The 55,820-nt window shown below is 71.8% G+C and carries 53 protein-coding genes and 1 riboswitch (2 of these 54 only partly in view); of the genes, 31 read left to right on the top strand and 22 right to left on the bottom strand.

The features are described 5' to 3' along the window. The 6 genes from ACIO3O_RS34045 to ACIO3O_RS34020 all read left to right on the top strand — a co-directional run. Nucleotides 1-260 carry the 3' portion of a DUF881 domain-containing protein gene (locus tag ACIO3O_RS34045; RefSeq protein WP_401752681.1) on the top strand. The gene continues 565 nt to the left of window position 1, outside the view, so only the last 260 of its 825 coding nucleotides appear in the window; its start codon lies off the left edge, out of view; its stop codon occupies nt 258-260. Nucleotides 261-408: 148 nt separating this feature from the next. Then, nucleotides 409-1,278 carry an FHA domain-containing protein gene (locus ACIO3O_RS34040; RefSeq protein ID WP_401752679.1) on the top strand — a complete coding sequence of 290 codons (870 nt, stop codon included), beginning with the start codon at nt 409-411 and terminating at the stop codon, nt 1,276-1,278. 18 nt (nt 1,279-1,296) lie between these two features. After that, nucleotides 1,297-2,040, top strand: coding sequence for a MerR family transcriptional regulator (locus ACIO3O_RS34035; RefSeq protein ID WP_401752658.1), 744 nt, complete (start codon nt 1,297-1,299; stop codon nt 2,038-2,040). A gap of 65 nt (nt 2,041-2,105) precedes the next feature. Continuing rightward, nucleotides 2,106-2,579, top strand: coding sequence for a bifunctional nuclease family protein (locus ACIO3O_RS34030; RefSeq protein WP_185033262.1), 474 nt, complete (start codon nt 2,106-2,108; stop codon nt 2,577-2,579). 214 nt (nt 2,580-2,793) lie between these two features. After that, nucleotides 2,794-3,408, top strand: coding sequence for a MerR family transcriptional regulator (locus ACIO3O_RS34025; protein WP_401752656.1), 615 nt, complete (start codon nt 2,794-2,796; stop codon nt 3,406-3,408). Nucleotides 3,409-3,498: 90 nt separating this feature from the next. Continuing rightward, nucleotides 3,499-4,869, top strand: a complete 1,371-nt coding sequence (locus ACIO3O_RS34020) for a DNA polymerase IV (protein ID WP_401752654.1) — start codon at nt 3,499-3,501, stop codon at nt 4,867-4,869. A 158-nt stretch (nt 4,870-5,027) separates the two neighbouring features. On the opposite strand, the gene ACIO3O_RS34015 is transcribed toward ACIO3O_RS34020, so the two are convergent. Beyond that, nucleotides 5,028-5,345 carry a PRC-barrel domain-containing protein gene (locus ACIO3O_RS34015; protein WP_401752652.1) on the bottom strand — a complete coding sequence of 106 codons (318 nt, stop codon included), beginning with the start codon at nt 5,343-5,345 and terminating at the stop codon, nt 5,028-5,030. Between the two features lie 124 nt (nt 5,346-5,469). Beyond that, a riboswitch (glycine riboswitch) is annotated at nt 5,470-5,566 on the top strand. A gap of 199 nt (nt 5,567-5,765) precedes the next feature. Between ACIO3O_RS34015 and gcvP the strand changes: the two genes are divergently transcribed. Next, a complete protein-coding gene (gene gcvP / locus ACIO3O_RS34010) occupies nt 5,766-8,654 on the top strand; it encodes an aminomethyl-transferring glycine dehydrogenase (protein WP_401752650.1) in 2,889 nt (962 codons plus the stop codon). Nucleotides 8,655-8,774: 120 nt separating this feature from the next. On the opposite strand, the gene ACIO3O_RS34005 is transcribed toward gcvP, so the two are convergent. Together ACIO3O_RS34005 and ACIO3O_RS34000 are read right to left on the bottom strand one after the other, a co-directional pair. After that, complete coding sequence (locus ACIO3O_RS34005; protein WP_308436993.1) at nt 8,775-8,972, bottom strand: DUF5999 family protein; 198 nt, start codon at nt 8,970-8,972, stop codon at nt 8,775-8,777. 316 nt (nt 8,973-9,288) lie between these two features. Continuing rightward, complete coding sequence (locus ACIO3O_RS34000; RefSeq protein WP_401752648.1) at nt 9,289-9,894, bottom strand: hypothetical protein; 606 nt, start codon at nt 9,892-9,894, stop codon at nt 9,289-9,291. A 504-nt stretch (nt 9,895-10,398) separates the two neighbouring features. Between ACIO3O_RS34000 and ACIO3O_RS33995 the strand changes: the two genes are divergently transcribed. Both ACIO3O_RS33995 and ACIO3O_RS33990 read left to right on the top strand, forming a co-directional pair. After that, on the top strand, nt 10,399-11,907 hold the full coding sequence (locus ACIO3O_RS33995; RefSeq protein ID WP_401752646.1) for a glutamate--cysteine ligase: 1,509 nt from the start codon (nt 10,399-10,401) through the stop codon (nt 11,905-11,907). A gap of 341 nt (nt 11,908-12,248) precedes the next feature. Next, nucleotides 12,249-13,022, top strand: coding sequence for a CPBP family intramembrane glutamic endopeptidase (locus ACIO3O_RS33990; RefSeq protein WP_401752677.1), 774 nt, complete (start codon nt 12,249-12,251; stop codon nt 13,020-13,022). Between the two features lie 20 nt (nt 13,023-13,042). On the opposite strand, the gene ACIO3O_RS33985 is transcribed toward ACIO3O_RS33990, so the two are convergent. Then, nucleotides 13,043-13,882, bottom strand: coding sequence for a PhzF family phenazine biosynthesis protein (locus ACIO3O_RS33985; RefSeq protein ID WP_401752644.1), 840 nt, complete (start codon nt 13,880-13,882; stop codon nt 13,043-13,045). A 170-nt stretch (nt 13,883-14,052) separates the two neighbouring features. On the opposite strand from ACIO3O_RS33985, the gene ACIO3O_RS33980 reads away from it, so the two are divergent. Further along, nucleotides 14,053-14,292 carry a hypothetical protein gene (locus ACIO3O_RS33980; RefSeq protein WP_401752643.1) on the top strand — a complete coding sequence of 80 codons (240 nt, stop codon included), beginning with the start codon at nt 14,053-14,055 and terminating at the stop codon, nt 14,290-14,292. Here the strand turns inward: ACIO3O_RS33980 and ACIO3O_RS33975 are convergent. Further along, nucleotides 14,286-14,927, bottom strand: coding sequence for a hypothetical protein (locus ACIO3O_RS33975; RefSeq protein ID WP_401752641.1), 642 nt, complete (start codon nt 14,925-14,927; stop codon nt 14,286-14,288). The two genes, ACIO3O_RS33980 and ACIO3O_RS33975, sit on opposite strands and share 7 nt — an antisense overlap. An 84-nt stretch (nt 14,928-15,011) precedes the next feature. Between ACIO3O_RS33975 and ACIO3O_RS33970 the strand changes: the two genes are divergently transcribed. Then, nucleotides 15,012-16,487 carry a SulP family inorganic anion transporter gene (locus ACIO3O_RS33970; protein WP_401752639.1) on the top strand — a complete coding sequence of 492 codons (1,476 nt, stop codon included), beginning with the start codon at nt 15,012-15,014 and terminating at the stop codon, nt 16,485-16,487. 57 nt (nt 16,488-16,544) lie between these two features. Here ACIO3O_RS33970 and ACIO3O_RS33965 read toward each other — a convergent pair whose 3' ends face one another. Next, entirely contained in the window at nt 16,545-16,976 is a 432-nt protein-coding gene (locus ACIO3O_RS33965) for an SRPBCC family protein (protein WP_401752637.1), read from the bottom strand. Between the two features lie 267 nt (nt 16,977-17,243). Between ACIO3O_RS33965 and ACIO3O_RS33960 the strand changes: the two genes are divergently transcribed. The 3 genes from ACIO3O_RS33960 (at nt 17,244) to ACIO3O_RS33950 (ending at nt 20,069) form a co-directional block, all read left to right on the top strand. After that, entirely contained in the window at nt 17,244-17,783 is a 540-nt protein-coding gene (locus ACIO3O_RS33960; RefSeq protein ID WP_401752636.1) for a Clp protease N-terminal domain-containing protein, read from the top strand. Nucleotides 17,784-17,902: 119 nt separating this feature from the next. Beyond that, nucleotides 17,903-18,916: an EamA family transporter gene (locus tag ACIO3O_RS33955; RefSeq protein ID WP_401752634.1), complete on the top strand. Its 1,014-nt coding sequence runs from the start codon at nt 17,903-17,905 to the stop codon at nt 18,914-18,916. A 202-nt stretch (nt 18,917-19,118) separates the two neighbouring features. Further along, nucleotides 19,119-20,069 carry a DMT family transporter gene (locus tag ACIO3O_RS33950; RefSeq protein ID WP_401752632.1) on the top strand — a complete coding sequence of 317 codons (951 nt, stop codon included), beginning with the start codon at nt 19,119-19,121 and terminating at the stop codon, nt 20,067-20,069. Between the two features lie 478 nt (nt 20,070-20,547). Here ACIO3O_RS33950 and ACIO3O_RS33945 read toward each other — a convergent pair whose 3' ends face one another. Then, the gene (locus ACIO3O_RS33945; RefSeq protein ID WP_401752631.1) at nt 20,548-21,243 is read right to left on the bottom strand and encodes a pyridoxamine 5'-phosphate oxidase family protein; all 696 of its coding nucleotides are present in this window, start codon (nt 21,241-21,243) and stop codon (nt 20,548-20,550) included. Nucleotides 21,244-21,278: 35 nt separating this feature from the next. Here ACIO3O_RS33945 and ACIO3O_RS33940 point away from each other — a divergent pair, with 35 nt between their 5' ends. Continuing rightward, complete coding sequence (locus tag ACIO3O_RS33940; RefSeq protein WP_401752630.1) at nt 21,279-22,616, top strand: aminotransferase class I/II-fold pyridoxal phosphate-dependent enzyme; 1,338 nt, start codon at nt 21,279-21,281, stop codon at nt 22,614-22,616. A 25-nt stretch (nt 22,617-22,641) separates the two neighbouring features. Here the strand turns inward: ACIO3O_RS33940 and ACIO3O_RS33935 are convergent, their stop codons facing one another. Then, a complete protein-coding gene (locus tag ACIO3O_RS33935) occupies nt 22,642-23,619 on the bottom strand; it encodes a DMT family transporter (RefSeq protein ID WP_401752628.1) in 978 nt (325 codons plus the stop codon). A gap of 68 nt (nt 23,620-23,687) precedes the next feature. Between ACIO3O_RS33935 and ACIO3O_RS33930 the strand changes: the two genes are divergently transcribed. Next, nucleotides 23,688-24,593, top strand: coding sequence for a LysR family transcriptional regulator (locus tag ACIO3O_RS33930; RefSeq protein WP_401752626.1), 906 nt, complete (start codon nt 23,688-23,690; stop codon nt 24,591-24,593). A gap of 36 nt (nt 24,594-24,629) precedes the next feature. Here ACIO3O_RS33930 and ACIO3O_RS33925 read toward each other — a convergent pair whose 3' ends face one another. Continuing rightward, nucleotides 24,630-25,118 (bottom strand): pyridoxamine 5'-phosphate oxidase family protein, encoded by a 489-nt coding sequence (locus ACIO3O_RS33925; RefSeq protein ID WP_401752625.1) that lies wholly within the window; start codon nt 25,116-25,118, stop codon nt 24,630-24,632. 138 nt (nt 25,119-25,256) lie between these two features. Here ACIO3O_RS33925 and ACIO3O_RS33920 point away from each other — a divergent pair, with 138 nt between their 5' ends. Then, entirely contained in the window at nt 25,257-25,889 is a 633-nt protein-coding gene (locus ACIO3O_RS33920) for an isochorismatase family protein (RefSeq protein WP_401752623.1), read from the top strand. A 418-nt stretch (nt 25,890-26,307) separates the two neighbouring features. Here the strand turns inward: ACIO3O_RS33920 and ACIO3O_RS33915 are convergent, their stop codons facing one another. The 4 genes from ACIO3O_RS33915 to aspT (ACIO3O_RS33900) form a co-directional block, all read right to left on the bottom strand. Then, a complete protein-coding gene (locus ACIO3O_RS33915; RefSeq protein WP_401752621.1) occupies nt 26,308-27,948 on the bottom strand; it encodes a bifunctional phosphatase PAP2/diacylglycerol kinase family protein in 1,641 nt (546 codons plus the stop codon). A gap of 164 nt (nt 27,949-28,112) precedes the next feature. Next, complete coding sequence (locus tag ACIO3O_RS33910) at nt 28,113-29,774, bottom strand: bifunctional aspartate transaminase/aspartate 4-decarboxylase (RefSeq protein WP_401752619.1); 1,662 nt, start codon at nt 29,772-29,774, stop codon at nt 28,113-28,115. A 29-nt stretch (nt 29,775-29,803) separates the two neighbouring features. Continuing rightward, nucleotides 29,804-31,507, bottom strand: coding sequence for an aspartate-alanine antiporter (gene aspT, locus ACIO3O_RS33905; protein WP_401752617.1), 1,704 nt, complete (start codon nt 31,505-31,507; stop codon nt 29,804-29,806). 3 nt (nt 31,508-31,510) lie between these two features. Beyond that, nucleotides 31,511-33,196: an aspartate-alanine antiporter gene (gene aspT, locus ACIO3O_RS33900; RefSeq protein WP_401752615.1), complete on the bottom strand. Its 1,686-nt coding sequence runs from the start codon at nt 33,194-33,196 to the stop codon at nt 31,511-31,513. A gap of 240 nt (nt 33,197-33,436) precedes the next feature. Here aspT (ACIO3O_RS33900) and ACIO3O_RS33895 point away from each other — a divergent pair, with 240 nt between their 5' ends. The 4 genes from ACIO3O_RS33895 (at nt 33,437) to ACIO3O_RS33880 (ending at nt 38,348) form a co-directional block, all read left to right on the top strand. Then, nucleotides 33,437-34,123, top strand: coding sequence for an HdeD family acid-resistance protein (locus ACIO3O_RS33895; RefSeq protein WP_401752613.1), 687 nt, complete (start codon nt 33,437-33,439; stop codon nt 34,121-34,123). Between the two features lie 82 nt (nt 34,124-34,205). Continuing rightward, on the top strand, nt 34,206-35,150 hold the full coding sequence (locus ACIO3O_RS33890) for an ABC transporter ATP-binding protein (RefSeq protein WP_401752612.1): 945 nt from the start codon (nt 34,206-34,208) through the stop codon (nt 35,148-35,150). Between the two features lie 107 nt (nt 35,151-35,257). Beyond that, nucleotides 35,258-36,247 (top strand): ABC transporter substrate-binding protein, encoded by a 990-nt coding sequence (locus ACIO3O_RS33885; protein WP_401752610.1) that lies wholly within the window; start codon nt 35,258-35,260, stop codon nt 36,245-36,247. Between the two features lie 22 nt (nt 36,248-36,269). Further along, complete coding sequence (locus ACIO3O_RS33880; RefSeq protein ID WP_401752608.1) at nt 36,270-38,348, top strand: iron ABC transporter permease; 2,079 nt, start codon at nt 36,270-36,272, stop codon at nt 38,346-38,348. An 82-nt stretch (nt 38,349-38,430) separates the two neighbouring features. Here the strand turns inward: ACIO3O_RS33880 and ACIO3O_RS33875 are convergent, their stop codons facing one another. Both ACIO3O_RS33875 and ACIO3O_RS33870 read right to left on the bottom strand, forming a co-directional pair. Beyond that, nucleotides 38,431-38,817 (bottom strand): VOC family protein, encoded by a 387-nt coding sequence (locus ACIO3O_RS33875; protein ID WP_401752607.1) that lies wholly within the window; start codon nt 38,815-38,817, stop codon nt 38,431-38,433. 78 nt (nt 38,818-38,895) lie between these two features. Beyond that, complete coding sequence (locus ACIO3O_RS33870; protein WP_401752605.1) at nt 38,896-39,858, bottom strand: SDR family oxidoreductase; 963 nt, start codon at nt 39,856-39,858, stop codon at nt 38,896-38,898. A 74-nt stretch (nt 39,859-39,932) separates the two neighbouring features. Here ACIO3O_RS33870 and ACIO3O_RS33865 point away from each other — a divergent pair, with 74 nt between their 5' ends. The 7 genes from ACIO3O_RS33865 (at nt 39,933) to ACIO3O_RS33835 (ending at nt 45,981) form a co-directional block, all read left to right on the top strand. Continuing rightward, a complete protein-coding gene (locus ACIO3O_RS33865) occupies nt 39,933-40,790 on the top strand; it encodes a HipA family kinase (RefSeq protein WP_401752603.1) in 858 nt (285 codons plus the stop codon). 8 nt (nt 40,791-40,798) lie between these two features. Beyond that, the gene (locus ACIO3O_RS33860) at nt 40,799-41,197 is read left to right on the top strand and encodes a DUF3037 domain-containing protein (protein ID WP_401752601.1); all 399 of its coding nucleotides are present in this window, start codon (nt 40,799-40,801) and stop codon (nt 41,195-41,197) included. A gap of 156 nt (nt 41,198-41,353) precedes the next feature. Beyond that, nucleotides 41,354-42,115 carry a 3-oxoacyl-ACP reductase FabG gene (fabG, locus tag ACIO3O_RS33855; RefSeq protein WP_401752600.1) on the top strand — a complete coding sequence of 254 codons (762 nt, stop codon included), beginning with the start codon at nt 41,354-41,356 and terminating at the stop codon, nt 42,113-42,115. Between the two features lie 27 nt (nt 42,116-42,142). Beyond that, complete coding sequence (locus ACIO3O_RS33850) at nt 42,143-42,904, top strand: SDR family oxidoreductase (protein ID WP_401752598.1); 762 nt, start codon at nt 42,143-42,145, stop codon at nt 42,902-42,904. A gap of 160 nt (nt 42,905-43,064) precedes the next feature. Beyond that, nucleotides 43,065-44,654: an ABC transporter substrate-binding protein gene (locus ACIO3O_RS33845; protein WP_401752675.1), complete on the top strand. Its 1,590-nt coding sequence runs from the start codon at nt 43,065-43,067 to the stop codon at nt 44,652-44,654. Between the two features lie 87 nt (nt 44,655-44,741). After that, nucleotides 44,742-45,425 (top strand): uracil-DNA glycosylase, encoded by a 684-nt coding sequence (locus tag ACIO3O_RS33840; RefSeq protein WP_401752596.1) that lies wholly within the window; start codon nt 44,742-44,744, stop codon nt 45,423-45,425. Nucleotides 45,426-45,501: 76 nt separating this feature from the next. Beyond that, nucleotides 45,502-45,981 (top strand): hypothetical protein, encoded by a 480-nt coding sequence (locus tag ACIO3O_RS33835; protein WP_401752595.1) that lies wholly within the window; start codon nt 45,502-45,504, stop codon nt 45,979-45,981. Nucleotides 45,982-46,024: 43 nt separating this feature from the next. On the opposite strand, the gene ACIO3O_RS33830 is transcribed toward ACIO3O_RS33835, so the two are convergent. Next, the gene (locus ACIO3O_RS33830) at nt 46,025-46,534 is read right to left on the bottom strand and encodes a hypothetical protein (protein ID WP_401752593.1); all 510 of its coding nucleotides are present in this window, start codon (nt 46,532-46,534) and stop codon (nt 46,025-46,027) included. A gap of 122 nt (nt 46,535-46,656) precedes the next feature. Continuing rightward, nucleotides 46,657-47,340: a TetR/AcrR family transcriptional regulator gene (locus tag ACIO3O_RS33825; RefSeq protein ID WP_401752591.1), complete on the bottom strand. Its 684-nt coding sequence runs from the start codon at nt 47,338-47,340 to the stop codon at nt 46,657-46,659. A gap of 78 nt (nt 47,341-47,418) precedes the next feature. Between ACIO3O_RS33825 and ACIO3O_RS33820 the strand changes: the two genes are divergently transcribed. Both ACIO3O_RS33820 and ACIO3O_RS33815 read left to right on the top strand, forming a co-directional pair. Beyond that, the gene (locus tag ACIO3O_RS33820; protein ID WP_401752589.1) at nt 47,419-48,657 is read left to right on the top strand and encodes an FAD-dependent monooxygenase; all 1,239 of its coding nucleotides are present in this window, start codon (nt 47,419-47,421) and stop codon (nt 48,655-48,657) included. A gap of 44 nt (nt 48,658-48,701) precedes the next feature. Further along, nucleotides 48,702-49,607, top strand: coding sequence for a Gfo/Idh/MocA family protein (locus tag ACIO3O_RS33815; RefSeq protein WP_401752587.1), 906 nt, complete (start codon nt 48,702-48,704; stop codon nt 49,605-49,607). On the opposite strand, the gene lnt is transcribed toward ACIO3O_RS33815, so the two are convergent. The 4 genes from lnt to ACIO3O_RS33795 form a co-directional block, all read right to left on the bottom strand. Further along, on the bottom strand, nt 49,552-51,228 hold the full coding sequence (lnt, locus tag ACIO3O_RS33810) for an apolipoprotein N-acyltransferase (RefSeq protein WP_401752585.1): 1,677 nt from the start codon (nt 51,226-51,228) through the stop codon (nt 49,552-49,554). The genes ACIO3O_RS33815 and lnt overlap by 56 nt on opposite strands. Nucleotides 51,229-51,349: 121 nt before the next feature. Further along, entirely contained in the window at nt 51,350-51,829 is a 480-nt protein-coding gene (locus ACIO3O_RS33805) for a nuclear transport factor 2 family protein (RefSeq protein ID WP_401752583.1), read from the bottom strand. A 93-nt stretch (nt 51,830-51,922) separates the two neighbouring features. Continuing rightward, a complete protein-coding gene (locus ACIO3O_RS33800) occupies nt 51,923-52,798 on the bottom strand; it encodes an undecaprenyl-diphosphate phosphatase (protein WP_401752581.1) in 876 nt (291 codons plus the stop codon). Between the two features lie 147 nt (nt 52,799-52,945). Beyond that, nucleotides 52,946-53,842 (bottom strand): TVP38/TMEM64 family protein, encoded by an 897-nt coding sequence (locus ACIO3O_RS33795; RefSeq protein ID WP_401752580.1) that lies wholly within the window; start codon nt 53,840-53,842, stop codon nt 52,946-52,948. Nucleotides 53,843-53,891: 49 nt separating this feature from the next. Here ACIO3O_RS33795 and ACIO3O_RS33790 point away from each other — a divergent pair, with 49 nt between their 5' ends. Then, entirely contained in the window at nt 53,892-54,608 is a 717-nt protein-coding gene (locus tag ACIO3O_RS33790; RefSeq protein ID WP_401752579.1) for a DNA alkylation repair protein, read from the top strand. Nucleotides 54,609-54,664: 56 nt separating this feature from the next. Here ACIO3O_RS33790 and tuf read toward each other — a convergent pair whose 3' ends face one another. Beyond that, nucleotides 54,665-55,820 carry the 3' portion of an elongation factor Tu gene (tuf, locus tag ACIO3O_RS33785; RefSeq protein ID WP_401752578.1) on the bottom strand. The gene runs 17 nt beyond the window's last position, so only the last 1,156 of its 1,173 coding nucleotides appear in the window; its start codon lies off the right edge, out of view; it ends in the stop codon at nt 54,665-54,667.

Below are 55,820 nucleotides of genomic sequence, written 5' to 3'. Positions count from 1 at the left end.
TACGCGTCGTGGCCAACACGTATTTCTCCGGTGACGCAGGCAGCATTCAGATCGACGGGAAGAACGTCAGCGCTCCGTACACCTTCAAGGTGATCGGGAAGCCGCAGGATCTGGAGCCCGCGCTGAACATCCCCGGCGGGGTCGTGCAGACTCTGGAGAAGGAGCAGGCCACCGCCGTGGTGCAGCGACTTGAGAAGATCGTCGTGAATGCCTTGCGACCGGCGAAGCGGCCTGACTACGCTCGGTCGTCATCCCAGTGAAGGCTGGGCGAATGAGCGTTGTCGGACACGGGCATGAGCTTGCGGGGGGTCGGCGCACCCAGGACGCGGTGCGTGGTGGAAACTGTCCGAGTGATACGGACGTTGTGAGAATGTCCAAGTCAGCAGGTTTGTTGACGCAGGGTTCGTCCTGCCCCACGGGCGGGTCTGTTTCGGTCAAGGGGAATCGCCCGTGAAGTTGTTTGCGAAATTGTTCGGCAAGAGTGCACGTGACGACAGCAGCTCCCACACTGCTCGTCACCGTGCCCCGCGCCCCGGTGAGGCGGAGGAGCAGAGCGGCGAGCGCCCGCTCTTCCGCGACGAGGTCGGCGGCCACGGCGCGCCGTCTGTTGACCCGGCTGGTCCCGGCCGCATAGGTTCCGGAGAACCATCAACCTCAAGTACGGGTGGAGGGTTCACCCCCGACCCGTACGCAACCAGCGCCCACCACGCGGGGCAGCCGCGGCAGGAGGAACCGTCCATGTCGGCGTTGCCTGTTTGTACGAGGTGCGGTCACCGGAACGCCGCGGACAGCCGTTTCTGCTCCAACTGCGGTGCGCCGCTGCGGGCCGGCGCGGCCGCCGAGCGGCCCTCGGAAACCACGTCGACCATCTCCATCTCGGGCCTGGAGGCCTACGAGGCGGAGAAGACCGGTCAGACCCAGCTCCCCTCGCTGTCGCCCGAGGCCCAGGCCGCGGTCGACGCGCTTCCGCTGGGTGCGGCGCTGCTGGTGGTGCGACGCGGCCCGAACTCGGGCAGCCGCTTCCTGTTGGACGGCGAGCTGACCACGGCCGGCCGCCACCCGCAGAGCGACATCTTCCTGGACGACGTCACCGTCTCCAGGCGGCACGTCGAGTTCCGCCGGGGCGGCGACGGTGGCTTCACCGTCTCCGACGTCGGCAGCCTCAACGGCACGTACGTCAACCGGGAGCGCATCGACGCGGTCCCGCTGGCGAACGGCGACGAGGTGCAGATCGGTAAGTACCGGCTGGTCTTCTACGCGAGCCAGCGGGGCGTCTGATCCCTTCAGGGAAGGTCCATGCTGCGAATCCAGACGGGCGGTGCCGTGCGCGGCGCCGCCTCCGCCGGCAGCAGGCTGATGAGCATCGGTTCGGTGCTCAGCCTGCTGCGTGAGGAATTTCCCGAAGTAACGATCTCCAAGATCCGCTTTCTGGAGGCGGAGGGGCTGGTCGAGCCGCAGCGCACGCCGTCCGGGTACCGGAAGTTCGGCCCGGCGGACGTGGAGCGGCTCGCCCAGGTGCTGCGGATGCAGCGCGACCACTACCTCCCGCTCAAGGTCATCAAGGAGCACCTCGACGCGCTGGAGCGCGGTGAGGAGGTCCGGCTGCCGTCGCCGGGCGGGCCGCGGGAGCTGCTCGACGGGGCGCCCGAGGTGGCCGCCGAGCGGGTGACGGTGGCGCGGCTGGGCCGTGAGGAGCTGCTGGCGGCCGCCGAGGTCGAGGAAGACGATCTGGGCGAGTGGGAATCGTACGGACTCATCTCGCAACTGCCGGACGGTGGTTACGACGCGGAGGCCGTCACGGTGGCGAAACTTGTGGCGGATCTGGGGCGGTTCGGTCTGGAACCGAGGCACCTGCGGGCCATGAAGGCCGCCGCCGACCGCGAGGCCGGCCTGATCGGCAATGTGGTGGCTCCGCTGCGGCGGCACCGCAACCCGCAGACCAGGGCGCATGCCGAGGCGACCACGCGGGAGCTCGCAGGGCTGTCCGTACGGCTGCATGCGGCGCTGGTCCAGACCGCGCTGAGGGCCGGCTCGAACTGAGCCGCAGGTGGAGTGAACAGGAGCCCGACTACCCAAACCGGTCGGGCACGTCCTAGGGTTGCTGTGTGAACGAGCTCGACGTCGTAGGTGTCAGGGTGGAAATGCCCAACAACCAGCCGATCGTGCTCCTGCGTGAAGTGGGAGGCGATCGGTACCTTCCCATCTGGATCGGACCGGGTGAGGCCACTGCCATCGCCTTCGCCCAGCAGGGGCTGGCCCCCGCCAGGCCGCTGACGCACGACCTCTTCAAGGACGTGCTCGAAGCGGTCGGCCAGGAGCTCACCGAAGTGCGGATCACCGATCTGCGGGACGGGGTGTTCTACGCCGAGCTGGTCTTCGCCAGCGGGGTGGAGGTCAGTGCCAGGCCGTCGGACGCGATAGCGCTCGCGCTGCGCACCGGAACGCCGATCTACGGCAGTGACGGGGTCCTGGACGATGCCGGGATCGCGATTCCGGACGAGCAGGAGGACGAGGTGGAGAAGTTCCGCGAGTTCCTCGACCAGATCTCGCCGGAAGACTTCGGCACCAACAGTCAGTGAGCCACGCGGTCCAGGTGATCCCGTGAGCCGCATGTCCCCGGTGGGCCTTCGGGTCCCCGGGGATTTCTGCGCATTCGAGTAGCCTTTCCCCGAAGAGAGATGCGGGAAACCACTCTCAGGGTGATTATCACTCGGCGTGCCGAGTGTGGCGATCGTTGACGCACCCCGGGTGACTGCCTACCGTCGACAAGGCAGGTCAAGGACGGAGGTCGGCGTGAGAATCAGCGGCGACGGTACGGCGACGGGCGGGCCGTATCCGCTCGGCAGTTCGGCCGACCCCACAGCAAGCACCACCGGAAGCCACACCCCACGTACGGCGGCGGCACAGCCCGCGGCCGAGACGGTCGGATACCGGGGGCCCACCGCGTGTGCGGCGGCCGGTATCACGTACCGGCAATTGGACTACTGGGCGCGCACCGGGCTCGTCGAGCCGAGCGTGCGGCCCGCGTACGGGTCGGGCACGCAGCGGCTCTACAGCTTTCGTGACGTCGTGGTGCTCAAGATCGTCAAGCGGTTCCTGGACACCGGGGTCGCCCTGCAGAACATCCGCGCCGCCGTGCAGCACCTGAGGGCCCGGGGCTTTCAGGACCTGGAGCGGATGACGCTGATGTGCGACGGGGCGACGGTGTACGAGTGCACCTCGCCGGACGAGGTCGTCAGCCTCCTCCAGGGTGGCCAGGGGGTCTTCGGGATCGCCGTGGGCGTGGTCTGGCGGGACGTCGAGACGGCGCTGTCGCAGCTGCACGGGGAGCGCGTGGACACCGGTGAGACGCTCGTCGGGAACAACCCGGGGGACGAGCTGGCGCGGCGGCGCAACCGGGCCGTCTGAGGCCCTCTGCGGGCTTTGTCGCGGGGCGGTGCGCTGCGCGCTGCGGGGCCTTCCGGCCGATTGTCAGTGGCGTAGGGCAGCATCGGTGGGGTGAGGACCGCGCCGACCATTCTGCATCTCGACATGGATGCCTTCTACGCCGCAGTGGAGCAGGCGGCGAAGCCCAGCCTGCGCGGAAAGCCGGTCGTGGTGGGCGGGCTCGGGCCGCGCGGGGTGGTCGCGACCGCTTCGTACGAAGCCAGGCGTTTCGGCGTGCACTCGGCGATGCCGACGGCGCAGGCGCGCAGGCTGGCGCCCAATGCCGCGTACCTGGTGCCGCGCTTCACCGTGTACCGGGCGGTGAGCGAGACGGTGATGGAGCTGCTGGGGCGGCTGTCGCCGCTGGTGGAGCCGCTCAGCCTCGACGAGGCGTTCGTGGACCTGGAGGCCGGGGGGTCGGCTGACGACGAGGCTTCCGCGCGGGCGGTCGGGGAGCGGCTGCGGGAGCAGATCAGGGAGCTGACGGGGCTCAGCGGGTCGGTGGGGCTCGCGGGATCCAAGATGCTGGCGAAGATCGCCTCCGAGGAGGCCAAGCCGGACGGGCTGTGCCTGATAGCGCCCGGGACCGAGCGGGAGATGCTCGCACCGATGTCCGTGCGGATTCTGCCGGGGGTCGGGCCGGCCACGGGCGATCACCTGCGGCGGGCCGGGATGACGACCGTCGCGCACCTGGCGGAGGCGGGCGAGGACGAGCTCGTACGGCTGTTGGGGAAGGCGCACGGGGCGTCGCTGCACCGGATGGCCCAGGGGCTCGACGACCGGCCCGTGGTGGCTGAGCGGGACGCCAAGTCGGTTTCGGTCGAGGACACCTTTGACGTGGATCTGCACGACCGGGTGCGGGTGCGGTCGGAGGTGGAGCGGTTGGCGGACCGGTGCGTGGAGCGGCTGCGGGGGGCGGGGCGGTCGGGGCGGACCGTGGTGCTGAAGGTGCGGCGCTTTGACTTCTCGACGTTGACGCGGTCGGAGACCTTGCGGGGGCCGACGGACGATCCGGGGGTGGTGCGGGAGGCTGCGGCGAGGCTGCTGGAGGGGGTCGACACGACGGGGGGCGTGCGGCTGCTCGGGGTCGGGGTGTCGGGGCTGGCGGACTTCACGCAGGAGGATCTTTTTGCGCAGGCGGCGGAAGCGGCTGCCGCAGCGGCCGCAGCTGGGGGGACGGCGGCTGAGGAAGTGGCTCCGGAGCCTGTCGAGGCGGCGGTCGAGGTGCCGGAAGCGGAAGCGGCCGGGGAGCGGCGGTGGCTGGCCGGGCACGACGTGCGGCATGCGGAGTACGGGGCGGGGTGGGTGCAGGGCAGTGGGCTGGGGAGGGTGACGGTGCGGTTCGAGGAACCGGGGTCGCCGGGGCCGGGGCGGGTGAGGACGTTTCGGGTCGATGAACCGGGGTTGGAGCGGGGGGAGCCGTTGCCGTTGGTGGGTGGCTGAGGTTCGTGCCGGGGGCGCTGCCCCAGGACCCCCGGATTTCGCCCCGGACCCGCCCTTTCCCTAAAGCGCTGCCGCGCGGCTTGGAGTTTGGTTGCTCGCGCCCACGCGGCGGAGCCGCACATCGGCACAGCCTCGCGCCCCTGACGGGGCGCTTCCGGTCAGCGGGGGAGGTGGAGGCCGTAGTGGTGGTAGAGCTGGAGTTCTTGTTCGGGGGAGAGGTGGCGGCCCACGCCGAAGTCGGGGGCGTCGCGGATCAGGGACTTCTCGAAGGGGATGCGGAGGGTGTCGTCCTCCAGGCGGCTGGGCTCCAGCGGGACGAAGGCGTCGCGGGAGAAGAGGCCCGTGCGCAGGGCAGCCCACTCCGGGATGCCGGTGGCGTCGTCGAGGTAGACCTCGTCCACTGTGCCGATCTTGGTGCCGTTCCGGTCGAACGCCTTGCGGCCGATCAGGCTGCGCGGATCGATGTCGGTCTGCACGGTCCCTCCAACTGGTCGCAACTGCTGGGTGAATCCCCGTAAAACACTACGAAAGAGCAGAATCGTGAGGCTGGCCACTCGAGGGATCGAACGATGAGTGCGCTGGTAGGCTGACCGAGGCTGCTGACCCCGTGCGGGAGAGTCCTCCGAGTACGTGTCGGAGGCGCCGAAGGAGCAACTCCTCCCCGGAATCTCTCAGGCCCCTGTACCGCACGGACGAGGTCACTCTGGAAAGCAGGGCGGGTGGCGGATTCGGCGCAGGCCGGAGCGTGACCTTTCCTCACCGACGGTGAAAGTCGGAGTGCCGATCGTGGCGCTCCGGTGAAGCTCTCAGGTTGAGATGACAGAGGGGGAGGCCGTCCGGGTACCCGTGCCGTGGTGCCCCTCGCAGGTCGTGTCGGACCAGGAGGCCTTCCGCAGATGACTGCCAACCGTCGTATTCCGCTCGCCGAGCTTGAGCGTGGCATTCCCTTTGAGCAGCGTCACATCGGCCCTGACGGCGAGGCGCAGGCGAAGATGCTCGCCCAGGTCGGCTACGGGTCGCTCGACGAGCTGACCGCCGCCGCGGTGCCGGACGCCATCAAGAACGCCGAGGCGCTGGGGCTCCCGGACGCGCGCACCGAGGCCGAGGTCCTGGCCGAGTTGCGCACGCTGGCCGACCGCAACCAGGTACTGGCCCCGATGATCGGGCTCGGGTACTACGGGACCTTCACGCCGCCGGTCATCCTGCGGAACGTCATGGAGAACCCGGCCTGGTACACCGCCTACACGCCGTACCAGCCGGAGATCTCGCAGGGACGACTTGAGGCCCTGCTCAACTTCCAGACGATGGTCGCCGAGCTGACCGGGCTGCCCACCTCGGGCGCTTCCCTGCTCGACGAGGGCACCGCCGCGGCCGAGGCCATGTCGCTGGCCCGCCGGGTGGGCAAGGTCAAGCAGGGCGTCTTCCTGGTCGACGCGGAAACGCTTCCGCAGACCATCGCCGTGATCCAGACGCGGGCCGAGCCGACCGGCGTCGAGGTCGTCGTCGCCGACCTGGCCGAGGGCATTCCGGCCGAGATCGCCGAGCGCGGTGTCTTCGGCGTGCTGCTCCAGTACCCGGGCGCCTCCGGTGTGGTGCGGGACATCAAGCCCGTGATCGACGCCGCGCACGAGCTCGGCGCGATCGTCACCGTCGCCGCCGACCTGTTGGCGCTGACGCTGCTGACCTCGCCCGGCGAGCTGGGCGCGGACATCGCGGTCGGCACCACGCAGCGCTTCGGTGTGCCGATGGGCTTCGGCGGTCCGCACGCCGGGTTCATGGCCGTACGCGAGAAGTTCGCGCGCAGCCTGCCGGGGCGGCTCGTGGGTGTCTCGGTGGACGCCGACGGCAACAAGGCGTACCGGCTGGCGCTCCAGACGCGTGAGCAGCACATCCGTCGCGAGAAGGCGACCAGCAACATCTGTACGGCGCAGGTCCTGCTCGCCGTGATGGCCGGGATGTACGCGGTCTACCACGGGCCGGACGGGCTCAAGGGGATCGCGCGGCGCACGCACCGCTACGCGTCGATCCTCGCCGAGGGGCTGACGGCCGGTGGCGTGGAGGTCGTGCACGGCGCGTTCTTCGACACGCTGACCGTGCGCGTTCCCGGCCGCGCCGACGAGGTCGTCGCCGCCGCTCGGGCGAACGGCGTCAACGTCCGCCGGGTCGACGCCGACCTGGTGTCCATCGCCTGCGACGAGACCACCGCGCGCACCCAAGTGGCCGCCGTGTGGGCCGCGTTCGGCGTCGAGGGCGACATCGTCGCACTGGACGAGAGCGTCGGCGAGGCGCTGCCGGAGGGGCTGCTGCGTACGGACGCGTATCTGACCCACCCGGTCTTCCACGCGCACCGCTCCGAGACCGCGATGCTGCGCTACCTGCGCAAGCTCGCCGACCGCGACTACGCGCTCGACCGCGGCATGATCCCGCTCGGCTCCTGCACCATGAAGCTGAACGCGACCACCGAGATGGAGCCGGTGACCTGGCCCGAGTTCGGGGCGATCCACCCCTTCGCGCCGGTCGAGCAGGCCGCCGGATATCTGACGCTCATCCGCGAGCTGGAGGAGCGGCTCGCCGAGGTCACCGGGTACGACGCGGTGTCCATCCAGCCCAACGCCGGTTCGCAGGGCGAGCTGGCCGGACTGCTGGCGGTGCGCGCGTACCACCGGGCGAACGGTGACGAGCAGCGCACCGTGTGCCTGATCCCGTCCTCCGCGCACGGCACCAACGCGGCGAGCGCCGTGATGGCGGGCATGAAGGTCGTCGTGGTGAAGACCGCCGACGACGGCGAGGTCGACGTCGAGGACCTGCGCGCCAAGATCGAGCAGTACCGCGACGAACTGTCGGTGCTGATGATCACCTACCCGTCGACGCACGGCGTCTTCGAGGAGCACGTCGCCGACATCTGCGCGACCGTGCACGAGGCCGGCGGCCAGGTGTACGTCGACGGCGCGAACCTCAACGCGCTGGTGGGGCTGGCCAAGCCGGGCAAGTTCGGTGGCGACGTCAGCCACCTGAACCTGCACAAGACCTTCTGCATCCCGCACGGCGGCGGCGGCCCCGGCGTCGGCCCGGTCGGCGTGCGTGCGCACCTCGCGCCGTACCTGCCCAACCACCCGCTCCAGCCGTCGGCCGGTCCCGAGACGGGTGTCGGCCCGATCTCCGCCGCGCCGTGGGGTTCGGCCGGAATCCTGCCGATCTCCTGGGCGTACGTACGTCTCATGGGCGGCGAGGGCCTGAAGCGGGCCACGCAGGTGGCGGTGCTCGCGGCGAACTACATCGCCAAGCGTCTGGAGCCGCACTACCCGGTGCTCTACACCGGTCCCAACGGACTCGTCGCGCACGAGTGCATCGTGGACCTGCGCCCGCTGTCGAAGGCGACGGGTGTGAGCGTGGACGACATCGCCAAGCGGCTCATCGACTACGGCTTCCACGCGCCGACCATGTCGTTCCCGGTCGCCGGGACACTCATGATCGAGCCGACGGAGAGCGAGAACCTCTTCGAGCTGGACCGGTTCTGCGACACGATGATCGCCATCCGCGGCGAGATCGAGAAGGTCGCGGGCGGCGAATGGCCCGCCGAGGACAACCCGCTGCGCAACGCCCCGCACACCGCGGCCGCGCTCGGCGGCGACTGGGACCACCCGTACACCCGCGAGGAGGCCGTCTTCCCGGCGGGCGTCTCGGCGGCGGACAAGTACTGGCCGCCGGTGCGGCGCATCGACGGTGCGTTCGGCGACCGCAACCTGGTCTGCTCGTGCCCGCCGATGGACGAGTACGACAACTGAGCGGTGACGCCCGGTAGGTGACATGCGTGGGGGCCGGTGCGGAGTGGAGACTCCGGGCCGGCCCCTTCGTCGTACGTCCTGTTCCCGGCGTACGTCGGCTGTGTCGGGTGTGCGGTTCGGCTAGGCAGCGGTGGCCACGTCCAGCGGGCGGTGCGGTGCGATGATCTGCCCGTTCGGCAGGAGCTCACCGGTGTCCTCGAAGAGGAGGACACCGTTGCACAGCAGGCTCCAGCCCTGCTCCGGGTGGTGCGCCATCGGATGGGCGGCCTCCCGGTCGGCGGATTCGGCGGTCGGGCAGGGTGGCTGGTGCTGGCACATGGAAGGGTTCTTTCGCTGCGTGGTGGTCGAGAAGGTGTTCCTGCGGCTCGAATCGGTGTTCATGGCCGCCCCCCGTATCAGTTGGTCCGGTCCCAGTGTTGCCCTACGGGCGTCGTTCCGCAGGGATTTCACGGCAGCTCTTCTTACTGAACAAGGACGCGTCACCCGTGCGGACGGTTCAGCTCAACTGCCCCCTCTCTTCGGGTGGTTCGGGGTGGCCCGGGTGGACTACGCCGGATGGGGCATCCGGACAGGGCGGCGCCCCGCACCGTCGGGCAGGGGGTGCGGGGCGGCGCGCGGGCTTGGGGCGCGGGGGTCAGGCGGGCTGACCGAGGAGCGGGGACGTTTTCGCGGCGGGTGCGGGGGCGAGCCGGAGCGCCAGGGTGGGCATCAGGTCGGCGACCGTGCAGGGGCGGTGGGCGGCGATGCCGGGCGGGGCCGGGGCGAGCGGGACCAGGACGTCGGCCGGGGCCGGTGCGCCGGTCGAGGCGTCGGCGGTGGGGTCGCCGTGCAGCCACAGGGTCAGCATGTAGAGGGCCGGGACGGACAGCAGGCGCGGCTGGCAGTCGGCCGTCATGGACTCGGCCTGGCGCAGCGCGCGCTCGGTGGAGCCGAGGTAGGGGCCCTCGAAGAAGTGCGAGAAGGTCCAGCCGTCCGGGGTGAGCATCGTGTCGGCGGCGGCCACCGCGCGGTCGTTGCTGCGGATCATGAACCGCCAGCCGGTGAGCCGGGTGCGGAAGGGCCCGTCGCCGGGGGTGAGCCGGTCCAGTACGTGGACGGGGAGCGGGAGTTCGGGCGTGTGCGGGCCCGGGAGGGCGCGCAGGGCCGGGGTGCGGGCCTCGCGGACGGCAGTGGGGGAGCCGAGTGCCGCGAGAACGCTGCGCAGGGCGGGCGCGGGAGCCGGGGGTACGTGCAGCGGCATGGTGGGACGCCTCTCGCTCGGGAGACACGGTGAAGCCTGGGCGGTGCGGACGGCGCTGTCAGCGGTGCGGGGCCGGAGGGGGCCTTGGGCGAGGGCCCGGCGTCAACTCTCCGCCTCGTTCGCGGAGTTTATACGACACGTGTTCACACGATGTTTCCGCTAGCTGTCGTGGATATTGCGCGCAAGACAACATCCGGACTTTTCGTACGTGGCCGGACCGGGGGAATCATGGCCGTTTCCCGTGCGATTGCGGGGCGCGGGCGGATATTTCGGCACCGATGCGGTCGGCTTGAACTCGTCGGCGTTTTGGACCACTTCCGTGAAGGTGGTAACTGCGCCGTGCGCCATGCCTGCGGAATGTGCCGCGCGGAATATGTGTCGAGGGTACTGTGCGCCGGTCGCGCGCGGGGCGTTATGGATCAGTCCGTCGGGGCATCATCGACCGTGAACCACAGGACGCAGCGGTCGTGCCGCGGGCTGCCCCGGCTGAGGAAGGACGCTCCGATGGGTGAGAAGGTCGTGGCAGACGGATTTGATCTGTCGGACCGGCAGAAGTACCGGCACAAGCTCCACCAGTGCCTGGAGGGGCTCGGGAGGCTGTTGAAGGAGAAGCGGTTCGACCGGCCCAAGAATCTCATGGGGCTGGAGATCGAGCTGAATCTCGCCGGGCCCGACGGGTTGCCGAAGATGATGAATGCCGAGGTGCTGGACCGCATTGCGAGCCGGGATTTCCAGACGGAACTCGGCATGTTCAATCTTGAGGTCAATATCGTTCCGCACCGGTTGGGCGGACGGGTTCTGGATCAATTGGCGGAGGAACTGCGCACCGGTCTCGGATATGCCCACCGGAAGGCCGCCGAGGTCGACGCGGGCATCGTGATGATCGGCATTCTGCCGACGCTGGGGCGGGACGACCTGGTCCACGCGAACCTGTCGGACGTGGACCGCTACGAGCTGCTGAACGAGCAGATCGTGGCGGCCAGGGGCGAGCCCTTCCAGCTCGACATCGCGGGCGTCGAGCGACTGACCTGCACGTCGGAGTCGATCGTGCCGGAGTCGGCGTGCACGTCGGTGCAGTTGCACCTCCAGGTGACGCCGGGGCGGTTCGCGGACGTGTGGAACGCGGCGCAGGCGGTGGCCGGGGTGCAGATCGCGGTCGGGGCCAACGCGCCGTTCCTGTTCGGGCAGGAGCTGTGGCGCGAGTCGCGGCCGCCGCTGTTCACGCAGGCCACCGACACCAGGCCGCCGGAGCTGATCGCCCAGGGGGTGCGGCCGCGGACCTGGTTCGGGGAGCGGTGGGTGGACTCGGCGTACGAACTGTTCGAGGAGAACCTGAGGTACTTCCCTTCCCTGCTGCCGATCTGTGACGAGGAGGACCCGCTGCGGGTGCTCGACGACGGGGGCGTGCCGCAGCTGAAGGAGCTGGTGCTGCACAACGGGACCGTGTACCGGTGGAACCGGCCGGTGTACGGGATCGCGGACGGGGTGCCGCATCTGCGGGTGGAGAACAGGGTGCTCCCGGCGGGGCCGACGGTGACCGACGTGATCGCGAACGCCGCCTTCTACTACGGACTCGTACGAGCGCTCGCCGAGGACCCCAGGCCGGTGTGGCGGCGGATGGCGTTCGAGGACGCGGAGGCGAACTTCGACACGGCGTGCCGGTACGGGATCGACGCGGAGCTGACGTGGCCGCGCGGCGGGCGGGGGTCGGGGACGCAGAAGGTGCCCGCGGTGAAGCTGGTGCGGGACGAGCTGTTGCCGTTGGCGGCGGCGGGGCTGGACGCGTGGGGGGTCGAGGCGGCGGACCGGGACCGGTATCTCGGGGTGATCGAGGAGCGGTGCAGGCGGCGGGTGAACGGGGCGTCGTGGCAGGTGGAGACGTATCACCGGGCGGTGGAGGCGGGGTTGGGGAGGGAGGCTGCGCTGGCGGCGATGACGCGGAGGTACGGGGAGTTGATGTGGGGTGGGGAGCCGGTGCATTTGTGGCCGGTGGGGTTTCCGGGGCGGGGGTGAGGGGCGGGGTCTGCGGGGTGCGGGGTGCGGGGTGCGGGGTGCGGGGTGCGGGGCGGCGCGGGGTGTGCGGCGGTGCGGGGGTGGGCCGGGGGGTGGGGCGCCTGTCCGGCGCGGGGAGTTCCGCTGTGCCCACCCGTTCCGCCCTGCGGAACGATTGCCCACAGCGGGGGGGAGGGGTCGCGGAGCGATTGCCCAAAGCGGGGGGCGATGGCCCACAGCGGTGGGGGGTGCGGAGCGATGGCCCACAGTTGGGGAGGAGGAGGGAGGATGGGGTGATGTTGGTGGAGGGCTGAGTGTGAGGGGATGGCGGGTCGGTGGCTGATGTGGTGGTGGGGAAGTCGGTGAGTGGGCGGTGGGGGGCGTCCGGGCGGCGGGTGCTGGGGGTTGAGCTTCTGATTGTGTTGGCCCTGTCGCTCGGGGCCAGCGGGGTTTCCGCGTTGATCAGGTTCATCGGGGCGTTGACGCGGCCCGGCGGGCTGAAGGACCAGGCGGCGAACCTGAATTCGTCCGCGGCGCCCGGGCGGCCGTGGCTGGACCTGGTGTGGCAGCTGTTCAGCATCTCGACGGCGTTGGTGCCGGTGGTACTTGTCGCGTACCTGCTGCTCCGGGAGGGGAGCGGGCTGCGGGAGATCGGGTTCGACCGGTCGCGGCCGTGGTCGGACCTGGGGCGCGGGACGCTCGTCGCGGCGGGGATCGGCAGTGCCGGGCTCGCCTTCTACCTGGTGATGAACGCGGCCGGGTTCAACCTCACCGTCGTGCCGGAGTCGCTGCCCCAGGTGTGGTGGAAGTACCCCGTACTGATCCTGTCGGCGATCCAGAACTCCGTGCTGGAGGAGGTCATCGTCGTCGGGTACGTGCTGCGCAGGCTGGGGCAGTTGGGGTGGACGCCGATGGCGGCGCTGGTCGCCAGTTCGGTGCTGCGGGGGTCGTACCACCTGTACCAGGGGATCGGCGGGTTCCTCGGGAACGTCGTGATGGGTGTGGTTTTTGTGCTGCTGTACCGCAAGTGGGGGCGGGTGGGGCCGCTGGTGGCGGCCCACGCGCTGCTCGATGTCGGGGCTTTTGTCGGGTACGCGGTGTTGGCGGGGAAGGTGGACTGGCTGCCCACTCTCTGAGGCCAGGGGGTGGGGAGGCGTCAGGGGGTGGGGAGGAGTTCGCCGTCGAGCACGGTGACCGCGTGGCCCGTGAGGTGGGTGCGGTCGCCGTGCAGTGACGTACGGACGGTGCCGGTACGGCGGCCGCCCTGGAGGCCGGTGAGTTCGGCCCGGCCCAGGCGGTCGGACCAGAACGGGGCGAGGGCGGTGTGCGCGCTGCCCGTCACCGGGTCCTCGTCGACGCCGACGGCCGGGAAGAAGCAGCGGGAGACGAAGTCGTACCCCTGGGAGGGGTCCTCGGCGCGTGCCGTGGCGATGACGCCGCGCCGGGAGAGTGCGGCCAGGGCCTTGAGATCGGGGGCGAGGGCGCGCACGTCCTTCTCGCTGCGGACCTCCACGAGGTAGTCGCCGACCTGGTCGCCGGTGTAGAGGACCGTGAGCGGCTCGGTGCCGAGGGCCTCGGCGAGGCCGGTGGGGGTCTCGGTGGGGAGCAGCGGGGCGGTCGGGAAGTCCAGGGTGTGGGCGCCGTCGGCGGCGGGGGTCGCGGTGAGGATGCCGCTGCGGGTGGAGAAGTCGACGGGGCCGGTGGTCAGGCCCGTGCTGCGCAGGACGTGGGCGGTGGCCAGGGTGGCGTGGCCGCACATGTCGACTTCGGTGGTGGGGGTGAACCAGCGGAGGGCCCAGAGGGGGGTGGCTTCGGGGCCGGCCCCGGGGGTGGGGAGGGGGTGGGCGAAGGCGGTTTCGGAGAGGTTGAGTTCGGCGGCGACGTGCTGGAGCCAGGGGGCCGGGGGGAAGGCGGTGGCGGTCTCCAGGAGGAGGACGCCGGCGGGGTTGCCGTGGAAGGGGGTGGTGGTGAAGGCGTCTACGGTGCGGATCTTCATGGAAGGAGCGTACGGAGGCGGGGGTGGGGGGTGGCAGGGCCAATTCGGGGCGGGTGGACTTGGGGTGGGGAGGGTGACGGCGGTTGGGCCTGGTGGGTGATTGGTGGCGAGGGGTGGGGAGTTCGGGGGGTTAGGGTGCTTCGGTTGTTGTTGGGGTTGAGGAGGCATTTGTGGCTGTTTTTATGTTGCAGTTGGCGGAAGGCGCCGATGACGTGGTCGAGGCGCAGGCCGCCGGGCGGACCAAGTCCGGGGAGATCGTCCTGGAGGCCGCCGACGAGCGGGGGAATCCGGTGCGGATTCGGACGTACCGGCCCGACGCGGTGACGGCCGTGTTCCGGCGGGGGCCCGCCGAGTCCGGGAGTTACGGGTGGATTCCGCAGCCCGCGAGCGGCACCTGGTGGTGCTACTGACGCGGTCGGCGCGTCAACTCGCCGACCGGCGCGAGCGGGTGGCCCTGTGCCGCCGCGCACCACCACACCGCCGAGCCGTTCCGTACCACCGCATGGACGCCCAGACCGTGCCGATCGCACACCGGCCACACGCGCCGGGTCAGGGTCATGAGTCCCTCTTGCAGGTGATCCGCCACCGCCGCCACCGCGCCGGTCGGATCGTCCCCCGCGGAGGCCGGCAGGCCGCCGCCCAGACGCCGCCCGTCCGCCAGCACCACCCCGGCAGCAGGCGGGAAGGCGTCCTCCAGCAGAACCAGGTGCGCGTCGCCCCTCAGATCCAGGTCCCGGACCGCGACCCGCAGCGCCCCGCGCAGGACCTCAAGACGCTCCGGCGCATGCGTGAAGCCCGGGTCGAAGGCGCACTCGGCGAGCAGGCGCTCGGCGAGGCCGCGCAGTTCCGGCTCGTGGAGCGCGGCCGGGGTGCACTCCAGGACGTCCCGGACGGCGTCACCCTGGTTCCCCGCGTCGAACAGCGCGCAGGCCAGGGGCACCGGGTCCGGGGCTGCGGCCGGGCTCCCTGTGCGCAGGGACAGGTACAGCGCGAGGGCCAGGTGCTCGACGGGCGAGCCGGGGTGCGGGGCCGGTTCCGGCGGCATGGGGATGCGTACCTCCGTGGTGGGTGCACGTAAGGTGGGGGCCTTTGTGCCTCGGTGGCACCGTACGTCTACGGAAACGGCTCCATGTCCTCCCTGCTCACGCTCCGCCCCTCCCGGCCCGACTGGCTGGCGTCCCCGAAGGTGTTCCGTACCGAGGTGCTCGGGGGGCTCGTCGTCGGGCTGGCGCTGATCCCCGAGGCGATCTCGTTCTCGGTGATTGCCGGGGTCTCGCCGAGCGTGGGGCTGTTCTCCGCCGTGACGATGGCCGTGGTGATCTCGGTGGTCGGCGGGCGGAAGGCGATGATCTCGGCGGCGACGGGGGCCGTCGCGCTCGTCGTGGCGCCGCTCAACAAGGAGTACGGGCTCGGGTATCTCGTTGCGGCCGTGATCCTGGGCGGGCTGATGCAGGTCGCGCTGGGGGCGCTCGGGGTGGCGCGGCTGATGCGGTTCGTGCCGCGCAGCGTGATGGTGGGGTTCGTCAACGCGCTGGCGATTCTGGTGTTCATGGGGCAGTTTCCGGAGCTGACGGATGTGCCCTGGGCGGTGTATCCGCTGGTCGTGGGCGGGCTGGTGCTCACCGCGCTGTTCCCGAGGGTGACGACGGTGGTGCCCGCGCCGCTGGTGTCGATCGTGATCCTGACGCTGATCACGGTGGGGGCGGGGATCGCCGTACCGACCGTGGGTGACCGGGGCGAGCTGCCGTCGTCGCTGCCCGTGCCGGGGCTGCCGGACGTGCCGTTCACCCTGGACACGCTGAGCACGGTCGCTCCGTACGCCTTCGCGCTCGCGCTGGTGGGACTGCTGGAGTCGCTGATGACGGCGAAGCTGGTGGACGACATCACGGACACGCACTCCAACAAGACCCGTGAGTCGGTCGGGCAGGGCATCGCCAACATCGTCACCGGGCTGCTGGGTGGGATGGGCGGCTGCGCCATGATCGGGCAGACGATGATCAACGTGAAGGTGTCCGGGGCCAGGACCCGGCTGTCGACCTTCCTGGCGGGTGCGTTCCTGCTGGTGCTGTGTCTGGTGCTGGGGCCCGTGGTGTCACAGATCCCGATGGCGGCGCTCGTGGCGATCATGGTGCTGGTGTCGGCGGCGACCTTCGACTGGCACTCGGTCATGCCGAGGACGCTGCGCCGCCTGCCGCTCGGCGAGACGCTGGTCATGCTGATCACCGTCGCGTGCGTGGTGGCCACCCACAACCTGGCCGTCGGCGTCGTCGTCGGGTCGGTCAGCGCGATGGTGATCTTCGCGAAGCGGGTGGCGCACCTGGCGGACGTGGTGCGGGTGGTGGACGGGGAGCAGGTCGTCTACACCGTCACCGGGGAGCTCTTCTTCGCCTCCTCGAACGACCTCGTCTTCCGGTTCTCGTACAAGGACGATCCGGCGGAGGTGGTGATCGACCTGTCCCGGGCGCACATCTGGGACGCCTCGACGGTCGCCGCGCTGGATGCCGTCGAGACCAAGTACGCCCGGTACGGGAAGACGGTCGTGCTGGAGGGGCTCAACGAGCCGAGCGCGGCCATGCACGGGAAGCTGGCGGGGCGGCTCGGGTAGCTGCCCCTGCCCGTGCGCTCGTCCATGCCTGCGTCCGTGCCTGCGTCCGTGCCTTCGTCAGGCGACGAGTCCGGCGAGTTTGTGCAGCGACTCGGTGAGGGCGGTCGTCGCGGAGTCCTTCAGTTTGTTCGCCATCAGGGACACGGCGGCCCCCGTGAACTCTCCGTCGATACGGGCCAGGGTGCCGCCCGCGTCGGCGGGCGCCAGCGAGTAGCGCATCGCCAGGCCGACCCCCATGGGGCCCTTGCCGCGCACGGCGAGGAGCCGGTCCTGCTCCAACTCCTCGACGGTCCAGTCGACTTCGGCGGGGAAGCCCATCAGCTTCATGTTCTCCTGGTACGTCGACCCGACCGCGAGGGGGCTGGGGCCGCCGTTCGGGAAGCTGGTGTGGGTCGCGTTCCACTGGTCGTACGTCGTGAAGTCCGTCAGCCGGGACCAGACCTCGCCCGCCGGTGCTTCGATGCGTGCCTCTGCGCTGACCTCGGCCATGGGAGCTTCCCTTCCGCGCGGAATCCTGCTGGGTGTCGCGGAACGTAGCGGCAGGGGCTCGAACATTCAATACTGACGAACCGTCAGCAGGGCGTCGGTGGCGGAGCGGAGGGGATTCTGAGCCGTTCGGTGCCGTTCTCAGGGAAGTTTCATCCGATCTCCTCCGCAAGGATGAGGGGATGGACTGCCGTGCCCAACTCCCGTGGGACGCCCGAATGCTCCCCCGCGCGGATGACCGCGCCGGGGTGCGGGTGATGAGGTGGAGGGGTGCACCACACCGCCCGACGTCCTTCCGGCGCTTCCGGTACCGGAGAGGGCGTCCCCCCGCGCGCCGACATCGAGACCAGGCTCACCGGAGAGCTGGCCACGGTGGTCGCCGGCGCGCGCCGAAGGGCCCTGCGGGACGGCGACCGGCAGATCGACACCGCCCATCTGCTGCACTCCCTCCTGGAGACCGACCCCGAGGTGCGTGCCGCCTTCGCGGGCGCGGACCAGCTCGCCCGCGTCCTCGGCTACCTCGTGCAGCGCAGCATCGGCTACGGGCTGCGCTGGCAGGCCAGGGCGGAGGGGGTGCCTCCGGTGACGCCCGCGACGCCCGTGACGGGCTGGTCGCCCGCCGCCGTACGTGCCATGGAGGCCGCCCTCGCGCGGGCCGAGGCGCGCGAGGACCTCCGGGCGGGCGGCACCGACCTGCTGGCCGCGGTCGCTGCCGACCCCGACTGCCGGGCGGTCGAGGTGCTGCGGCACGCGGGCGTGGACCCGGTGGGGCTGGTGGGACGGTTGTGCGCGGCGTCCAGGACCGCCTGACCTTCGCGTTTGGAGGTCAGGGACGTTCGGTCTTCACGATCTGAGGTGGTTTGCCGGGGTGTTGTCTCGACAGGTGTCAGGCACGTGACGGTACTGACCCGGCCTGTCATGATGTTCCGATGCACGCTCAGGGGAGGAGCGTCGGCCTGGGTCTTGCCCTGGTCTCGGCGCTCGCATTCGGTGGATCAGGTGTCGCGGCCAAGCCGCTGATCGAGGCGGGGCTCGACCCGTTGCACGTGGTGTGGCTGCGGGTGGCGGGAGCGGCGCTCGTGATGCTGCCGGTCGCCTGGCGCCACCGTGCGCTCGTCCGCCGCAGGCCCGCTCTGCTGGCGGGCTTCGGGCTGCTCGCGGTCGCCGGTGTACAGGCCTTCTACTTCGCCTCGCTGTCCCGGATACCGGTCGGCGTCGCCCTGCTCGTCGAGTACCTCGCGCCCGCGCTGGTGCTGGGCTGGGTGCGGTTCGTGCAGCGCAGGCCGGTGACGCGGGCGGCCGCCGTCGGCGTGGTGCTCGCGGTCGGAGGCCTGGCGTGCGTGGTCGAGGTGTGGGCGGGGCTCACCTTCGACGTCCTGGGCCTGCTGCTCGCGCTGGGCGCGGCCTGCTGCCAGGTCGGCTACTTCGTGCTGTCCGACCAGGGCGGCGAGGGCGACGACGCCGCCGACCCGCTGGGCGTGATCGCGTACGGACTGCTCGTCGGCGCGGTCGTCCTGACCGTGGTCGCGCGGCCCTGGAGCATGGAGTGGGACATCCTGGGCGGCGCCGTCGACATGGGCGGCAGCCAGGTGCAGGCGTGGGTGCTGCTCGGCTGGATCGTGCTGATCGCGACCGTCCTCGCGTACGTCACCGGAGTCGTCTCGGTACGGAAACTGTCGCCGCAGGTCGCGGGCGTCGTGGCCTGCCTGGAGGCGGTCATCGCGACCGTGGCGGCCTGGGTGCTGCTGCGCGAGCACCTCTCGCTGCCGCAGATCGTGGGCGGGGCCGTGGTCCTCGTCGGCGCGTTCATCGCGCAGTCGTCCACGCCCAAGGCGCCGAGCGACGGACCGGTGGCGGGCGGCGGCACGCCGGCCGGAGCCCACGGCGCGGGTGAAGTCCAGGACGCGGAAAGCGCGTTGTCCGTCGGACGGACCGCGCCGTAGGGTGGCGATCATGCCCACCACACGCGTCCTTCCCCCTCCCGCCGCCCTCTAGCGCGCGGGACCGCAGGAGCCGAAGACCCCGGGGTGCGCCCCGGGGCCGATCGCCGCTGCCCGCGCGCGAAGCCGAACGACCGATCCGTCTTCGCTTCTCGTGGGGAGTCACGTGTCCAAGAGTGTTGTTGTCGATGTGCGTGGTGCACGCGTGCCCGTTCTGTCCGTCGGGCGGGGCCTGCTGTATCTGATCGTCGCCGGGGTCGCCTGGGGGACCGCCGGGGCGGCCGCCGCGCTGGTCTTCGGGGCCAGTGACCTCGGTCCGCTGGCGTTGTCGTTCTGGCGGTGTGCGGGCGGGCTGGTGCTGTTGGCCGTCGTACGGGCGTGTGCCGGGCGGCGTCCGGGGCCCGCGGTGGCCGAACCCCGCCGTCGGCGGTTGGCCCGTGTGGTGTCCACCGGGCTCGCGCTCACCGTCTTCCAGAGCGCCTATTTCGCCGCCGTCCAGGGCACCGGGCTCGCCGTGGCGACCGTCGTCACGCTGGGGGCGGGGCCCGTGTTCATCGCGCTGGGTGCGCGGGTGCTGCTCGGGGAGCGGCTCGGGGGCGGCGGGGTGTGTGCCGTCGTGGGGGCGCTGGCCGGGCTCGCCGTACTGACGCTGGGCGGCGACGGCGGGGCGGTGCGCCCCGGCGGCGTACTGCTGGCGCTGCTGTCGGCGGCCGCGTACGCGGTGATGACACTGCTGACGCGGTGGCTCGGGCGGGACGGCGGTGGCGGCGACCCGGTCGCCACGTGCGCCGGGACCTTCGCGGTCGGGACGGTGTGCCTGCTGCCGCTCGCGCTGGCGGAGGGGCTGCTGCCGCACACCGGTGAACCCGCCCTGGTGGTGGGGTTGTTGGTGTACGTGGCGGCCGTGCCGACCGCGCTCGCGTACGCGCTGTACTTCGCCGGGGCGGCCGTCGTACGGTCCGCGACCGTGTCGGTGATCATGCTGCTGGAGCCGGTCAGCGCCGCTGTCATCGCGGTGGTACTCCTCGGGGAGGAGCTGACGGCGGCCACCGTGCTGGGCACGCTGCTGCTGCTCACGGCGGTGCTGGGGCTGGCGTACGGGGAGGCACGGGCGGCGACCCGGGCGCGGCGGGAGGCCGTTGCCGTAGAGGCATAGGGCGCCCGAAGTGACGTAAGCGGAAGGGGGATTGAGCGGCTGCGGCGCTAGGGCGAGGCCCGGGCCAGACTGCCGCAGGGGCCTTGGGTGAACTCGAAGCGGCCCTGGTCCCGCTTCCGGCGGAGGCCTCCGAAGGCGGGGCGACGATCGGGGCCGCCGCCGGACGCATCCGGCGACGGGGTGCGCGGCGGGTGCCCCGGCGGCTCATTGCCCCGCGAGGCCGGGGTCGACCTCGCGGAGCCGCGTACCGGGTGGAAGGACGCGGACTGCCGGACGCGGACTCCCTCGGCGCCCGGCGGGCAGAGGGTCAGGATCAGCGGGGTCATGGGATGTGGACGGCTGACGGTGCGGCACGCGCGCCGCTGAGCCCGCACGAGGTCAGGCACGCGCGCTGGGGCCCACGAGGTCGGGCACGCGCGCCGCTGGGGCGAAGCCCGCAGCGTGGGGCCGTGCCGTCGAGACTTCCGGGCGAGGCCCCTCAGAGGGTGTTGAGGTAGTCCGGCAGGGTGATGGACGGGTCGAGGTCGTCGGCCGGGATCGGCAGGCCGTGGCCGCGGGTCAGGGGGACGACTCCGGTCCAGTGCGGGAGGGTGGCGTCCTCGGGCTCGTCGTTGGGGCCGCCGGTGCGGACCTTGGCGGAGACCTCGGTCAGGTCCAGGCGCAGGACGGCCGTCGCGGCGAGCTCCTTGGCGTTGGCGGGGCGGGAGTCGCGTGAGCGGCCCGGGACGACGTGGTCCACGAGGGCGTCGAGCGCGATGCGCCGCTCCGCCTCGTCGACGACCGGGCGGGCCGTGCCGAGCACCACGACCGAGCGGTAGTTGATGGAGTGGTGGAAGGCGGAACGGGCCAGGACCAGGCCGTCGACGTGCGTGACGGTCAGGCAGACCTCGATGCCCGGAGCCTCCTCGGTGCGCCCGGCGGCGCGCAGCGGACGCGATCCCGTCGACCCGTGGACGTACAGGCTGTCGCCGATGCGGCCGTAGAGGGTCGGCAGCACGACGGGGGCGCCGTCGCGGACGAAGCCGAGGTGGCAGACGTAGGCCTCGTCCAGTATCGAGTGCACCAGTTCGCGGTCGTAGGAGGCACGGTCGGGGGAGCGGGTGGGGACGGTGCGGTCGGTGGGGGTGTAATCGCCGGAGACGGTGCTGCCGCTGCGAGTGGGGCTGTCCTGCATTGCGCTCTCCATTGCACTAGTGCATACTACGTTTTGTGCTAGGAGAGTATCGGATCAGTGGCAGGCGTGCAGCAGAAATTTCCGCGAGCGTGGAGCGTGGGGTGGGCGAGGGCGCGCTGAAGCCCGGTCAACTCCTGCCCCCGATGCGGGAGTTGGCGGGCGAACTCGGGGTGAATCCCAATACGGTCGCGTCCGCATACCGGAATCTGCGGGAGCGCGGAGTGATCGAGACGGCCGGGCGGCGGGGGAGCCGCATCCGGGAGCGGCCCGCCGTGACGGCGCGCGAGTCGATGCGGGCGGACGTTCCGGAGGGCGTACGGAACATCAGCAACGGGAATCCGGACACCGCGCTGCTGCCGTCGCTGAAGGACGCGACGGCGTGGGCCGTGGCGCGCGCCGACGCGGAACCCGTGCTGTACGGCGAGAAGGCCGTCGAGCCGGAGCTGGTGCGGCTGGCGCGGGCGGACTTCGACGCGGCGGGCGTGCCGGACGGGCCGGTGGCGGTGGCGTCGGGGTCGCTGGACGCGATCGAGCGGGTGCTCGCCGTACATCTGAAGCCGGGGGACGCGGTCGCCGTGGAGGACCCGGGCTGGGGAGCCATGCTCGATCTGGTGCCCGCGCTCGGGCTGCGGGCGGTGCCGGTGGCGGTGGACGACGAGGGTCCGCTGCCGGGCGAGGTGGAGCAGGCCCTGCGGGCCGGGGCGCGGGCGGTCGTGGTGACGGCACGGGCGCAGAACCCGACGGGGGCGGCGGTGGGTGCGGCGCGGGCGGCGGAGCTGCGCGAGGTGCTGGCGGCGCACCCGTCGGCCCTGCTGGTCGAGGACGATCACGGGCACGGGATCGTGGACCTGCCGGTGCATCCGCTGGCCGGGGCGGGGTCCGGGCACTGGGTGTTCGTACGGTCGGTGTCCAAGGGGTACGGGCCGGACCTGCGGGTCGCGGTGATGACCGGCGACGCGGAGACCGTGGACCGGGTGCGGGGGAGGCAGCGGCTGGGGCCCGGATGGGTGAGCCGGCTGCTCCAGCAGACGGTCGTACGGCTGTGGACCACGGGCGCGGTGGACAGCGGGGCGGTGGCGCGCTCGTACGGGGAACGGCGGGACGCGCTGATCGCGGCGCTGGCGGAGCGGGGGGTGCGGGCGCACGGGCGGAGCGGGATGAACGTGTGGGTGCCGGTGGCCGACGAGACCGGGGTGGTGGCGCGGATGCTCTACGCGGGGTGGGCCGTGGCACCGGGGGCGCGGTTCCGGCTGCGCACGGGGCCGGGGGTGCGGCTGACCGTGTCGACGCTGGGGATCGACGAGGTCGGGGTGGTGGCGGACGCGCTGGCGGAGGCGATCGGGGAGGTGGGGGTGGGGCGGCGGTACGAGTGAGGGGGGGACCGCCGTCCCGGGCGGGTCAGGGGGCCTTGCGGGGCTGGGTGAGGAAGGCGCCGAGCAGGACGACGAGGGCGCCGACGGGCGTGTTCCAGGAGAGGTGTTCGCCGAGCAGGGTGACGCCCGCGGCGGTGGCGATCACCGGGATGAAGTAGGTGACCATCTGGGCCGTGGTGGGACCGACCTCGCGGACCAGGCCGTACTGGATCAGCGTCGCCAGCCCTGTGCCCAGTGCGCCCAGCGCGGCCACGGCGAGGAGCGGCAGGACGGGGAAGTGGGTCGGCAGCGTGGTGAAGAGGGGGGTCACGATCGCCAACTGGGCTGTGGCCAGGATCAGTTGGGTGCCGGTCATGGAGAGGGCGGAGTCCTTGCTGCCGCCCAGCGTGCGGCGCAGGTAGATCCAGCCGATCGGGTAGCTGAGGGAGGCCAGGAGGGCCATCACGGTGCCGGTCGGGTCGACGCCGGAGAAGCCCTGCCAGGCGCCGAGCACCGTCAGCACGCCGAGGAAGCCCAGGCCCAGACCGGCGACGCGGCGGCGGGTGGGACGGTCCTCGGAGAGCGCGACGAGCGAGAGCGCCATGCCCCAGAGGGGTGAGGTCGCGTTGCAGATGCCCGCGAGCGTCGAGGGGATCGTCAGCTCGGAGTAGGCGAAGAGGGAGAACGGGAGCGCGTTCAGGAAGAACGCGGAGACCGTGAGATGACCCCAGGCGCGCGCCGAGCGCGGCAGCCGTTCGCGCTTCAGCGCCATCACCGCGACCAGGACGAGCGCCCCGAACAACAGCCTGCCGAAGGTGACGTGGAACGGTGCGAAACCCTCCGTGCCGACCTTGATGAAGAGGAAGCTGAAGCCCCAGATCAGGGCGAGGACCGCGAAGCGGATGCGCCAGTCGAGCACCGGGCGATGGGACGCGGCGGGTGCGGGTGCGGGGGCATCGGCGGGGGCTGAAATCGGCGGTGCGGCGGTGCGGCTGGCGGCCGGTGGCACGGGGGTCATGGACATCACTGTGGGCCGATCCGACCTCGTAGCACAAGCAACTTTTTGTGGCACTACCGCTTAGCATTGCTTACATGTTGAATCTGGAGAGGCTGCGCACCCTGGACGCCCTCGCCCGGCACGGTTCGGTCAGCGGGGCGGCGGAGGGGCTGCACGTCACCACCTCGGCGGTGTCGCAGCAGATGGCCAAGCTGGAGCGTGAGATCGGGGAGCCGCTGCTCGCCAAGAACGGTCGGGGGGTCCGGCTGACGGAGGCCGGGCGGCTGCTCGCCGGTCACGCGGCGGCCATCCTGTCGCAGGCGGAGCGCGCCCAGTCCGACATCGAGGCGCAGCGCGGGCGGGTCGTCGGTGACCTGGCGGTGGCCGCGTTCCCGACCGCGGCCCGCGGACTCGTGCCGCCCGCGCTGGCCGCGCTGCGGGACCGGCATCCGGGGCTGCGGGTGAAGATGCGGGAGGTGGACCCCGATGCGGCGGTACGGGGCGTGGTGCGCGGTGACTACGACGTCGCCGTCGTCCTCGACTGGTACAACAAGCCCCTCTCCATGCCCGCCGGACTCGCCAAGCGCGAACTCCTCGACGACCCGGCGGACGTGGCGATGCCGGTCGGGCATCCGCTCGCCGGGCGCGCGGAGGTGGACCTCGCGGAGTTCACCGACGACGACTGGGTGACCTGGGCGGAGGGCGAGTTCTGCCACGAGTGGCTGCTGCTGACGCTGCGGGGGGTGGGGGTGGAGCCTCGGCTCGCGCACGTCGCGGAGGAGCATGCCACCCAACTCGCCTTGGTGGAGGCGGGGTTGGGGGTCTGTGTCGCGCCCAGGCTGGGGCGCGGGCCGGTGCCCGAGGGGGTGAGCGTGGTTCCCGTACGACATGCCATGCGGCGGCATGTGTACGCGGTGTGGCGTGCGGACGCCGACCGGAGGCCCTCGATCCGGGCGGCGGTGGAGGCGCTGGCGGTGGCGGGGGCGCGGGTGGCGAGCTGAGGTCCCCGGCGGGGGCAGAGGGTTCTCCGGCGGGGGTCAGAGGGTGCCGAGCTTGCGGAAGTCCCAGGAGGCGACGGCGTCCGGGGTCAGGCGCAGCCAGGCGTGGCGGCCGTCGTGGGGCATCTCGGTCAGGCCGAAGTATTTTTGCGTGAACATCCGCTCGGGGGCGTCGAGTTCGGGGCAGGGCTCGCCGGTGCGGGGGGCTTCGCCGACGAAGACGGCGGTGCCGGAGAGCTCGACGCCGCGCAGGTCCCCGTACTCGACGCCGTCGTCGACGACGACCGCGATGCGGGGGTCCTTGCGGAGCTGGGCCCAGCGGCGGCTGCGGGTGATCGAGTACAGCCACAGCGAGGTGCCGTCCCAGACGAACCAGAGCGCGCCGATGTGCGGGGCGCCGTCCGAGGAGACCGTGGCCACCCGGCAGGTGCGCTGCTCGGTGAGGTAGGTGTCGCGTTCCTCCGTGGTCATCATGATGCGGCGGCCGCGGCGCTGGGTGGGGGCGTCGGGGTTGGCGTTGGTGGTCATGTGGGCTCCCTCGGGCGGTTTCTGACGTGACGTCAGGTGTGGTGTGCGAAAGCATGCTGGGTCTTCCTTCGGTGTGCAATGGCCGTTAGGGTCGCGGGCCCGCTGCCAGGTGGTGTGAGTTTGCGAAGGGGTGCCGTGATGGCGTCGTACGAACAGCTCGTGGCTCAGCTCGATCCGGGGACGACCGTGCTGCTCACGGTGGAGTGCCAGGAGGGGGTGGTGGGGGAGGAGAGCGCGCTGCCCGAACTCGCCGAGCAGGCACGGAAGTCGGGGGTGCTGGCGAACGTCGCCCGGCTGGTGGACGCGGCGCACGGGGCCGGGGTGCAGGTGGTGCACGCGGTGGCGGAGCGCCGGGCCGACGGGCGGGGCGCGAACCACAACGCCCGGTTGTTCCGGGCGGCGGAGCGGCTGCCGGTGCGGCAGACCGTGGGAACGCGGGCGGTGCGGGTGGCTTCGCCGATCGAGGTGGCGGAGGAGGACTTCGTGATGGGGCGGCTGCACGGGCTGTCGCCGGTGGCGGGGACCGGGGTGGACGCGCTGCTGCGGAACCTGGGGTGCCGGGACGTGGTGGTGGTCGGGGTGTCGGCGAACGTGGCGGTGCCGAACGCGGTCTTCGATCTGGTGAACCTGGGGTACGGGGTGGTGGTGGCGGGGGATGCGGTGGCGGGGGTGCCGGAGGAGTACGTGGGGGAGGTGCTGAGGCACTCCGTGGGGTTGGTGGCGACGGTGGTGGGGGCGGGGGAGATCTGGGGGGTGTGGGAGGGGAGGTAGGGGGTCTGGCCCTTGGGCGGGCGTCCGGTACGGGGGTGGGGCGGGGCCTCGGTGTGGGTGCGCCCGGTGCGGGGACGGGGCGGGGGCTGCCGGGGTGGTCCGGGAGCGGGAGGGGCCGCCCCCTTGCCCGCCCTCCCCCAAGCTCTCAACTTCGTTCGAGCAGGGGGTACCCCCCTCGCCCCCGGGGGGCGGCCCCGCCGCCCAAGGGGGCTACGGGGAGGGTGGGGAGGGCGACACCGCCACCCAAGGGGGCTACGGGGAGGGTGGGGAGGGCGGCACCGCCGCCCAAGGGGGGCTGGGGGAAGAGGGGAGGGAGGGCGGCCCTGTGGCGCAAGGGTGCTACGGGGAGCGGGGGAAGGCGGCTCCGTCGCGCAAGGGGGCTAGCGGGGAGGCGGGCTTGCGGTGGTGTCGACTGGCATCACCGGGCCGGTCCCTCACGGTCCGGGCGCGCTGTGGGGCGGCCTCGCCACTGCGACGCTCCTCGCAGCCGGAGCTGTTGCCAGGGAGAAGGGGAGCCGTCCGGGGGAGTGAGGTGGGCGGTGGCGGTCAGGAACTGCTGGCGGATCTCGCCCAGGTCGGCGGCCGGGCTGTAGACGGTGAGGACGCCCCGCGACTTCGTCAGGCGAAGGGTGTCGGGGGAGGCGGTCGTCTCGCCGTCGTGGGCCAGGAGGTCGACGTCGGTCAGGCCGTCCAGGGTGAGCTTCTCGACGCGCTGGGTGTGGAAGACGCGGGAGCGGTTCAGGGCGCCGCCGAGCGTGGAGATCGCCAGGCGGGTGCGGGCCAGGCGGGCGTCGGCGTCGACCGTACGGATGTCGAGGAGGCCCTCGTCCAGGTGGGGGCGGTGGGAGGGGGCCAGGCCGTCGGGGTAGTAGTGGCCGTTTCCGGCGAACAGGAGCCACAGGGTGCGGGGTTCGCCGTCGACGCGCAGGTTCAGCGGGGTGGCGTCGCGGAGGACGGAGAGGAGGGAGAGTGCGGCGGCGGGCCATTTGCCGAGGCGGTCCTCCAGCTTCTCGCGGCGGCGCACCAGTTCAGGGTAGAGGCCGATGCTGAAGGTGTTCACGAAGTCGGTCACCGGGGTGCCGTCGCCGTCCGCGACGTGGGCGAGGTCCACGCGTACCGCTTCGCCGTGCTGGACCGCGTGCGCGGTGTCCTCGAAGGTGTCCGCGCCCGCGTCCAGGGCGAAGTGGTTGAGGGTGCCGCCGGGGAAGACGGCCAGGGCCAGGCCCGCTTCGGCGGCGCGGGAGGCGGCCGCGCTGACCGTGCCGTCGCCGCCGCACACGCCGAGGACACCGGCCGACCGTCCTGCTCGTACGACCGCCTTGTCGAGGATCTCCATGAGGTCGTCGTCCTGGTCGCGGATCAGGATCTCCGCCTCGGGGAGCAGGATGCGCAGGTGCTCGTGGGCGGGGATGCGGCCCGGAACGCCCTTGCCGGAGCCGGAGTTGGCGACGATGACCAGGCCCGCGCCGCGGGGGAGCGCGGGGGCTTCGACGCGGGTGCGGCTGTCGCGTACGAGAGGGGGGCGCGGGGGCCACCAGTAGCAGGTGACGGCTGCCGCCGCCACGCCCAGCGCGCAGCCCGCGAGGACGTCGCCCGGGTAGTGCACGCCGACGTACACCCGCGAGAAGGCGACGGCGGCGGCCAGCGGGGCGAACACCGCACCGTAGCGGGGGGCTTCGAGGGCGACGCCGACGGCGAAGGCAGCGGCCGACGCGGAGTGGCCGGAGGGGAAGGAGGAGGTCCAGGGGGTCTTGGCGGGGCGGCGGACGAAGGGGACGCGGTCGTTGGAGGGGCGGTGGCGGCGGACCGCGTACTTGGCGACGACGTTGGTGGTGAGGGAGGCGAGGGCGAGGGAGCCGACGCCGCGGCGGGCGGCGCGGCGGGCCTTGGGTCCGCCCAGGGCCGCCAGGGTGGCGGCGGAGGCGAACCAGAGGCGGCCGTGGTTGGCGGCCTTCGACAGGGCGGGGAGGGCCTGGTCCGCGCCCGGGATGTGGGCGGCGGCGACTCTTTCGAACCACGCGTGGTCGAGGCGGCTCAGGTGGGTGCGGCGGCGGGGCATGCGGGCTCCGTCCGGAGGGGGCGCGGTGCAGGGGGCGGCCGGGGGGTATCGGGGCGGGCCGGGAGCGGGAGGGGCCGCCCCCTTGCCCGCCCGTTCCGCCCCCGGGGGGGGCGGCCCCGCCGCCCAAGGGGGCGGGGGCGGCTGTGTGGACCCGAGGGTGGGGGTTACGGCGTGGGGGTGTCGCGCGAGGACTGCCATTCGGTGATGTAGTCGTCGAAGATCTTGCGGAGGTGGTGGCCGATCTGGAGGTAGTCGAGGTCGTCCAGGTTGGCGAGGGAGGCGCGGACCGACCACTCCGGGCCGTCGAAACCGCCGCCGTTGAGGAGGACGACGGAGGTCTGTTCGGCGAGGCGGAACAGCGGGTCGACGGGCTCGTAGTTCTGCACCAGGAAGTCCGCGAACTCCTTGCCCTGCACGCGCTCCGCCTCCGCCAGGAGGTCCAGCTCGATGTAGTACGCCGCCCGCTTCGGGTCCTCGGCGATCTTCATCTGGGCGCCTTCGAGGAGGAGTTCGAGGCGGCGGTGGACGATCGCCCGGATGCGGCGCTTGTACTCCTGCCCCTCCTCCAGCATGTCGAAGAGCGAGAAGAGCACCATCATCACCTGCTGGGGGAGGGAGAGGCCCGCGGTGTGGTTGAGCGCGACCTGCCGCGAGTCCGCGACCAGGCGGTCGATGAAGCGGATCTTCTCGGGTTCCAGGGTGAGGGTGCCGTAGCGGTCGTCCAGCCGGTCCTTCTCCTCCTGCGGCAGCGCGGCGATCATCTCGTCGATCACGTTGTCGTCGTGCAGGCCGATCACGCCGATGCGCCAGCCCGTCGCGCCGTAGTGCTTGGAGTACGAGTAGACGAGGAGGGTGTTGCGGGGGAGGTCGGCGGCGATCGAGCGGAAGCCCTCCACGAAGGTGCCGTACACGTCGTCGGTGACGATGACGAGGTTCGGGTTCGAGGTGGCGACGATCTCCTTGATCTGGTCGGTGACCCGCTGCGAGAGCGCCAGGGACGGCGGGTTGCTGGGGTTGACCAGGCAGACCATCTTGATGGAGGGGTCGGCGAGCTTGGCGACCTCCTCGGTCGGGTAGCGCCACTCGCGCACCCCGTTCTCGGCGAACATGCTCGCCTCGACGGGCACCACGTCGAAGTCGTACGTGTCCAGCTCGGGGATCTCCAGGTACGGGGTGAACTCCGGCACCATCAACGCGATCCGGTCGCCCTTCTTCAGCACCCCGTTCTTCATCAGGGAGTCGAAGGTGTAGCACATGGCCGCGGTGCCGCCCTCGGTGGCAAAGGCGCTCAGGTTGTCGGCCGGGGGCTTGCCGTCGAACATCTCGTCCTGGAGGTAGCCGCGGACGACCTGCTCGCAGTGCACCAGCATCCGGTCCGGGCTCGGGTAGTTGTCGCCGATCATCGAGTCGGCCATCTCGTGCACGAAGTCGTCCCGCACGAACCCGAAGCGCTCCACCGCCAGGTCGAAGCTCGCCTTGAGCATCTCGACGCCCGGCAGGTCCGGATGCGTCCGCACGAACCGCTCGAAGCGTTCGCCCGCGCCCGCCTTCTCCGGCATGCCGCCCAGGTTGTCGGCCGTCCACACCCGGCGGGACTCGCTCAGCGCGAAGTAGCCCAGCGCGTAGAACGCCTCGCGGGGGCCGGTGGCGACCCAGTTGGGGTTGCCCCGGCCCGCGTTGAGCATCGTGCGGGCGGCCTCGCCCTTCTGGCCGGGCTTGTCGGCCTGCTGGGCCTCGGCGAGCTTGATGAACTCGGCCTTCAGCTCGAAGGGGCTGAGGGAGGAGAGCCGCTTCATTTCCTCGCGGCTGTAGGTGGCCTTGGGCATGGTGCAACTCCGTTGTCAGGAAGGGGCGTTCAGTGGTGGAGGAGGACGACGACCGCGCCCCAGATGGTGAGGAGCACGTTCCCGACGGCGTACGGAATGGTGTAACCGAGCGTCGGGATCTGGGACTTGGCGTTCTCGTTGAGGGCGCCGATCGCGGCGGTGGTGGTCTGGCCGCCCGCCAGCACGCCCATCAGGATCGGGAAGCGGATCTTCTGTACGTAATGACCGAAGAGGAAGCCGACGATCAGCGGGATCACCGTGGTGACCGCGCCGAAGACCAGCAGCCCCCAGCCGGCCGTGGACAGGCCGCTGGTGAAGCTGGGACCGGCGTTGATGCCGACGATCGCGACGAACATGCACAGCCCGAGCGTGTCCATCAGCCACTGCGCACCCGGCGGTACGTTCCCGAACGTCGGGTACTTGCCGCGCAGATAGCCGAAGACGAGGCCCATGATCAGGCCGCCGCCCGAGGTCGACAGCGAGATCGGCACCCCGCCCGCGGTGAGCGCCGGGATGCCGATGCAGCCGCCGAGGAAGATGCCGAGGCCCACCCACACCATGTCGGTGGCGAAGGACGTCGGGACCGGCTTGCCGATCTGCTTGCCCGCCGGGTCGACGAGGCGCTTGGGGCCGGTGAGGATCAGGGTGTCGCCCCGCTCCAGCTGCGTGGACAGGCGGTAGGGGAACTCCGCGCCGGAGCGGTACAGCTTGTCGACGTACACGCCGACCATGAACGGCTCGCGCCGCAGGTCCGCGATGCTCTTGCCGAGCTGCGCCTTCTCGGAGGCGACGACGTGCAGGTGCTCGGTCTGGTAGCCGAGGAGTTCCACGTCGTCGGCCTCGCCGCCGATGTGGGTGCGGGCGTCGTAGGCCACCAGGTCGCCGCGCAGGGCGCTGAGCGCGACGACGTCGCCCGCGGCGAGGACCGTCGACTGGGACTGCGGGAGGATCTCGCCGTCGCGTCTGACCTGGGTGAGGTAGATGCGGCGGCCCAGTTCCTTCTGCTGGTTCTCGAAGTCCTCGATGGAGCGGCCCACGATGTCGGGGCGCTGCACGGTGTACGCGCGCAGCACCACCTCGTAGTAGCCCGCACCGAGGTCCGGGTTGTCGCTGGGGGCGTCCATCTCCTGGGCGAGCGTGACGCTCTCGGCGGCCAGGTTGCGCCGGTAGAGGCGGGGGAGGACGTTGGCGAGCAGCATCGCGCACAGGATCGTGCCGAGCGGATACGTCACGGCGTAGCCGACCGCGACGAGGTTCTCCTCCGACTTCGCGTCGCCGCTGCTCAGCCCCGGCAGGGTGCTGATCGCGTCCTGGGCGACGCCGATCGCCGCCGACTGCGTGAGCGAGCCGCTCATCAGACCGGCGGTGAGCCCGGGCCCGTACCCCAGCATGGCCGCGAAACCCCACGCGACCAGCAGTCCCGTCACGCAGACGATCACCGCGTTGAGGACCTGGGGGAGGCCGTCCTTCTTCAGGCCCCGGAAGAACTGGGGGCCGACCTTGTAGCCGAGGGCGAAGAGAAACATGATGAAGAACAGGTCCTTCACCGTGCCGTTGACCGGCACCTTCAGCTGTGCGCCGAAGAGCAGGCCCATCACCAGGCAGCCGGTGACGGCCCCCAGCGCGATCGTCTTGTAGTGGATCTTCCCGACCAGGAAGCCGAGCGCGACGACCAGGAAGACGAGCAGTTCGGGGTGCGGCTTGAAGATGTCCCGCACCAGGAAGTCGATCATGGGTCAGGCCCCCAGGACGCCGACGAGGATGGGCCCCGTCAGCGGGAGAAGGAAGTTGGAGAGGGTGTACGTGATCGTGTAGCCGAGCATCGGCACCGAGCTCTGGGCCGTCTGGGTGATGGACGTGATGGCCGGGGTCGAGCACTGCTGGCCCGCGATGGCGCCGATCAGCAGTGGCTTCTCGATCTTCAGCAGCTTGCGGCCGACGATCAGGGAGAGCGTCGCGGGCACCAGCACCATGGCGATTCCGGCGAACGGCAGCAGGACCCCGTACTCCTTGAGCAGCGGCCAGGCCTGCGGGCCCGAGACCAGGCCCGTACAGGCGATGAACAGGGCCAGGCCCATGTCCTTGAGCGTCGTCGCGGCCTGCGGCGGGAACGCGCCGAAGGTCTGCGAGCGGGAGCGGAACCAGCCGAAGAGCAGGCCCGAGATCAGGCAGCCGCCGCCGGTGCCCAGCGACATCGGGATGTCGCCCAGCTTCACGACCAGCTGGCCGATCAGGGAGCCGACGACGATGCCCAGGCCCAGGTAGATGAAGTCGGTGGCGTCGTTCTTGACCACCGCGCCGATCTTGGCGACCAGCTTGGAGAGCCCGGAGCGCGCGCCGACCAGGGTGAGGACGTCGCCCCGGCGGACGACGGTGTCGCCGTTGGCGGGGAGCTGCTGGTCGCCGCGCAGCACGTCGGTGATGTAGACGCCGTCCTTGATGAACTCCGGGTGCTGCGCCTGGAGTTCGTCGATGGTCAGGCCGTCGGTGGCCTTGTCGGTGACCGCGATCTGGCGGGAGGTCAGCGGGGTGTCGAGACCGGGGATGCCGGGGGTCTCGGGGCCGATGAGGCGGCCCGCCTCGATGGTGTTCGCCCGTCGGCCCACGATCAGGATCAGGTCGGAGAGGGTGAGGCGGAAGTTCGGGGCGGCCGGGTAGACCTGGGAGCCCCGCTTCACCGCCTCCACCGTGATCCGGCCGTCGAGCCCCGACTCCAGGTCGCCGATGGTGCGGCCGTCCGCGTGCGTGACCAGGTATGTACGCCCCACCAGGCCCGGGAGCGCCGCGCGTTCGTCGGACTCCAGGGAGCCCGCGCCGCTGTTGCCGCGCATCTTCTCCCACAGCTCGCGGGAGGCTTCGGCCAGGTTGATGCGCAACAGCATCGGCATGATCTGGCTGGTGTAGAGCACGATCGTGATCAGGCCGAAGAGGTAACAGACGGTGTACGCGGTGGCCACGTGCCCCTGGTACTGGGTGACCTGGGCCGGAGTGAGGTCGCCCAGCTTGCCGATCGCCTCGGTCGCCGTGCCGACCACCGCGGACTCGGTGGCCGCGCCCGCGAGGATGCCGGACGCGGTGCCGACGTCCAGGTCGAAGATCTTCGCCAGGCCGTACGCGATGCCGAGCACGCTGACGAGTTCGATGAAGCAGAGCACGAAGAAGCGCAGGCTCTTGCGGTTGAGGTTCGCGAAGAACTGCGGGCCCGCCATGTAGCCCAGCGAGAAGATGAACAGGGCGAAGAAGACGTTCTTCACGTCGCCCGAGACCTGCACCTTCGCCCAGGCGCCCATCAGCAGCGACACGATCAGCGTGCCGCAGATGCCGCCCAGCGTGATGGGGCCGACGCGGAGTTTGCCGACCAGGTAGCCGAGGGCCAGGCAGAGGAAGAGCGCCAGCTCGGGATGGTCCTTGAGAACGCCCATAGTCAACAGACCCCAGGGGGAGGAAAGAGAACAAAACAGGACTTGTCGCCCAACGTAGCAATGCGACTACGGATCGGCATGTGGGCGGGCGGGGTCCGGATGTCCGCCCGAGTGAGGCGGCCCCGGTCGTCTCGCGGTGCGGGTCGGCCGACCGGCTGCTCTAGTGGGGATCAAGGATGTTCGGTCGGGGGTGGACGGAGGGATCGCTCCATGAGTACGGATCGCACGAGCACGGATCGCATGAGTACGGGTCAGACGTCGCCGCAGTCCTCGGCCCCCGGTGACTCCCCGCAGCATCCGGCCGCCCCCGGCGGTGCTCAGCCCCCGGCCCCCGGCAGCGCCCCCCAGTGGGGTCCGCGCCCCGAGGAGGGCCCGCTGCACCGGCTCGGCAGAGGGGCCTGGCAGGCGGTGCTCGCCGCCGGGCTCGCCGCACTGGTGCTGGGCGTCATGGTGCTCGCCTGGCCGGGCGCGACCCTGCTGGCCGTCGCCGTGCTCTTCGGTGTCTACCTGCTGGTCAGCGGTGTGATGCAACTGGTCGCGGCCTTCGGCACGCATGTCTCCACCGCGCTGCGGGTGATGGCCTTCATCAGCGGTGTGCTGTCGATCCTGCTGGGCCTGTTCTGCTTCCGCGGCGCGATGCAGTCGCTGCTCCTGCTCGCCCTGTGGATCGGCATCGGCTGGCTGTTCCGCGGCATCACGCAGACCGTGGCCGCCGCCTCCGACCGGGACATGCCGGCCCGCGGCTGGCAGATCGTGCTCGGCATCGTCAGCGCCCTCGGCGGCGTCGTGCTGATCACCTCGCCGCTGGACTCCGTCGCCGTGCTCACCGTCATCGGCGGCTGCTGGCTGCTCGTGGTCGGCGTCGTCGAGATCGTCACGGCGTTCAGCATCCGCAGCAGGGCGAAGAAGGCGCCGTACACCCACTGAGAGCGGGGTGCCGAACCTCCGTCAGGACGGGATCGGGGGAGGGTGTTTTCAGCCAAGTTTAGGTTAGGCTAACCTTCTGCCTGTGAAAGCCGGTGAAGAACTTCCCCAGGTCACGACACCCCGTGGCCACACCCTCTCCGCCACGGACGTGACCGTGGCGTACGACGGTGTCGATGTCGTGCACGCGGCGTCCCTGGAGCTTTCGCCCGGTCAGGTCACCGTTCTGGTCGGGCCGAACGGCAGCGGGAAGTCGACACTGCTGCGCACCGTCGCACGCCTCCAGCAGGCCCGGCAGGCGGCACTCACCCTCGACGAGGGCACCGACGGCTTCGCCCTGACGCCCCGTGAGTTCTCCCGGCACGTCGCCCTGCTCACCCAGGGGCGGCCCACGCCCAGCGGGCTGAGCGTGCGCGACGTCGTGGAGTTCGGGCGCTACCCCTACCGGGGCCGCTGGGGCAAGGCGGACCCGGGCGGCCGCGACGCCGTGGACCGGGCGCTCGCGATGACCGGCGTCACCGAACTCGCCGAGCGCGGCGTCGAGCACCTGTCCGGCGGCCAGCTCCAGCGGGTGTGGCTCGCCGGGTGCCTCGCGCAGGAGACCGGCGTACTGCTCCTGGACGAGCCGACGACGTATCTCGACCTCCGCTACCAGGTCGAACTGCTCGACCTGATCCGGGACTTGGCCGACGACCACGGCATCGCCGTCGGTGTCGTCCTGCACGACCTGGACCAGACGGCGGCCGTCGCCGACCGCATCGTCCTGCTGAAGGCGGGCCGCGTGATCGCCGACGGCACCCCCGAGGACGTCCTCACCCCGGAGCGCCTGACCGACACGTACGGCATCCGCATCGAGGTCTCCACCGACCCGCTGACCGGGAAGCTGCGCACCCGCGCGCTGGGCCGGCACCACACCCGGCGCACCTCCGACGGCGTACGGATGCTGGACAGCGACCCGGCGACGCCCGCGCCGGACCATCAGGCCTCCGCGCCGGACCAGGCCTCCGCGCCGGTCGACGCGCACGCCTGACCCCCAGACCTCTCCACCCCGTACGCGTCCCCATGACCCCGTACGACCCGTCCCACCCCCAGCTCGACGCGCACCCCCGCGCACTCCGAAAGGCTCACGTCCCCGTCATGAAGCGACACCTCCTCCTCGCCGCCGCGGCCACCACCACGGCAGTCCTCGCCCTGAGCGCCTGCGGCACGACCGAGCCCGCCGCGGACAAGAAGCCGGAGCAGAAGGCCTCCGAGGCCATCACCCTCACCGGCGGCGACGGCAAGACCGTCAAGCTGGACGCCCCCGCCAAGAAGGTCGTCGGCACCGAGTGGGACGTCGTCGAGCACCTCGTCTCGCTCGGCGTCGAGCCGGTCGGCGTCGCCGACGTCAAGGGCTACACCGACTGGGACAAGGCCGCCCCGCTGACCAAGTCCCCCAAGGACATCGGCACCCGCGGCGAGCCCAGCATGGACACCGTCGCGGCCCTCGCCCCCGACCTGATCGTCGCCACCACGGACCTTCCGCCGGCCGCCGTCAAGCAGCTGGAGAAGATCGCCCCGGTCCTCAACCTGAAGGCGGCCGACGCCAAGGACCCGCTCGGCACGATGACCACCAACCTGGACCTGATCGCCAAGGCCACCGGCACCACCGCCAAGGGCGACGAGCTCAAGAAGAGCTTCGAGACCAAGCTGGCCTCCGCCAAGGCCGAGCTGGAGAAGGCCGGTCACAAGGGCACCAAGTTCGCCTTCGCCGACGGGTACGCCGACGGCAGCCAGGTCAGCCTCCGCGCCTTCACCAAGGGCTCCCTGTTCGGCGCCGTCAACGACAAGCTCGGCCTGGTCAACCCCTGGAAGATCGAGGGCGACAAGGCGTACGGCCTGGGCGCCACCGACGTCGAGGGTCTGACCAAGCTCGACAAGGACACCCACTTCGGCTACATCTCGAACGACGCCGACAAGTCCAGCACCGTCTTCGACAACCAGCTCAAGGACAACGCCGTCTGGACGTCCCTGCCGTTCGTCAAGGACAAGAAGACCTACCGCCTGCCCGACGGCGTGTGGATGTTCGGCGGCACCGCGTCGATGGAGAAGTACGCCGACTCCGTCGTCGCCTCGCTGAAGAAGTAATGACGGGACGCGCGTAAACACCATGGCCGTCACCACCACCGCACCCGCCGCCGCCACCCCGGCGGCGGCCTCCCGGAAGGGCGGCGCGGTAGCGGTGACGGCCGCTCTCGTCCTGCTGGTCGCCGTCCTCGCCGTCGTCGACATCGCCCAGGGCACCGCCCACGTCGGCGCCGCCGAGGTCTTCAAGGCCCTCACCGGGCAGGCCGACCCGGGGGACTCCTCCGTCGTCCTCGCCTCCCGGCTGCCGCGCATGGTCGCCGGAGTCCTGGTCGGCGCGATCCTCGGCATGGCGGGCACCGCCCTGCAGTCCGTCACCCGCAACGTCCTCGCGGCGCCCGACACCCTCGCCGTCAACGCCGGTTCCTACCTGGCGCTCGGCGTCGTCGCCACCACCGGCATCTCCCTGCCGCTGCTGGCCTCCTCCGGCGTCGCCTTCGTCGGCGCGCTGGCCGCAGCCGCGATCGTCCTCGGCATGTCCGGACTCGGCGCGGGCACCGTCCGCCTCGTCCTCGCGGGCACCGCCCTCACCCTCGGCCTCACCGCCGTCACCGAGGGCCTGCTGCTGCTCTTCCCCATGGAGACCGACGGGCTGCGCCACTGGAACCAGGGCAGCATCGCCCAGAACGGCTTCGGCGGCGTCCTGTCCATGCTGCCGCTGCTGGTCATCGGACTCGTCGGGCTGATGCTCGTGGCCCGCCGGGTCGACGCGCTGGCACTCGGCGACGACGCGGCCCGCGGCCTCGGCGTCAACGTGCGCTCGACCCGCGTGATCACCGTCGTCCTCGCCGCGCTGCTGTCCGCTGCAGCCGTCACCCTCGCCGGGCCCATCGGCTTCGTCGGCCTGGTCGCCCCGGCCGTCGTCCGCACCCTGGCCCGCCGCTACCGCACGTTCGCCAAGGTGCGCGGAAACGTCCTGGCCTCCGCGCTCACCGGCATGGTCCTGGTCCTCGGCTCGGACGTCGTCCTGCGCTTCCTGGTGCCGGGCAACACCGCCGTGTCCGTGCCCACCGGCGTCGTCACCAGCCTCGTCGGCGCCGTCTTCCTGATCGGCCTCGCCACCCGGGGCCGCGACCTGGGCGCCGCGTCGCCGCCGGACAGGCTGCGCATCCGCAGCCGTACGGTCTTCGTCACCGTGACCGCCGTCCTCGTCGTCGTGCTGATCGGCGTCCTCATCGCGTCCGTGCTCCTCGGCGACTCCAAGCTGCTGCTCGGCGACGTCGTCAACTGGGCGCAGGGCAACGCGGTCCGGTCCGTCGGCTTCGTCCTCGACACCCGCGTGCCGCGTGTATTCGCCGCCGTGCTCGCGGGCGCCGCCCTGGCGCTGGCGGGCACCCTCATCCAGGCCGTCACCCGCAACCCGCTCGCCGAACCCGGCGTCATGGGCGTCTCCGGCGGCGCGGCGCTCGGCGCGGTCCTCCTGGTGACGACCGTCCCGCTGGCCGGGCCCGTCGGCATGGCGCTCGCCGCCTTCGCGGGCGCGGCCGTCGCCGCCGCCATCGTCTTCGGGCTCTCCGCGCGCGGCGGCTTCCAGCAGAACCGCCTGGTCCTGGTCGGCATGGGTGTCGCGACCGCGACCACCGCGCTGATCGGCCTGCTGCTGGTGCTGACCGACCCGTTCAACGCCATCAAGGCGCTGACCTGGCTGTCCGGTTCGACGTACGGGAGGACCTTCCCGGACCTGGTGCCGCTGGGCATCATGCTCGTGGTGGGCCTCGCGGTGGCGCTCACGCGGCGCACCGAGCTGGACCTCGTCTCCCTCGACGAGGACACCCCGCGCCTGCTGGGCCTCGGCCTCTCCCGCTCGCGTCTGGTCCTCCTCGCGCTCGGCGTGCTGCTGAGCGCGGCGGCCGTCGCCGCCGCCGGAACCATCTCCTTCGTCGGTCTCGTCGCCCCGCACGCCGCCCGCGCGCTGGTCGGCCGCAGGCACGTGCGGGTGGTGCCGGTGGCGATCCTGCTCGGCGCGGTGCTGGTGGGCACGGCGGACGTGATCGGCCGTACGGTCATCGCTCCGGCCCAGCTCGGCGCGGGCATCGTCACCGCCGTCATCGGTACGCCGTACTTCCTGTGGCTGCTGATCCGCAGCCGGGGCGACGCGCGCTAGACGCGGGGAACCGGGGCGACACCCGGCAGACACGGGGAAGGGGCGGACCGGAGCATTCCGGCCCGCCCCTTTGCCGTACAACTCAGGGCTGGGTCGCGAGCTGCACCAGGTTGCCGCAGGTGTCGTCCAGGACGGCGACCCAGACCGGGCCCGCCTCCATCGGCTCCACCGTGAAGGTCACCCCGAGCGCGCTCAGCCGCGCGAACTCCGCTCGCACGTCGTCCACCGTGAACTGCACGGCCGGAATCCCGTCCGCGACCAGCGCCTTCTTGTAGGCCTGCGCGGCGGGATGCTGGTCGGGCTCCAGCAGCAGTTCGGTGCCCTCGGGGTCCTCGGCCGACACCACGGTCAGCCAGCGGGCCCCGCCCGCCGGAACGTCGTGCTTCTTCACGAAGCCGAGCTTGTCCGTGTAGAAGCTCAACGCCTTGGCCTGGTCGTCGACGAAGACGCTGGTGATGGTGATGCGCATGCGGTGCTCTCCGGTACGTCGGGCCCCCGGCCGGTGGGGCTCACAGGGGGATGCGGGGCGTGGAACGTACCCCAGTCTCTACGCATCCGCGCCGCTCTGCGCGCTCTTCCCGCCCTGCCCGCTCCACCCGTCCGGCCGGGTGCCGTCGACGTCCGTGAAGCCGTACTCCGCCGCGAGCCGCGCCGAGGTGACCGACCCCTGGTTCCACCGCTCCCGACCCGGGTCGGCAGCCAGCGCGGCCACCGCACGCCCCACGTAGCGCGGCGACTCCGAGCGGGCGAAGCCCTCCGGGGCGGTGGGCAGACCCCCGCTCCGGTCCGGGAGCAGTGCGTCGCGCCAGGTGTCCTCGGTGACGCCGTAGGCGTCCAGCATCATCTCCGAGCGCAGCCAGCCCGGCGTGAGCGCCAGCGCGGTCGCCCCGTACGGCGCCAGCTCGTGCCCCTGGGAGAAGGCGAGCCGGTTCACCGCGGCCTTGGCCAGGTCGTAGAAGACCGAGATCCGGTACCAGGAGGCGTTGATCTCGCGCGTCCCGTCCGTGACCTCGACCAGCAGTCCGCCGGGCCGTTCGACGAGCAGCGGCAGCAAGTGGTGCGAGGTGATCAGGTGGGTGTCGACGGCGAGCCGCAGCAGCCGCAGCCCGTCGTCGAGGCCGAGCTCCCACAGCGGCGTGTTCCACCGTGCGGGCCCGCCCTTGAGCAGTTCGCCGCCCCAGATGTCGTTCACCAGCACGTCGAGCCGCCCGAACTCCTCCCGCACCCGTGCGGCGAGCCGCCCCACCTGCGCGGAATCGAGGTGGTCGACCTGCACGGCGACCCCCTGCCCGCCGAGGCGGGTGACCAGCTCCGCGGTCTCCTCGACGGTCTCCGGCCGCCCGTAGTCCGACCCGCCGCTGCCGTGCACACGACTGCTGCGCCCCGTACAGACCACCGTCGCCCCGGCCTCGCCGAGCGCGGCGGCGATGCCCCGGCCCGCCCCGCGCGTCGCCCCCGCCACGACGGCGACCCGGCCGCGCAGCACCTTCGGATCGGGTGTCCACACCATGCCCCGACTATGGCAGGCGCCGGGCCCCCGGGCTCGGTCGCGGACCGGGCGGCCGGTCCGGCTAGCCTGACGCCATGCTCACCGAAGTCATCGCGACCCGCTACGTCACGCCCCTGCGTGAGGGCGGCTCGCTCCCGGGAATCGTCGAGGCCGACGACCTGGGTACGTACGTCATGAAATTCACCGGCGCCGGACAGGGCCGCAAGACCCTGGTCGCGGAGGTCATCTGCGGCGAGCTGGGCCGCAGGCTGGGGCTGCGGGTGCCCCGGCTGGTGGCCATGGACCTCGACCCGGTCATCGGGCTCGGCGAGCCCGACCAGGAGGTGCAGGAACTGCTCAAGGCGAGCGGCGGGCTGAACCTCGGGATGGACTTCCTGCCGGGTTCGATCGGCTTCGACCCGCTGGCGTACGAGGTCGGGCCCGGCGAGGCGGGCGAGGTCGTCTGGTTCGACGCGCTCATCAACAACGTCGACCGCTCCTGGCGCAACCCCAACATGATGGTCTGGCACGGCGACCTGTGGCTCATCGACCACGGCGCCACCATGATCTGGCACCACAACTGGCCGACCGCCCCGAGTGCCTCGGCCAAGCCCTACAACGCCTCCGACCACGCGCTGGCCCGCTTCCGGCCCGACATCGAGGCCGCCGCCGCGAAGCTGGCGCCGCTGGTGACGGAGGAACTGCTCACCGAGGTCGCCGCCCAGGTGCCCGACGTGTGGCTGGCCGACGAGCCCGGGTTCGAGACGACCGACGCCCTGCGCCGGGCGTACGTGGAGGCGCTGCTGCCGCGCGCCGCGACCGTGCACGAGCGGATCGTCCTTCAGGCGCCGACCGAGGACCGGCCCTCGCAGGCGCCGGGCTGGCTGAAGGAGCGCCTGAAGCCGATGCCGCAGTCCACGAAGAAGGCTCAGCAGGACGGCGGCGAGAAGTGAGCGAACAGGTGAGTCCGAAGACCCCCGTCCAGCGGCACGTCTTCGAGTACGCGCTGCTGCGCGTCGTGCCCCGCGTCGAGCGTGGCGAGATGTTCAACGCGGGCGTGATGGTCTACTGCCGGGCGAAGTCGTACGCGGCCGCCCTCACCCACCTCGACGAGGCCAAGCTCCGGGTGCTCGACCCGGGGGCCGACGTCGTGGGCGTACGGGCCGCGCTGGGCGCGGTGGAGGGCCTCTGCGGGGGCGGCGCGGCGGCGGGACAGGCCGCCGGTGACGAGCCGGGCCGCCGGTTCCGCTGGCTGAGCGCGCCGCGCAGCGGCGTCGTACAGCCGGGGCCCGTGCACACCGGACTGACGGCCGATCCCGAGGCGGAACTGGAACGGCTGCTCGACCTGTTGGTCAGGTGACGCCGGTGGACACCGTGTGACCTTCGTCGGGTACCGGGGCGGCCGTTGACACCGGGTGCCGTGGCTTCTAGCGTCACGACTGCTGAGGCTACTAAGCGGTTGCTCAGCTGTCGAGCGGTCCCCCGGGACCGGTTCCCAAGGGCGAGGAGAACAGGGATGTCCACCACCGAGCAGCGCGTGGCGATCGTGACCGGGGCGGCGCGCGGCATTGGCGCCGCCACCGCCGTACGGCTCGCGGCCGAGGGCCGTGCCGTCGCCGTACTCGACCTCGACGAGGCGGCCTGCAAGGACACCGTCGAGCAGATCACCAAGGCGGGCGGCAAGGCCCTCGCGGTCGGATGCGACGTCTCCGACGAGGCGCAGGTGGAGGCCGCCGTGGCGCGCGTCGCCGCCGAGCTGGGCGCGCCGACCATCCTGGTCAACAACGCGGGCGTGCTCCGCGACAACCTGCTCTTCAAGATGAGCGCCCTGGACTGGGACACCGTCATGGGCGTCCACCTCAAGGGCGCGTTCCTGATGTCGCGCGCCGTCCAGAAGCACATGGTGGACGCGAAGTTCGGCCGTATCGTCAACCTGTCGTCGTCCTCTGCGCTCGGCAACCGCGGCCAGGTCAACTACTCCGCCGCCAAGGCCGGACTCCAGGGCTTCACCAAGACCCTCGCCAAGGAGCTCGGCAAGTTCGGCGTCACCGCCAACGCGGTCGCCCCCGGCTTCATCGTCACCGAGATGACCGCGCAGACCGCCGAGCGGGTCGGCATGGGCTTCGAGGACTTCCAGGCCGCCGCCGCCACCCAGATCCCCGTGCAGCGCGTCGGCAGGCCCGAGGACATCGCCAACGCCATCGCGTTCTTCACCGGCGAGGAGGCGGGCTTCGTCTCCGGGCAGGTCATGTACGTCGCCGGTGGCCCCCTCAACTGACCTGCCGAACCAAGGGACTTCACGCTCATGACGGAAGAAGTGCAGGACAGCGGCAAGGTCGCTCTCATCACCGGTGCCAGCCGCGGCATCGGCTACGGCGTCGCGGAGGCCCTGGTCGCCCGCGGCGACCGGGTGTGCATCACCGGACGCAACGAGGACGCCCTCAAGGAGGCCGTCGAGCGGCTCGGCGCCGACCGGGCGATCGGCGTCGCCGGCAAAGCCGCCGACGAGGAGCACCAGGCCGTCGCCGTGGCGCGCACCATGGAGGCGTTCGGCCGGGTCGACTTCCTGGTCAACAACGCCGGTACCAACCCCGTGTTCGGCCCGATGGCCGACATGGACCTGAACGTCGCCCGCAAGGTCTACGAGACCAACGTCATCTCGGCGCTCGGCTTCGCCCAGCAGACCTGGAAGGCCTGGCAGAGCGCCAACGGCGGGGCGATCGTCAACATCGCCTCGGTGGCGGGCGTCTCGGCCTCGCCCTTCATCGGCGCGTACGGCATGAGCAAGGCCGCGATGATCAACCTCACCGTCCAGCTGGCGCACGAATTCGCCCCGCTGGTACGGGTCAACGCGATCGCGCCCGCCGTGGTGAAGACCAAGTTCGCGCAGGCGCTGTACGAGGGCCGTGAGGAGGAAGCGGCGGCGGCGTACCCGCTGGGGCGGCTCGGCGTGCCCTCCGACATCGGCGGCGCGGCGGCGTTCCTCACCTCCGCGCAGTCGGACTGGATCACAGGTCAGACGCTGGTCGTGGACGGCGGGATCTTCCTCAACGCCGGTGTCGGCTGAGGAGCATTGGTGAAGACGGGGGCGCGGTAACTCCCCTCGCACCCGGGTTGGGCGGAATTCTTCGTTCCCTTTCTGTGACGGCCTGCTGGACAACTGCGTTGCTCCGGCGGGCCGTTGCGGTATGGTCTGCCGATCCCACGGCTGAACGAGGAGCGTGCACGTGTTTGACCGGGCCAGGAGTCTGCGCGCTGCCGCAGCCCTCACGTCCCTATCCCTGCTGGCAGGCTGCGGGCTGCTGACCGACGAAGGTTCCGACCCGGAACACCGGTTGAGCGTGGGCACCACGAGCAAACCGAGCACGCTGGACCCGGCGGGAGCCTGGGACGGTTCCTGGGAGCTCTACCGCAACGTCTTCCAGACCCTGCTGAGCTACCCGACCGGCACCGTGTCCCCCTCCCCGGACGCCGCGCAGAAGTGCGGCTTCGCCGACACCGCCCACCGGGTCTACGCCTGCACCCTCAAGGAGGGCCTGACCTTCTCCGACGGCAGCGCGCTCGACGCGGAAGCGGTCCGGCACTCCATCGAGCGCATCGTCAGGATCAACGCCGACGGCGGCCCGGCGGGCCTGCTCAGCAGCCTCGACACGATTGAGACCCAGGGCAAGGAGAAGGTCGTCTTCCGGCTCAACAAGCCCGACGCCACCTTCCCGTTCGTCCTGGCCACCCCCGGCATGTCGCTGGTCAGCCCGGGTGCGTACCCGGCCGGCCGGCTGCGCACCGACGACTCGCTGGTCGGCTCGGGCCCGTACACCATGAAGGCCTACCGCCCCGAGGGCGCCGACTCCGGCGCGGACCTGGAGCGCAACCCGAACTACAAGGGCTTCGCCGACCGCAAGAACGACGCGGTGACCATCCGCTACTTCGACGACTCCGCGAAGATGGTCAAGGCGCTCAAGGACAAGGAGATCGACGCCACCTTCCGCGGACTGACCGCCGAGCAGGTCGTCGGCCTCCAGGACCAGGCGGGCGGGCCGATCCAGGTCACCGAGTCGCCCGGCTCCGAGATCCACTACCTGGTCTTCAACCCGAAGGACAAGTACGCCGCCAACCCGGCCGTGCGCCGGGCCATCGCCCAGCTCGTCGACCGGCCCACCCTCGTGGAGAAGGTCTACAAGGGCACCGCCGAACCGCTGTACTCGATGGTGCCGACCGGCATCGCCGGACACACCACCGACTTCTTCGACGAGTACGGCAGGGCGGACACCGCCGAGGCCAAACGCATCCTGCGCGCCGGGGGCGTCACCGGGCGCGTGCCGCTCGCCCTCTGGTTCCCCACCGACCGCTACGGCTCCGCGACCGCCCTGGAGTTCGCCGAGCTGAAGCGGCAGCTGGACGCCTCGGGGCTGTTCAGGGTCACGGTGAAGGGACTGCCCTGGAAGGAGTTCCAGAAGGGCGTGCAGAAGGGTTCCTTCCCCGTCTTCGGCCGCGGCTGGGCGCCGGACTACCCGGACCCCGACAGCTTCGTGGCGCCCTTCGTCGGCAAGCGCAACGCGATCTCCACCCCGTACCTCGTACCGGAGATCACCGACCAACTGCTGCCCAGGTCGCGCCGTGAGATCAAGCGCGAGAACGCCAGCGAGTACTTCGTGCGGGCCCAGGAGGTGCTGATGCACGACGCACGGCTGCTGCCGCTGTGGCAGGGCAAGATGTACGTCGCCGCCCTGGAGGACGTCGGCGGCACGGAGCTGACGCTCGACCCGCAGACCGTCATGCAGGTGTGGGAGCTGTACCGCAAGACCAGCTGGGACTAGGGGTACGCACCGGGGGCGGGCGGCGTTGTCAGTGGTGGCCGGTAGGTTCTTGGGCAGAGAACGAATCGCTCACCGGAGGTTGTTGACGTGACGGACATCCAGATGCTGCCCGAGTCCTGGCGCGGGGTCCTCGGCGAAGAGCTGGAGAAGCCCTACTTCAAGGAGCTCATGGAGTTCGTCGAGGAGGAGCGGGCGGCCGGCCCGGTCTACCCGCCGCGCGAGCAGGTCTTCGCCGCCCTGGAGGCCACCCCGTACGACCAGGTGAAGGTCCTGGTCCTCGGCCAGGACCCGTACCACGGCGAGGGCCAGGGGCACGGGCTGTGCTTCTCCGTGCAGCCGGGCGTCAAGACGCCGCCCTCGCTGCGCAACATCTACAAGGAGATGCACGAGGAGCTGGGCACCCCGATCCCGGACAACGGCTACCTGATGCCGTGGGCCGAGCAGGGCGTCCTGCTGCTCAACGCGGTCCTCACCGTCCGCAAGGCCGAGGCGAACTCGCACAAGGGCAAGGGCTGGGAGAAGTTCACCGACGCCGTCATCCGCGCGGTGGCGGACCGCCCCGACCCGGCCGTCTTCGTGCTGTGGGGGAACTACGCGCAGAAGAAGCTCCCCCTGATCGACGCCGAGCGGCACGCGGTGGTCAAGGGCGCGCACCCGTCCCCGCTGTCCGCGAAGAAGTGGTTCGGCTCGCACCCCTTCACCCAGATCAACGCCGCCGTCGCCGAGCAGGGCCACGAGGCGATCGACTGGACGATCCCGAACCTGGGCTGAGCCTGAGCCCGATTGCCCCCGCCTGCGGCTAGCGTCACGGGGACAGTCGAGGACAGCGCGCGCAGCGGAGGCCGCAGTGGTGGAGCAGCAGGAGGCGTCGGGGGACGCCGTGATGACCCGGATCGGGCAGACGGCGATCCTGCTGCACGCCGGTGACCGGCAGGAGGCCCGCGGCCGGTTCGAGGTGCTGTGGGAGGAGCTGGGCCCGCAGGGCGACCCGTGGCACCGCTGCATGGCCGCGCACTACCTGGCCGACGCGCAGGACGACCCCCGGGACGAACTGCTGTGGGACCTGCGGGCGTTGGCGGCCGCCGACGGACGCGACGGTGGGCGGGGCGGGGAGCGGCTGTCGGTGGACCTGCACGGCTTCCGCCCCAGCCTGCATCTGGCGCTCGCCGCCGACTACGTGAAGCTGGGCCGCCCGGAGGCCGCCCGCATCCATCTGGGCCGGGCCCGCACCCTGTCGGACGCGCTCGCCGAACAGGGGCGTCCGGCACGGGGAGTGCGGGAGGCGATCGGGCGGCTGGAGCTGCGGCTGGCGGGGGAGCCGGGCTAGCCCGGGGGGCGGCCTTTGGGCGGCGGACTTCGACGCCCCGCGATCAACCTCCGTACGCCTCCCGGCAGATGCGGGCCTCCGGGCTGTTGGGCTTCCAGCCGCCGTAGCCGGTGCCCAGTGCGCACACGTCGGCCGCCGAGGCGGGCAGCTTGGGCAGGGCGGGCTGCGCCCGCTCCGGCTGCTGCCGGGGTGCGGGCCTGTGCGGGGCGGGAGTCTGCGGGGCGGCGGCCCGGCGGGTGGGCGGCGGGGGCTGCGGTTCGTCGGCGGCGGTCCGGTGGCGGGGCTCGCGGGGTGCGGGCGGGGCGGCGGCCGGCTCCGGGGCGCGCTCGGAGGGCAGCAGGGCCGCTTCGAGCACCTCGTGGACGGGGGCCTCGACCAGTTCTTCGGGGTTGCCGCCGTTCCCGATCAAGTGGGGCAGTTGGGGCGGGCGCGGCTGCTGAGCGGCCGGGGACTGGGCGGCGGGCGGACCCGGCGGTCCGGCGTCGGTGGACACACAGCCCGACACGGCCGACACGGCGACCCCCACCAGGAGCGTCGCTGCGGTTCTCGTCACGGTTCTTGTTCGGTGCACCCGCGCAACTCTGCTGATCGCGGCACCCGTTGGGGAAGCCGGGAGACCGATATTGCCCCACATGAGTGAAGCGCGGGCCAGGCGCTTACGTACGGTACGGGGCCCTACGCGCCCAGCATGCCGCGCAGCAGCTCGCCGAACCCGGTGCGCAGTTCCTCCCGCGTCGGCACGGACGCGTGGTACGAGCCCGCCGCGCACGAGTACATCAGCCCCTCCACCCACGCGACCAGCGACAGCGTGTGCCGCTCGGGCTCCTTCGACCCCGCCGCCGTCATCAGGGCGACCAGCGGCTCCCGGAAGCCCGCGCGGCCCGTCGCGTCGTAGAACTCCCGCAGCTCGGGCCTGCGGGTGGCTTCGAGGCCCAGTTCGTACCGGGCGATCAGCAGCGAGCGGTGCTCGGTCAGATAGCGGTGCAGGGTCAGGGCGAGCAGGTCGGTCAGGCCCTCCAGATCGGGCGCGGCCCCGGACGCGGACCCCGTCTCGGCCCCGGTCTCCGCCCCCGTCTCGGCCCCGGTCTCCGCCCCCGTCTCGGCCCCGGCCTTCGGGAGCGAGCCGACCCCCAGTGCCTCGCCCTCCACCACGGCCAGCCTGCGCACCGCGAGTTCCAGCAGGGCCTGGCGGGTGCGGGCGCAGTTGGAGGTCGAGCCCTGCGGCAGGCCCGCCGTCTCGTCCACGGCCCGGTGGGTGAGCCCGCGCATCCCGCGCTCGACCAGGAGCTTCAGGGCGGCGTCGGCGATGCGCTCGGCGCGGGCGGCGGCGGGGGAGTCCGGGGAGGTGCGTGCGGTCATGGGGCCAATCTACCGCGCTCACTACATCTGTAGTAGCGTTCGAGATGTCACTACAGGTGTAGTAACCCAGGAGGCGCCATGTCCCCGCACGTGTCCCCGACCCCGCAACAGCCCCGCCACGCCGTCGTCGTCGGCAGCGGAATCGGCGGCCTCACCGCCGCCGTCGCCCTCCACCGGCGCGGCCTGCGGGTCACCGTCCTGGAGCGGGCCGCCTCCCTGGAGCCGGTCGGCGCGGGCATCGGCCTCGCCCCCAACTCCCTGCGCGCCCTGGACGTCCTCGGCCTCGGCGACACCGTCCGCGACCTCGCCGCCTGGCAGGGCGAGGGCGGGATGCGCGCACCGAACGGCCGCTGGCTCTCCCGTACGGACAGCGCCGCCGCCGCGGAACGCTTCGGGGGACCGCTGGTGCTGCTGCACCGCGCCACCCTCGTCGACGTCCTGCGCGCCGCACTGCCCGAGGGCGCCGTCCGCACCGGGGCCGCCGCCTCGCTGATCGACGCGGGCGAACCCGGAGGTCGGCCCGCCCTGGTCCGTACCGACGAGGGCGACATCGAGGCCGACCTCGTCGTCGGGGCCGACGGCGTGCGTTCGGGGGTGCGCGGCGTCCTCTTCCCCGAGCACCCCGGGCCCGTCTACGCCGGGTTCACCACCTGGCGGGTCGTCGTCCCCGCGCCCGTCGAGCCCTTCGCGCCGCACGAGACCTGGGGGCGCGGACGGCTCTGGGGCACCCAGCCGCTCAAGGACGGCCGGATCTACGCGTACGGGGCCGCCCGCACCCCCGCCGGAGGCCGCAGCGCCGACGGTGAGAAGGCCGAACTGCTGCGCCGCTTCGGCGACTGGCACCACCCCGTGCCGCAGATCATCGCCGCCGCCGAGGACGACGGGGTGCTGCGGCACGACGTCTTCCACCTGAGCACCCCGCTCGACACCTTCCACCGGGGCCGCACCGTCCTGATCGGCGACGCCGCGCACGCCATGTGCCCGACCATGGGCCAGGGCGGCAACCAGTCCATCGAGGACGGCGTCGTACTCGGCCACCACCTGGACCCGGCCGCGGACCTCGGGGCGGCGCTGGCCGCCTTCACCGCCGACCGGCTGCCCCGTACGACCGGCATCGTCGCCAAGTCCGCGAAGATCGCCAGGCTGGCCATGCTGGACAGCGCACCGGGAGCGGCCGTCCGCGACGCCGTGCTCAGGCTCGCGAGCCTGGGCCCCTCCGCGCTCGCCCTGCGGGCCTTCGACGGAGTCTGCGACTGGCGGCCCCCGCAGCGCACGTATGCTGCCCGGACACCCGTTCACCAGGCACAACAGGCCTAGCAACACCGTCAGGCGCAACCCTGGCATGACAGAGGGAGACCCCCGTGAAGATCGGCGTCATCGGCCTCGGCGACATCGCGCAGAAGGCGTACCTGCCCGTCTTCGCGACCCTTCCGGGGGTCGAGATCCACCTCCAGACCCGCACACCCGACAAGCTGGCCCGGGTCGCGGAGACCCACCGCATCCCCGCCTCCCAGACCCACACCACGCTCGACGGAATCCTCGCGCAGGGCCCGGACGCGGCCTTCGTGCACGCGTCGACCTCCGCGCACCCCGAGCTGGTCACCGCGCTCCTCGAGGCGGGCGTCCCGACGTACGTCGACAAGCCCCTCGCGTACGAACTGGCCGACTCCGTACGGCTGGTGGAGCTCGCCGAGGAGCGCGGGGTGAGCCTCGCCGTCGGCTTCAACCGCCGCCTGGCCCCCGGCTACGCGCAGTGCGCCGACCACCCGCGCGACCTGATCCTGATGCAGAAGAACCGCGTCGGCCTGCCCGAGGAGCCGCGCACCTTCGTCCTCGACGACTTCATCCACGTCGTGGACACCCTGCGCTTCCTGGCCCCCGGCGAGATCGACCACGTCGACGTGCGCGTCCGCATGGTCGAGGGGCTGCTGCACCACGTCGTGCTCCAGCTCTCCGGCGACGGCTTCACCGCCATCGGCACCATGAACCACATGTCCGGCTCCACCGAGGAGATCCTCGAAGTCGCCGGCCAGGACACCAAGCGGCAGGTCGTCAACCTCGCCGAGGTCATCGACCACAAGGGCCAGCCGAGCGTCCGCCGCCGCGGCGACTGGGTGCCCGTCGCCCGTCAGCGCGGCATCGAGCAGGCCGTCACCGGGTTCCTGGACGCCGTACGCGCCGGAAAGCTCGTCAGTGCACGCGACGCGCTGGCTACTCACGAGCTGTGCGAGCGCGTGGTACGGACGGCCCTGGAGCAGACCGCCTGAGGCCGCGCACTCCCTCGGCGGCGAGCAGCAGCGCCAGCGCGGCCATCGCCAGGTACATGGCCCAGTCCCCGTACTTCGCGTACGGGGTCAGGCCGTGTGCCAGGGGTACGTCGTAGACGGCGGCGGCGCTGCGGTCGGTGCCCAGCGGTGACCCGATCCGGCGGCCGTCGGGCCCGTACACACTGCTCACCCCGGTCAGCGTGGCGTGCACCATGGGCCGCCCCGTCTCGGCGGCCCGCAGCGCGGCCAGCGTCGCGTGCTGCTCGGGGGCCCAGCTGTCCTGGAAGGTGGACGTCGCGGACTGCGCGATCAGCAGCCCCGCGCCGTCCCTGACCAGACGGCGGCTCATGTCGGGGAACGCCGACTCGAAGCAGACCAGCGGGCCCAGCCGCAGGCCGTTCGGCAGCGCCATCACCACCGGGGCCGTGCCCCGCATCCGGTCCTCGCCCGCGGCCTTGCCCACCGACGTCGCCCAGCCGAGGAGGGCGCGCGCCGGGACGTACTCGCCGAACGGGACCAGCCGCATCTTGTCGTAGCGCGCCCCGGTCGGCCCGTCCGGTCCCACCAGCACCGACGACTTGAAGATGCCGGGCCGGTCGGAGCGCCGGGCGTCCACGTTGACCAGGACGTACGCGTCCACTGTCCGGGACAGCGCGGCGATCCGCTCCGCCACGTCGGGCCGCGCCACGAGGTCCTCGCCGACGCTGCTCTCGCCCCACACCACCAGGTCCACCCGCCGGTCGGCGAGCGTACGGGTCAACTCCTCGCCGCGCGCCAGGCGTTGTTCGGCGCTGCCGATGCCGTCGAAGACACCGGGCTGTACGACGGCGATCCGGGCGGTGCGTTCGGGCGCGGGGCGCGGCGCCCAGGCCCAGGCGGCCCCGGTGAGGACGGCGCAGGCGAGGAGCGCGCAGAGGGCCGGGGTACGGGCGTACGGCAGGGTCAGCAGGACCACGACGGCGGTGTTCACGGCCACGACCAGCAGCGTCACCAGCCACACCCCGCCGAGCGAGGCCAGCCGCAGGGCGGCCGTCACGTCCCACTGCGAGGAGCCGAGCAGACCCCAGGGGCCGCCCAGGCCCTCCCAGGAGCGGGCCAGTTCCACCATCAGCCACCCCGACGGCAGCACGCCGACGGCGACCAGCGCGCGCGACGCGGTCGGTCTGCCGCCGAGCAGGAACCGTACGAGCACGCCCCACGGCAGCCACAACAGCCCCAGCAGTGCCCCCAGCACCACGATGAACACGTGCAGGCTCGGCAGCAGCCAGTGGTGCACCGCCACCACGAACCCGACCCCGCCCAGCCACCCCTCCAGGGCGGCCCGGCGCGCGGTCGGGGCCGACCTGAGCAGCAGCATCCAGGGCACGAGGGCGACGTACGCGAACCACCACAGCCCGGGGGCGGGGAACGCGAGGACGGGCAGGGCCCCGGCGAGGAGGGCGGCGAGGGCGCGCTGCCGGGCGGGCGGGGAGAGGGGGACGGGGTTGGCGCTGTCGGGACGGCCCGTGGACACCGACGTGACGTCGTCCTGGCGCTCGTCGTTCCGGCGCAAGCCGTCCTGCCGGACGTCGTCCTGGCGCAGGCGGCCGGAACGTCTGCCCGACACCCAGTGCCTCGGCATACCGCACCTCCTCACCACCGGAGTGATGACCCCAGTGTGGGGGAGCGGGACGAACCGGGACAGTGGGCGTCGGACGGCGTACGAGCCGGTGCGCGTCAGACGGCATGCGCGCCGGGGCGCGTCAGACGGCGTGCGCGCCGGTGCGCCGCCACTTCTCGTGCACGGTCACCCGGCGCACGTTCCAGGCGCCCTCGTCGGAGCGCAGCAGCTCGAAGGAGTAGCGGCCGCCGGTGACGAAGTTCGGCGCCGACGTGCCGTCCAGCCGTCCGGACTGCTCCAGGCGCATCGGGTTGAGGTAGTCGGCCTGGAGGTCGGCCCGGTCGCCCGTGTACCCGTTGAGGTCCTCCAGCCGCAGCCGCCGGTTGACGATCAGGTGCTGGCGCACGGGAAAGAGCCGCAGCATCTTCGCGAGCCACCCGGCGACCTCCTCGGCCGGGCCCTCGATGCCGCCGGCCGAGCGGTAGTCGGCGCGGCCGTCGGGGGTGAACAGGGCCTGGTACGCCGTCCAGTCGCCGTCGTCCACGGCCACGGCGTAGCCGGTGATCACCGCGTCGATGGCCAGCCGGTCCATAACGGTCGCGAGCTCCACACGCTGGGTCATCGGCTCAGTCTCGGGCAGCACGGGCGCGCCGCCAAGGGCCCGTGGGGCACGAGTGTCCGCCGTGCGGCGCAGGGCCCGCGCCGGGGGCCGGGATCAGCCCGCCGACTCACCTGCGTGCGGGCTCAGCACACCCAGCCCCACCAGCACGAACAGCACCACCCCGAGCGCCACCCGGTAGTACACGAACGGCATGAAGCTCCGCGAGGAAATGAACCGCATGAACCATGCGATCACCGCATATCCGACCACGAAGGCGATCACCGTCGCGAAAATCGTCTGCCCCCACGACACATGCCCCTCGCCCACGTCCTTCAGCTCGTACACCCCCGAGGCCAGCACCGCCGGGATCGCCAGCAGGAAGGAGTACCGCGCCGCCGACTCCCGGGTGTACCCCATCAGGAGGCCGCCGCTGATCGTCGCGCCCGAGCGGGAGACGCCGGGGACGAGCGCCAGCGCCTGGCAGAAGCCGTAGATCAGGCCGTCCTTGACCCCGAGGTCCTTGAGCGTCTTGCGGTGGTTCCCGGCCGTGTGCCGCCCGGTGTCCCGCTCCGCCCGGGCCGCCAGGCGATCCGCGACGCCCAGGATGACGCCCATGACGATCAGCGTCGTGGCGATCAGCCGCAGATCCCGGAACGGGCCCTCGATCTGGTCCTTGAGCGTCACCCCGAGCACCCCGATCGGGATCGACCCGACGATCACCAGCCAGCCGAGCTGCGCGTCGTGGTCGCCCCGCATCGACTTGTCCTTCAGCGAGCGGAACCACGCGCCCAGGATCGTCGCGATGTCCTTGCGGAAGTAGATCAGGACCGCGGTCTCGGTCCCGATCTGGGTGATCGCGGTGAACGCCGCCCCCGGGTCGTGCCAGCCCGCGAAAGCCGCCGTCAGCCGCAGATGGGCGCTGGAGGAGACGGGCAGGAACTCGGTCAGGCCCTGGACCAGGCCGAGGATGAAGGATTCGAACCAGCTCATGAGGGGTCGCGCCGTCCCGAGAGTGCGCGCAGGGCGGTGTGCCGCCGCGCGGAGGGTGGGGTGGAAGTGGTGCGCAGCGTACCGGTGGAAGGTGGCCGGAGGGTGATCAGCGGGCGTCGGGCGTGGCTCGGTGTCGTCGCCCGGAATTCACTTGTTCGAGAGGGAGTGCACAGAGGTCTGCACCGGCTCGGGGGCGGACTCCTCGGCGGAGGCCGCGGACGCCTGCCCCGCCGATCGGCCGATCGAGTGCCGCTTGCACCACGCCACCACGACCCCCGCGATGCTCGTCACCACGATGAACGCCGTCGAGATCACGAACGCCGGTGACGTCGGCGACGAGGCCTCGCTGCCCGCTATGACGTACGCGAGCGTGTTGGGGATCGAGCCGAGTCCGGTGGCCGTCAGGAAGGACAGGTACCGCATCCGCGACACGGCGGCGCAGTAGTTGGCCGCCGCGAACGGCACGCCGGGGAAGAGCCGGATCGCCAGCATCGACCGGAAGCCGTGCCTGCTCAGCACCCCGTCCGCCGCCAGCAGCACCCGCCCGCGCAGCATGGGCCGCAGCGCGTCCTGCCCCAGGTGGCGGCCCAGCGCGAAGGAGATGCCCGCGCCGAGCACGGTGCCGCCGATGGACGTGGTGAGCCCCAGCGCGGTGCCGAACAGGGCGCCCGCCGCCAGATTGAGGATCGGACGCGGTACGAAGGCGACCGTGCACAGTCCGTACGCGACCCCGAAGAGCACCGCGGCCATGGCCCCGCCCAACTGCGGCGGCCAGCCGTCGGCCAGCATCTTCTGCGGCTCGTAGAGCAGGACCGCGGTGGCCGCCGAAGCGAGCACCACCAGCAGCAGCGCGAGCCGCGCCCACGGCGACAGCAGCACCCTGGCGAAGCGCACGGCCCGGGGAGCGCCCGCAGCCCGTCCCGCCTCGGCCTCGGCATTCGTTCTGCCCGCGCGAGGTCCGTCCGCGTCGGATCGGCCCGCGCACGGGTGGTCCGTGTGCGGTGCGTCCGTGCGGGGCGTGGCCCCCGTGGCGTGGTCGAACATCCGGGGAGACTAACTGACATTCGTGTGTGATCGCCGTAATGTGCACCTCATGACCGGCTTGACCCGTACGGCTGACGGCGGTCCCTCCAGCGCACTCGCCGACACCGTCCTGGCGCGGCTCATCACCGTGTACCCCGCATCGGCCGACCCGATCAGGGCCGAGAAGACGGCCGCGTACATGCAGCACGTCGCGCCCTTCTTCGGCATCCCCACCCCCGAGCGCCGCGCCCTCTCCCGCACCGTCCTCGCCGGAACCCCACTCCCCGCCGAGGCCGACTGCACGGCGATCGCCCTGCGCTGCTGGGCCCTGCCGGAACGCGAGTACCACTACTTCGCCGTCGATTACCTGCGCAAGCACGCCGGACGCCTCTCCTCCGGCTTCCTCCCGACGGCCCGGCACCTGATCACCACCACCTCCTGGTGGGACACGGTCGACCTGCTCGCCGCGCACGTCGTCGGCGCCCTGGTGGCCGCCGACCCCCGGCTGAAGCGCGTCATGGACGACTGGATCGGCGACGACGACCTGTGGGTCGCCCGCACCGCCCTCCTCCACCAGCTCCGCCACAAGGACGCCACCGACACCGGCCGCCTCTTCGCCTACTGCGAACGTCAGGCCGCCCACCCCGACTTCTTCCTCCGCAAGGCCATCGGCTGGTGCCTGCGCGAGTACGCGAAGACCGACCCGGCGGCCGTCCGCACCTTCGTCGACGCCCACCGCGACACACTCTCGCCGCTCTCGGTGCGCGAAGCCCTCAAGAACCTCTGACCTCCTCCGACCTCACGGACAGGGGCTGCGCGGTCCGACCACGCAGCCCCCACCCCCTACCCGAGCACCTCGCTCACCGTGCCCGCCCCGACCGTGCGCCCGCCTTCGCGGACCGCGAAGCCGAGACCGGCCTCCAACGGGACGTCACGGCCGAGCTCGACCGTCATGGTGACGGTCTCGCCGGGCCGGGCGACGGCGACCTCGCCCAGGTCCACGTCGCCGACCACGTCCGCGGTACGGAGGTAGAACTGCGGCCGGTAACCCGAGGCGATCGGGGTCGTCCGGCCGCCGTCCTTCGCCGACAGGACGTGCACCTGCGCGACGAAGCGACGCGCGGGCGCGACGCTGCCGGGCGCGGCCACCACGTGCCCGCGGCGCACCCCGTCGCGGGGCACCCCGCGCAGCAGCAGCGCCACGTTGTCCCCGGCCTGCGCGGAGTCCATCGGCTTCCCGAAGGTCTCCAGACCGGTCACCACCGTCTCGGTGTCCGCACCCAGCACCTCGACCCGGTCACCGACCCGGACGGTGCCGCGCTCCACCGCGCCGGTCACGACCGTGCCGCGCCCGGTGATGCTGAGGACGTTCTCCACCGGGAGCAGGAACGGCGCGTCGACGTACCGCTCGGGCATCGGCACGTACGTGTCGACCGCGTCCAGCAGCGCCTCGACGGACGCCTCCCAACGGGGGTCGCCCGACAGGGCCTTGAGGCCCGACACCCGTACGACGGGAGCGGCGTCGCCGCCGTAGCCGTGCGCGGTCAGCAGCTCGCGGACCTCCAGCTCGACCAGGTCGGTGAGCTCGTCGTCCCCGGCGTCGGCCTTGTTGAGGGCGACGACGATGTGGTTGACGCCGACCTGGCGGGCGAGCAGGACGTGCTCGGCGGTCTGCGGCATGATGCCGTCGAGCGCGGAGACGACGAGGATCGCACCGTCGAGTTGGGCGGCGCCGGTGACCATGTTCTTGACGTAGTCGGCGTGGCCGGGCATGTCGACGTGGGCGTAGTGGCGGGTGTCGGTCTCGTACTCGACGTGACTGATGTTGATGGTGATGCCGCGCAGCGCCTCCTCCGGCGCCCGGTCGATGCGGTCGAACGGCACGAAGGTGCCGGTGCCGCGCTCGGCGAGGACCTTGGTGATGGCGGCGGTCAGGGTGGTCTTGCCGTGGTCGACGTGACCCATGGTGCCGATGTTGAGGTGCGGCTTGGTGCGGACG

The sequence above is a fragment of the Streptomyces sp. NPDC087440 genome, assembly GCF_044744005.1.
Lineage (GTDB): Bacteria > Actinomycetota > Actinomycetes > Streptomycetales > Streptomycetaceae > Streptomyces.
This window is presented reverse-complemented; position numbering and strand designations above follow the sequence as displayed.

Excerpts from the sequence above, each read along its gene's own strand:
- ACIO3O_RS34035 (WP_401752658.1), top strand. The coding sequence starts at position 1,297 with ATGCTGCGAATCCAGACGGGCGGTGCCGTGCGCGGCGCCGCCTCCGCC.
- gcvP (WP_401752650.1), top strand. The coding sequence starts at position 5,766 with ATGACTGCCAACCGTCGTATTCCGCTCGCCGAGCTTGAGCGTGGCATT.
- ACIO3O_RS34005 (WP_308436993.1), bottom strand. The coding sequence starts at position 8,972 with ATGTGCCAGCACCAGCCACCCTGCCCGACCGCCGAATCCGCCGACCGG.
- ACIO3O_RS34000 (WP_401752648.1), bottom strand. The coding sequence starts at position 9,894 with ATGCCGCTGCACGTACCCCCGGCTCCCGCGCCCGCCCTGCGCAGCGTT.
- ACIO3O_RS33995 (WP_401752646.1), top strand. The coding sequence starts at position 10,399 with ATGGGTGAGAAGGTCGTGGCAGACGGATTTGATCTGTCGGACCGGCAG.
- ACIO3O_RS33985 (WP_401752644.1), bottom strand. The coding sequence starts at position 13,882 with ATGAAGATCCGCACCGTAGACGCCTTCACCACCACCCCCTTCCACGGC.
- ACIO3O_RS33975 (WP_401752641.1), bottom strand. The coding sequence starts at position 14,927 with ATGCCGCCGGAACCGGCCCCGCACCCCGGCTCGCCCGTCGAGCACCTG.
- ACIO3O_RS33970 (WP_401752639.1), top strand. The coding sequence starts at position 15,012 with ATGTCCTCCCTGCTCACGCTCCGCCCCTCCCGGCCCGACTGGCTGGCG.
- ACIO3O_RS33965 (WP_401752637.1), bottom strand. The coding sequence starts at position 16,976 with ATGGCCGAGGTCAGCGCAGAGGCACGCATCGAAGCACCGGCGGGCGAG.
- ACIO3O_RS33955 (WP_401752634.1), top strand. The coding sequence starts at position 17,903 with ATGCACGCTCAGGGGAGGAGCGTCGGCCTGGGTCTTGCCCTGGTCTCG.
- ACIO3O_RS33945 (WP_401752631.1), bottom strand. The coding sequence starts at position 21,243 with ATGCAGGACAGCCCCACTCGCAGCGGCAGCACCGTCTCCGGCGATTAC.
- ACIO3O_RS33935 (WP_401752628.1), bottom strand. The coding sequence starts at position 23,619 with ATGTCCATGACCCCCGTGCCACCGGCCGCCAGCCGCACCGCCGCACCG.
- ACIO3O_RS33930 (WP_401752626.1), top strand. The coding sequence starts at position 23,688 with ATGTTGAATCTGGAGAGGCTGCGCACCCTGGACGCCCTCGCCCGGCAC.
- ACIO3O_RS33925 (WP_401752625.1), bottom strand. The coding sequence starts at position 25,118 with ATGACCACCAACGCCAACCCCGACGCCCCCACCCAGCGCCGCGGCCGC.
- ACIO3O_RS33920 (WP_401752623.1), top strand. The coding sequence starts at position 25,257 with ATGGCGTCGTACGAACAGCTCGTGGCTCAGCTCGATCCGGGGACGACC.
- ACIO3O_RS33915 (WP_401752621.1), bottom strand. The coding sequence starts at position 27,948 with ATGCCCCGCCGCCGCACCCACCTGAGCCGCCTCGACCACGCGTGGTTC.
- ACIO3O_RS33910 (WP_401752619.1), bottom strand. The coding sequence starts at position 29,774 with ATGCCCAAGGCCACCTACAGCCGCGAGGAAATGAAGCGGCTCTCCTCC.
- aspT (WP_401752617.1), bottom strand. The coding sequence starts at position 31,507 with ATGATCGACTTCCTGGTGCGGGACATCTTCAAGCCGCACCCCGAACTG.
- aspT (WP_401752615.1), bottom strand. The coding sequence starts at position 33,196 with ATGGGCGTTCTCAAGGACCATCCCGAGCTGGCGCTCTTCCTCTGCCTG.
- ACIO3O_RS33895 (WP_401752613.1), top strand. The coding sequence starts at position 33,437 with ATGAGTACGGGTCAGACGTCGCCGCAGTCCTCGGCCCCCGGTGACTCC.
- ACIO3O_RS33885 (WP_401752610.1), top strand. The coding sequence starts at position 35,258 with ATGAAGCGACACCTCCTCCTCGCCGCCGCGGCCACCACCACGGCAGTC.
- ACIO3O_RS33880 (WP_401752608.1), top strand. The coding sequence starts at position 36,270 with ATGGCCGTCACCACCACCGCACCCGCCGCCGCCACCCCGGCGGCGGCC.
- ACIO3O_RS33875 (WP_401752607.1), bottom strand. The coding sequence starts at position 38,817 with ATGCGCATCACCATCACCAGCGTCTTCGTCGACGACCAGGCCAAGGCG.
- ACIO3O_RS33870 (WP_401752605.1), bottom strand. The coding sequence starts at position 39,858 with ATGGTGTGGACACCCGATCCGAAGGTGCTGCGCGGCCGGGTCGCCGTC.
- ACIO3O_RS33865 (WP_401752603.1), top strand. The coding sequence starts at position 39,933 with ATGCTCACCGAAGTCATCGCGACCCGCTACGTCACGCCCCTGCGTGAG.
- fabG (WP_401752600.1), top strand. The coding sequence starts at position 41,354 with ATGTCCACCACCGAGCAGCGCGTGGCGATCGTGACCGGGGCGGCGCGC.
- ACIO3O_RS33850 (WP_401752598.1), top strand. The coding sequence starts at position 42,143 with ATGACGGAAGAAGTGCAGGACAGCGGCAAGGTCGCTCTCATCACCGGT.
- ACIO3O_RS33825 (WP_401752591.1), bottom strand. The coding sequence starts at position 47,340 with ATGACCGCACGCACCTCCCCGGACTCCCCCGCCGCCGCCCGCGCCGAG.
- ACIO3O_RS33820 (WP_401752589.1), top strand. The coding sequence starts at position 47,419 with ATGTCCCCGCACGTGTCCCCGACCCCGCAACAGCCCCGCCACGCCGTC.
- lnt (WP_401752585.1), bottom strand. The coding sequence starts at position 51,228 with ATGCCGAGGCACTGGGTGTCGGGCAGACGTTCCGGCCGCCTGCGCCAG.
- ACIO3O_RS33805 (WP_401752583.1), bottom strand. The coding sequence starts at position 51,829 with ATGACCCAGCGTGTGGAGCTCGCGACCGTTATGGACCGGCTGGCCATC.
- ACIO3O_RS33800 (WP_401752581.1), bottom strand. The coding sequence starts at position 52,798 with ATGAGCTGGTTCGAATCCTTCATCCTCGGCCTGGTCCAGGGCCTGACC.
- ACIO3O_RS33795 (WP_401752580.1), bottom strand. The coding sequence starts at position 53,842 with ATGTTCGACCACGCCACGGGGGCCACGCCCCGCACGGACGCACCGCAC.
- ACIO3O_RS33790 (WP_401752579.1), top strand. The coding sequence starts at position 53,892 with ATGACCGGCTTGACCCGTACGGCTGACGGCGGTCCCTCCAGCGCACTC.